The organism is Mesorhizobium hunchu (assembly GCF_040081975.1).
GTDB classification, from domain to species: Bacteria; Pseudomonadota; Alphaproteobacteria; order Rhizobiales; family Rhizobiaceae; genus Mesorhizobium; species Mesorhizobium hunchu.
Genome location: NZ_JBEBMG010000003.1, coordinates 1 through 53217 on the forward strand (window position 1 = coordinate 1; position 53217 = coordinate 53217).

Sequence of the window (53217 nt, forward strand, 5' to 3'; positions counted from 1 at the left end):
ACCCGAAAGACGCCGATCCCTTACGACTTCGAGGCCTACAAGGTCCGTAACACGATCGAGCGCTGTTTCAACAAGCTCAAGCACTTCAGACGCATCGCCACACGCTTCGACCGCCGCGCGGCCTACTTCCTAAGCTTCCTGCAACTCGCCGCCGCAATGCTGTGGATGCGATGAATGTCGATTCTGCCTAGAGCAATTCCAGCAAAAGTGCGCAGCGGTTTTGCGTCCGGAATTGCGTAAAAACAAAAGGATAGAGCATTGAAGGCGATTCTGTTTTCGCCGGAAATGCTCTAGGAACGGCATCATCCCGGAAGCCGGCCGAAGCGAAGGCCGGCTGCCCGGTATCCAGCCGTCACGGGACGATTGTCCCTAAGCGGCAGCCTTGCCTACTTCAACCGCTCGATGAGCGGCCTGAGCTTGTCGCCGTAGCGCGTCCAGAGGTCGACAGATCCCTTGTACATGGGCTGGCGCACCTGTGCGGCAGACGCCGTGCGCACGGGCCGGTCGGCTTCGTGGAACGCCAGGACCCGGTCATCCCACGGCAGGCCGAGATAGTTCATCAATGCCCGGCTCTGGCCTTCCTGATCCGCAACGAAATCCTCGTAGCGAACGTCGTGGACGACGCCCGGCAACACCTCGCGCCAATGCCGCATCATGTCGGCATAGAGGTTGTGGAAATCGGCCAGCTCGGCGAGATCGTAGCCGTAAAGATGCGTTTCGCCGCGGAAGTTCGACTTGAAGATCGACAGGCAGGTGGCGGCCGCGTTGCGGGCACAATGGACGATCTTCGCCTTCGGCAGCATCATGTGCAGGAAGCCGACGAACAGGAAATTGCCCGGCATCTTGTCGGTGACGTGCCGGTGCTGCGGATAGCGCTCGTTCAACATGTCGAGATAGTCGCGTCCGGCGTCGGCGAAGGCCTTTGCCGGCATGTCGGCGATGCCTTCCGGAAAGCCGCCCTTCATGTTGAGCGGAAAGCCCTTGCCGACCGCCGTTCGCAGGATCGTCAACTCGCCCGCGCCGAAGACCTGCGGATGGCTGGCGATGATCTGTTCCACCAGCGTGGTGCCGGAGCGCGGCATGCCGACGACGAAAATCGGCGTGTCGTCCTCGATATCGCTCGGCGCATGGCTGGGGAAGAAATCCTTGCTGAAAACAGCCTTCATCATCGCGAAATCGGCGCGCGTCTTTTCGCCGTCATAGGCGAAGCCGGCGCGGCGGATCGCATTGCCTTCGGCGAAATAGTCGAAGGCGCGCCCATAGTCCTTGAGATCGTCGAACGCCTTGCCGAGGCCGAAAGCGATCTGCATGCGCTGCTGGCTTCCCGCCTGGCTTCTGCCGTGCTGCTCGGCCATCGCGGCGAGTTCGCTGTCCGCCTCCTGCTGCCGCTTGACCTGTGACAGCAGGAGCCAGGCTTTTCCTGTCGCCGGGTTGGCCGCCAGCGCCGCGCGCGCCGCTTCGGCGGCACCGGCCAGGTCGCCCTTTTCCAGCAAGGCCACGCCCAGCGCGGTCAGCAGGTCGACGTCCTTCGGGCGGATCGTCAGCGCTTCGCGCAGGACGGCGATCGCGCCGTCGCTGTCGCCGGTCTCCTGAAGGGTCTCGGCGAGACCCAACCGGGCCGGCATATGAAACGGGTTGCGGCCGATCGTGTCGCGGTAGGCCTGCGCCGATGCCTCGAGCCGGCCGAGCTGGCGCTCGACGGAGGCGAGATTGTCGCGCGCCGCCAGATTGTCCGGCTTGGCCGCCACCGCCTTGCGGAACTGCTCCGCGGCCTGGCGCGGCTGGCCGAGATCGCGCAGCACCGTGCCGAAATTGTTCATGAAATCGGCATTGCCGGGCGACGACTTCAGCGAGCGCTCCATCAGCGCGATGCCTTCGGCGCTGCGGCCGTCCTGGTGCATCAGCAGCCCGAGGAAATGCAATGCCGGCGCATGGTCGGCGCGGCGCGCCAGAACCTGCCGGTACAGCGCCTCCGCCTCCGGCTTGCGCCCCGATTGGTGCAGCTGCAGCGCCTGCCGCACGTGCCGGTCGAGCTCGACCTGGATGCCGCCGGACGCGCCCTGCCCTCTTCTCGTTGCCCTGTTGATGGGAACCTGCCGTGTCGCTGATTGAACCAGAGCGGTCTAGGCGATTGCCCCGGCCGGTTCAAGACGAAAGCTGGCCTGCCGGCGAGACCACGCGGGCAACCGATCGCGTCCGCTCGCGTTGCCCAAGCAAGCCTCTTTCACGGAGAACGTCATGCCGCACGACAGCAATCTTACCGCCTTTGCGCTCAACTGTTCGCTGAAACCCTCGACCGCCAGGGAAAAATCCTCGACCGACCGGCTGCTCGGCGATCTCCGAGCCGCATTGGAACGCAACGGCGTGGACACGCCGGAAAATCCGGTGCGCGCCGCCGACAGGAACATCAAGCCCGGCGTCCTGTCGGATGAAGGTGAAGGCGACGAATGGCCGACGCTGCGCCGGAAAATCCTCGCGGCCGACATCTTTCTGCTCGGCCTGCCGATCTGGATGGGACAGCCGTCCAGCGTCGCCAAACGGGTCATGGAGCGCATGGACGCCTTCCTGTCCGAAACCGACGACCGCCAGCGGATGCCTGCCGCCGGCAAGGTCGCGCTGGTGGCGATCGTCGGCAACGAGGACGGTGCCCATCACTGCCATGCCGAATGCTTTCAGGCCCTGAACGACGTCGGCTTCACCGTTCCGGCCAATGGCGGAGTCTACTGGGTGGGCGAGGCGATGGGCAGCGTCAATTATGTCGACCTGCCCGCGCCGCCAAAGGCTGTCGCCGGCATGATCGACATGGCGGCGTCGAACGCCGCCCATCTCGCGCGCATGTTCATCAAGGCCGGGACCTATCCCGGCCTTGCCGGCGGCTGATCCCGTCAGCCCCTGCAGGGGCCGCGACCGATCACGCGATAGTCGGAGGCGCGCGCCGTACAGGCGTTGGAGAAGGTGCGCAAACGACCGCGCTTGTTGCCGCACACGGGTGCATATTCCATGGTGCAGGCGCGCGGCGGCGGACGGCTTCCCACGTCATCGTGGCGGCGGCATTCGCCTCTGGCGACGATGCGGTATCCTGAACGCTCGGCCTCGCATCCGTTGGAGAAGGTCTTGCGGTCCCGGCCCCGGCTGGCGCAGACCGGCTCATATTCGCGCGTGCAGTACCGGTGCTCCGGTCGCGGCGGCGGACGGTAGCCCGGCCCTTCGTCCACCGCGACCGTACAGGCCGCAAGCATTCCCGAAAGCGCAAGGACAGCCGCCCCCTGCAGCGGTAGCATCACAGAAAGCCTCATATGTCTCCCTCCTAACAATGCAGCGCCGCAACGCCCGAGCCGATCCTCGCGTTTTCGGCACCGGTTGCAAGGATTTTCGCCCTGTCGGGCCATATTCCAGCCCGGAGTCCTCGTTCCATTCGACGGGAACGGAACCGGATTTCCCCTGGGCCTACGCTTGCGATCCTGTGGCCGATGACCCCAATGGGGCGCAGGCGTATCGCGGGCCAAACGTGGGAAGCGCGTCTGCGCGACGTCGCCCGCGGCTGTTGTCTTGCAACGATCACATTTCCGTGCAATAGATTTTGTCGTTCGGGCATTTGCGACCCGGAGACTGGAACGTTTGCGCGACCCTTTCCCCGATAGTGTGAATCTCTGACGGCCCCGTTTTTCGGCGGGGGGTTTTGTCGTGCACGGTGCACGATCGCCGAAACAACCACCGGAACCTGCCTCCGATGCCAGGCGGCCAGGACCACCAGACTGAACGGGTGAAGGAGTTTCCCCAATGTCCCAGACCGGCACCGTAAAATTCTTCAACGCCACCAAAGGCTTTGGCTTCATCACGCCGGACGATGGCGCCAAGGACGTTTTCGTCCACATCTCGGCCATCGAGCGGTCGGGCATGCACACTTTGGTCGATGGCCAGAAAGTGTCCTTCGACGTCGAGCCGGACCGCATGGGCAAGGGTCCCAAGGCGGTCAACCTGCGCGCGGAATAAGCGAGCCGGCTCCGCCGGAAACCAACAACCAAACCAGCGACCTACGGAAAGGCGCGACGGCATCGTCGCGCCTTTTTCGTTTGCCGGATTGGCAGTCCCGCGCGGCCGCGACGGCGCCTCGCGGCGGAGCGGCAATGAAAAACGCAAAAAAGTTTCGCTTGCCGATGCGTTCAAAATAAACGACAAATTTTGTTTCCGGGCGCCTTGTGCCAGCCCGGGAGCAAGACGATGGGATCAGAGGAGCTTCCCATGCCGCAGACCGGCACCGTAAAATTCTTCAATCATGCCAAGGGTTTCGGCTTCATCACGCCGGACGATGGGGCAAAGGACGTGTTTGTCCATATCTCGGCTGTTCAGGCTTCGGGGCTTCCGGGCCTGGAGGACGGCCAGAAGGTCTCATTCGACACCGAGCCCGACAAGCGCGGCAAGGGCCCGAAGGCAGTCAACCTGACCGTCGGTTGACGTGGATGGCGCCGCGGCGCGGCGCCAGACCGTTTGGCTGCTTCGACAGCCATTTCCAGTTGCGCATCCTGGCAGCCTGATGGTCGGCTGTCGTCGCATCGATGCGAGGAATGAAATCAAGCCGGTTAGCGCTGCCGTGTCCGTCAGGACGTCCCCCTGCTGCGGCGCATAGCTGAAATTTCGTTCAGCCTCCGTTCAGCCAACATCTCCTACTACTCTGTCGCAAAGTCGGGCGGCGTTCCCCTGGCCGGCCGACAGAAGGAGATTACGATGAAAAGGTTTCTCAAGACTGCCGTTTTGTCCGTCGCGGTCGGCGCGACCATGGTTGCGGCCTTGCCGGCGGCCAATGCAGGCGACCGGTACCGGTATCGCCACTACCACCACAGCCACCACGGGCACGGCGACGCCGCCGTGGCGGGCATTGCCGGTCTTGCCGCAGGCGCCCTGATCGGAAGCGCCCTGTCGCGCCCGGCGCCGCCCCCGCCCTACTATGACGATTACGACGCGCCGCCGCGCTATGTGGTGCGCCGCGACGTCGTCGTGCGCCGCGCGCCCGTCTATGCCGGCGGCATAGAGCCCTGGACGCGCGACTGGTACGAATACTGCTCCGACCGCTACAGGAGCTTCAACGCCCGGACCGGAACCTTCACCGGCTATGACGGCGAGCGGCATTTCTGCGTCGCCAACTGAGTACGATCCGGAATGAACGAAAACGCCGCCCACGAGGCGGCGTTTTTCATTGCGGCAACCGATCCGCCGGCTGCACTGGCATGTCCGCCGGCGACTGACGGGATTCGTCAGGCCAGGAATGGGTTCGTCAGCCGCTCCTCGCCGAAACGCCCGCCCGGCCCATGCCCACACAGAAAGCCGATATCGTCGCCGAGCGGCAGCAGCTTCTCCTTGATCGACCTGATCAGCGCCTCATGGTCGCCGCCGGGCAGGTCGGTGCGGCCGATCGAGCCATGGAACAGCACGTCGCCGACATGCGCGAACCGGGCGTCGCGATTGTAGAAGACGACGTGCCCCGGCGCGTGACCCGGGCAATGCAGCACCTCGAAGAGGTGACCGGCGAAGGACACGGTTTCGCCCTCGGCCAGAAACCGGTCCGGAACGCAGTTGCGCACCGCGCCGGCCAGTCCGAAGCGCTGGGCCTGTGTTTCCAGGTTGTCGAGCAGCGTGCGATCGGCCTCATGCGGGCCGATGATGTCGACGCCGAGCGCTTCTTTCAGGTCCACCGCGCCGCCGGCATGGTCGATGTGGCCGTGGGTGATCCAGATCGCCTGCGCCTTGATGTCGTTCTCCTTCAGGGCAGCCAGGATCCGGTCGACGTCGCCGCCCGGATCGACGACGACGCCAACCTTGTCGTCCGTATCGAACAGGATCGTGCAGTTCTGCTGGAACGGCGTGACGGGAACGACGCCGGCGTTGAGTTGACCCATGAGTGACCTTTCCCGGAAACAGGACCGATGTAGGCGCGTGATATGGCGGCGTCCACTCTCCTGCGCGCACGGCAACGAAAAAGGGCGGCCGCAGCCGCCCTTTAGCGAGGCAAAACCCAGGCTTATTTCTTCATCGAGCCCATCACGGCGCCGACGATGGCCGTGAGGATCGCGCCGCCGCCGACGCCGCCGACGATGTTCTGGATGTTGAGCGAGGAACCGAGGCTTCCCGCGGCCTGCGCCACCGCGGCCGGGTCGATCGATCCGCCCATGAGGCTGTTGAGGATCGCGCCGCCCGCCACGCCGCCGATCGCGCCGCTGAGGATCTTCGGCAACTGGCTCATCGCCGCCTGCTTGACTGCCGCACCGACGGCCTGGCCGCCGATGATGCCGGTAACGATCTGAACAATGATGGGAAGAAGTGTTTCCATAATCGTAGTCCCTCCATAGCCGCCGCTTTCCTGACGACGGCGACATGAGACGACGAATCCTGAAAAAGTCAAATTCGGAAATGCTGATATATGAAGCGTGACCGCTCGAGTCGTCCGCCAGCCGCCAAAGCTTGAGGGTTTTCCGTAGATTCCGCCTGCTCCGCCCCAATGGCGCGGTTGGCTCTGCAGCCGCCGGACAGGCGCTCGTCAGCGCTTCGGCGATCCCGCCAGCCCCGAATCGGCGGGGTACGATCCCGAAGATCGGCGTGGTTTCCCGCGGCCGCGCCGTCCAGGACACCCTTGGCCAGCAACCTGAGACAAGCCGAAAACCGGCATCGACTTGCCTTTTCGCTCGCAATCGGTCCTAAAGCGTGGGCAGATTTACCATCGCTCGCTCGCAGGAGACCCATGCCGGATCGCAGCCTTTCCGACGCGGAGCCAATCAGGACGGCGGTCGTCGACGACGAGGGAATCGATTTCACCCTTATCGAACTCTTCTTCTTCGCCTATCGCGATTTCACCTCCGATCCCGACGAGATTCTCGAGGATTACGGTTTCGGGCGGGCGCACCACCGCGTGCTCCATTTCGTCAACCGGCGTCCAGGCCTGACGGTCGCCGAACTGCTGGACGTGCTGAAGATCACCAAGCAATCGCTGGCGCGCGTGCTCAAGCAACTCATCGAGACCGACCATATCGTGCAGGTCCAAGGGCCACGCGACCGCCGCCAGCGCGAGCTTTACCCCACGGCGCGCGGCCGCAAACTCGCGCTGGCGCTGGCAAGGCCACAGTCACGCCGCATCCATGAGGCATTGCAGGGTTCCGGTGCAGCCGATCGGGCCGCGATCGAGCGTTTCCTGAAAGCGATGGTCAATCCGGAACGAAGAGCGCAGATTGACATCCTGCCGAAGAACTCCGCCTGAGGAAAAGCCATGGAAAGCACGGAGAACCTTGAGCGCACGACCGCACCGGACGACGATGCGCCGCATCTGCTGGTGGTCGACGATGACACGCGCATCCGCAACCTGCTCAAGCAGTACCTGACCGAGAACGGTTTCCGCGTCACCGTCGCCGGCAATGCCGACGAGGCCCGCCGCAAGCTGGTCGGGCTCGATTTCGACCTGCTGGTTCTGGACATCATGATGCCGGGCGAAACCGGAGTCGAACTGACCAAGGCGCTGCGCGCCACCAAGGACGTGCCGATCCTCATGCTGACGGCCCTTTCGGAGACCGACAACAGGATCACCGGGCTGGAAGCGGGGGCCGACGACTACCTTCCCAAGCCGTTCGATCCGCGCGAACTGATCCTGCGCATCAACAACATCCTCAGGCGCGGCGGCCCCACCCCGACCCCGAAGGTCGAGCAACTCGTCTTCGGCCCCTACACCTTCCAGATCGCCAAGCGGGAGCTGAAGCGCGGCGGCGAGTCGCTGAAGCTGACCGACCGCGAGCAGGAGATCTTGGCGATCTTCGCCGCCCGCGCCGGCGAGACCATTCCGCGCCATGAACTGGTCGGCGACGATTCGGAGGTCGGCGAGCGCACGATCGACGTGCAGATCAACCGGCTGCGTCGCAAGATCGAGCGCGACCCGTCCAACCCCGTCTGGCTGCAGACGGTGCGCGGCATCGGCTATCGGCTGAGCGTTGAATAGGCGTGTTCCCGGCAAGCCTTCCTTGCGGGACCATGCCGCCGAACGAGCATTTGCAGCAGGATGCCTGATGCAAGTGGAGTGCATCCTGCGCTAGAGCAATTCCAGCAAAAACGCGCAGCGGTTTTGCGTCCGGGATTGCGTAAAAACAAAGAGATAGAGCATTGAAGGCGATTCTGTTTTCGCCGGAAATGCTCTAGAATGGACCGCCGCCGGGCTCGACCGGCACGCCCGCGCGGGCCGATGGAAGACATGGCGACCACCGAGCTTCAGCAACAGCACAGAGATCGTCCACCCGAGCCGACGGTGACCGGCCGTCTCGGCCCGTTCGCCGATGCGCTGCACGATCGGTGGCGCCGCTTCTGGCGTCGCGTTTCGCGCCACATGCCGAAGCGGCTCTATGCCCGCTCCCTCATCATCGTCATCGCGCCGATGATCCTGCTGCAATCGGTCGTCGCCTTCATCTTCCTCGAACGCCATTGGCAGACGGTCACGCAGCGGCTCTCGCAGGCGGTTGTGCGCGACATCGCCGCCGTCATCGACCTGATGGAGACCTATCCGCACGATGCGGACTACGCCAATATCATCCGCGTCGCCCAGGACAGGCTGCAGCTGAAGGTGGATATCCTTCCGCCTGACCCCCTGCCCCCGCCCGGACCGAAGCCGTTCTTCTCGTTGCTCGACGAAACGCTGTCGTCGGAGATCACGCGCCAGATCAACCGGCCGTTCTGGATCGATACGGTGGGCAATTCCAACATCATCGAGGTGCGCGTCCAGCTCGAGGACAAGGTGCTGAGAGTGTTCGTCCGCCGCAGCCAGGCCTACGCCTCGAACACCTATATCTTCCTCATCTGGATGATCGGCACCTCCGTGGTGCTGCTGTTGATCGCCGTTCCCTTCCTGCGCAACCAGATACGCCCGATCCTCACGCTCGCCGAAGCCGCCGAGAGCTTCGGCAAGGGCCGACCGATGCCGGATTTCCGCCCGCGCGGCGCCGAGGAAGTCCGTCGCGCCGGCATCGCCTTCGTGCAGATGCGCGAGCGTATCGAGCGCCAGATCGAACAGCGCACGGCCATGCTGACCGGCGTCAGCCACGATCTCAGAACGATCCTGACCCGCTTCAAACTGCAACTCGCCCTGACCGGCTCCAAGGCCGGCGCGGAAGCGCTGAACCAGGACATCGAGGACATGCAGTCGATGCTGGAAGGCTATCTCGCCTTCGCGCGCGGCCAGACCGCAGAGGACGCGGGCCGCATGGATATGGAGGCGTGCTTCGCCAAGCTCTCGGAGGAGGCGCGGCTGCGCAAGCGCAAGCTGACCACGAAGATCGTCGGCAATCGCGAGGTCATGGTGCGCCCGACCGCTTTCGCTCGTCTCATCTCCAACATCGTGTCCAACGCCTTCCGCTATGCCAAAACGGTGGAGATTACCGCCGATCACGGCGGCGGCATGCTGACGGTGACGATAGACGACGACGGCCCCGGCATTCCGCCCGAAAAGCGCGAGCATGTCTTCAAGCCGTTCGTGCGGCTGGACGAGGCCCGCAATCTCGACGCCAGCGGCACCGGGCTCGGCCTGTCGATCGCCCGCGACATCGCGCGCGGGCACGGCGGCGACATTACGCTGGCGGAAAGCCCGCTCGGCGGGCTGAGGGCCGTCATCAAGGTTCCGGCCTGACGGGAGCCGACCGCCGCGACCGCTCCGGAAGATGATCTGTTTCTCAGAACAGGCGGCCGCCGTCAGGCACCTTCTGCTCGATGGCGCCGAGCACCACGGCCCCTTCCTCGTCGGGGAAGCCGAGCGTCAGCACTTCCGACATGAACGGCCCGATCTGCCGCGGCGGGAAGTTGACCACCGCGAAGACCTGGCGGCCGATCAGCGTCTCGGGCGAATAATGCTTCGTGATCTGTGCCGAGGATTTCTTCACGCCGATCCCAGGGCCGAAATCGATCCTGAGCTTGAACGCCGGCTTGCGCGCCTCGGGAAAAGCCTCGACGGCGACGATCGTGCCGGCGCGAATGTCCACTTTGTCGAAATCGGCGAAGCTGATTTCGGGCTTGCGACCGCTGTCCGTCGACATGACCTGCCGGCGCTCAGGCGTTGCCCTGGGTCTCGAACAGGACGCTCGACAGCGCGTCCCGCGCCGAGGTTCCCGACCAGACCACGAACTGGAACGCCTGGAAGTAGCACTCGCAGGCTTCCAACGCCGAGGACAGCAGCACCTCGACCTGCTGGCTCGACGGCTCGACCCCGCCGGCGAGCAGCAGCGACTGGCGGAACATGATGGCGCCTTCCTGCTCCCACAGGTCGAAATGGCCGAACAGCATCTGTTCGTTGATAAGCGAAAGCAGCCGCATCACCTCCAGGGCGCGCGATTCCGGCACCTTGATATCGAAGGCGCAGGCCAGGTGCAGGGCTTCGAAATCCTCCATCCAGGAGAAGGAGACATGGTAGTCGGTCCAGGTTCCGGCAACGGAGATCGAGATTTCGTCGTCGCCGGCACGCTCGAACGACCAGTCGTTGTTGTGCGCCACCTGCTCGATCACATCCACCGGATGGATTTCCCGCGAAATCTCGAGTTCGAGAAGTTCCATGAAATGCTTCCTGTCGTTCGGGGAGCGCCACCACGCGCTCCGTGGGAAGGCACGCACGACGAACTGATTTCGACGAACACGTTTCCTAAAACCGGAACGGCATGGACTGCTCGACGCACGACCCATGACCCGACCTCACCGCCCGGCGCATGACCATCACTCGAATCATGCAGCAAATTCAGTCTATTGATCGGGAGTCGCGTGACCAGCCCAATTTTTTGCATGGGCTCATTCGCATGTGGAAAGCGCTCGCGCGCCGAACCACGCGAACCCGGTAAGCGATTCACGCCAAAGCGATTTTCCAGAATCAGGCTTTGTGGAAAAGTTTAACGGCTTATGTCTTCGCGCGGGGCTTGGCGGACGTGCTTTTCGCCGCTTCGCTCTTCCCCGAAGCCGTTCCGGCGAGCTTCGCCTCCAGGGCCTCGATGCGCGCGGCGAGCTTCGCATTCTCCTCGCGCGCCTTCGCAGCCATGTCGCGCGCGGCCTCGAATTCCTCGCGCTGGACGACGTCCATGGAGTTCAGGACCCGCTCGGCCTGCGCCCTGAAGGCGGTTTCCACCTCGCGGCGCATGCCCTGCGCGGCGCCTGCGGCATCCGTCATCAGCTTGGCGAACTCATCCAGAATGCGGTTCGGTCCGGTCGACATGGCAAAATCCTCGCTGCCTGAAATGACCTAGTGTCCAAGGCGATCGAATGCAAGGGACCGCCTCGCCTTGACCCGGTCAAAACCCTGCCGCATGGTCCGCGCCGAACGCGACGCGCCCCGCGCCAGCGCATGAGGTTTTTCCTTGCAGATTGCCGAAATCCCCTTCCCCAACATCGACCCGGTGCTCGTCACCATCGGCCCGCTGGCCATCCACTGGTACGGCATCGGCTATATCGTCGGTATCCTGTTCGGCTGGTGGTACGCCAAGCGGCTGGTGACCAGCCCGAAGCTGTGGCCGGCAGGCGTCTTGCCGATGAAGCCGGAAGACATCGACGACTTCGTCGTCTGGGCGGCGATCGGCGTCGTGCTCGGCGGCCGCACCGGCTATGTGCTTTTCTACGACTTGCCGCGCTACATCGCCAATCCGCTGGACATATTCGCCGTCTGGCAGGGTGGCATGTCGTTCCACGGCGGCCTGCTCGGCGTCATCCTCGCCATGATCCTGTTTTCCCGCTCGCGCGGCATTCGCGTCTGGACGCTGTTCGACGTGGTCGCAGCCGGCGTCCCGGTGGGCCTCGGCCTGGTGAGGCTCGCCAACTTCATCAACTCGGAACTGTGGGGAGGGGTGACCGACGTGCCCTGGGCGATCGAGTTTCCCAATGGCGGGCCCTTCCCGCGTCATCCTTCGCAGCTTTACGAGGCGCTGCTCGAAGGGCTGGTGCTCTTCTGCCTGCTGCGCTTCCTCACCCATTCGCGCCTCAAGCTGGCTTTACCCGGCTTCGTTTCAGGCGCCTTCATCGCCGGCTATGGCTGCGCGCGCATCTTCGTGGAATTCTTCCGCGAGCCCGACCGGCAGTTGGGCTATCTGCTCGGCACGAACTGGCTGACAATGGGCATGATCTTGTCGACGCCGATGGTGCTGCTCGGCATCTGGGCGATGGCGACGGCGCGGCCGACGCCCCAGCCGGCCGAAAACCGGACCGCATGAGCCTGCCCGACAACATGACTCTGAAAGAACGGATCGCCGGCCTGATCGCCGCGACCGGCCCCATCCCGGTCAGCGAATATATGGCGACATGCCTGTTCGATCCGATGGACGGCTATTACACGACGCGCGAGCCTTTCGGCACCGAAGGCGATTTCACGACAGCCCCCGAGATCAGCCAGATGTTCGGCGAGTTGATCGCCGTATGGCTCTACCGGGTCTGGCAGGGCCTGGGAAAGCCGATGCCGCTGACGCTGGCCGAGATCGGGCCGGGGCGCGGCACGCTGATGAAGGACATGCTGCGGACGCTCGACCGCATCGAGCCGGCGTTCCTTGCGGCTGTGGATGTCGCCATGATCGAGACGAGCCCGCGCCTCGCTGAGGTCCAGAACGCCACCCTGGCGAGCGCCGGCAAGGCCGTCTCATGGCACCGGACGATCGAAACGCTGCCGCACCAACTTCTCCTCATCGTCGGCAACGAACTGTTCGATGCCATCCCGGTGCGCCAGTTCGTCAAGCAAGGGTCCGGCTGGCGCGAGCGCATGGTCGGGCTGGACGAGGCCGGACGCCTTTCCTTCTTCGCCGGCGCCGCCTCGCTCGATTGCGACCTGCTTCCGGATGACGCGGAGGGCGCTCTGGAAGGAACCATCCTGGAGATCGCACCGGCGCGCGCAGCACTGATGCAGGCGATCGCCGAGCGCATTGCCGCCGCTGGCGGCGCGGGACTTTTCATCGACTACGGACATCTTGTCCGTGGATTTGGCGACACGTTGCAGGCCGTGCGCGCCCATGCCTATGAGAACGTGCTTGCCAGCCCCGGCGAAGCGGACCTCACCACGCATGTGGATTTCGCCGGTCTGGCCGCCGTCGCGCGCGCGCAAGGCCTTGAAATCGGAGCGTCTTCCCAGGCCGAGTTCCTGCTTGAACTCGGCCTGCTCGAACGCGCCGGGCGGCTCGGGGCGGGAAAACCGCAGGAAGAACAGGCGGCAATCTCGGCGGCGGTGGAACGGCTGGCCGGCCCCGATGCGATGGGCGACCTGTTCAAGGTGCTGGGCGTCGCGCCCGCCGGAACCGAACTGCCGGCGCTGCGGCCGATGCCTGAGGCGCCGCGCGTCGCCCGGTGACCGTCTCCCGTCGAGCCGCCGTGAGGCAACACGTCCTATGGCAGCCGCGATTGACTTGCCTGAACCCCTGCCCCACCATCGCGTCAACGCAAATCAGATCGTCGAAAAAACATGACTATTGACCCGAGACCGGAACCGCTCCGGTCGCCTCTTCTTGATCGTGCCGGTGAAACCGGCATCCGACACGGCTTCTTCACCCGCCGGGGGGGCGTCTCCGCCGGTATCTACGACAATCTCAACACCGGACCCGGCTCCGACGACGATCAGGACAAGGTCCGCGAGAACCGCCGCCGGGTCGCGGATTGGATGGGCGTCGCGCCGGACCGCCTGCTTGCCTGCCATCAGATCCACTCGCCCGACGTGATCGTGGCGAGAGAACCGTTTTCCGGTCCGCGTCCGCGCGCCGACGCACTGGTCACGGATCGGCCGGGCATCGCCGTCTGCGCCTCGACCGCGGATTGCGGCCCAGTCCTGTTCGCCGATCCGCAGGCGCGGGTCGTCGGCGCCGCTCATGCCGGCTGGCGCGGCGCCTTCGCCGGCGTTCTGGAGAATACGATCGCAGCCATGGAAGGCCTGGGCGCGTCGAGGGAGAATATCGTGGCGGCGCTCGGCCCGTCCATCGGCCCGAAAAACTACGAGGTCGGGCCGGAATTCGTCGATCGCTTCATCGAGGCCGATGCCGCGAACGATGCCTATTTCGCACCTTCGAAGAACGCCGGTCACGCCATGTTCGACCTGAACCGCTATACGGTCGACCGGCTGCGTAAGGCCGGCGTCAATGCCGAGGGCCTTGACCGTTGCACCTACGACGAGGAAGACCTCTTCTTCTCATACCGCCGTGGAACCCATCGCGGCGAGCCCGATTACGGCCGGCAGATTTCGGCGATCGTACTGGAGGAGATCTGATGGCGCTGCACTTCGAACAGTCCGAATTCGACGCCCGCCGCGACAGGCTGATGATCGAGATGGCGGAGAAGAAGCTGGACGCGCTTTTGCTGTTCGCACAGGAGAGCATGTACTGGCTGACCGGCTACGACACGTTCGGCTTCTGCTTCTTCCAGTGCCTCGTGGTGAAGGCCGATGGCTCGATGGTATTGCTGACCCGCTCGGCGGATCTGCGCCAGGCGCGCCATACCTCGACGCTGGAAAACATCGTCGTGTGGACTGATCGCGCCGATGCCAATCCGGCCATAGACCTGCGCAACCTTCTCAACGATCTCGACCTGCTCGGCGCGCGCATCGGCGTGGAGTACGACACGCACGGGCTGACCGCCTACAATGGCCGGCGGGTCGACGAGCAGTTGCAGACTTTCGGCCAGATCGCCGACGCGTCCGGCATCGTCGGGCGGCTGCGCCTTTTCAAGAGCCCGGCCGAGATCGCCAAGGCGGAGAAGGCGGCGACCCTCTCCGACGAGGCGCTGGACGCCGCTCTGCCGCTCATCAAACAAGGCGGCGACGAGGGCGCGATCCTTGCCGCCATGCAGGGCGCTGTCTTCGCCGGCGGCGGCGACTATCCGGCCAACGAGTTCATCATCGGCTCCGGCGCGGACGCGCTGCTTTGCCGCTATCACGCGGGCCGCCGCAAGCTCAACAAGAACGACCAATTGACGCTCGAATGGGCCGGCGTCTTCCATCACTACCATGCACCGATGATGCGTACCGTCTTGACCGGCAAGGTCTCGAAACGTCACCAGGAACTGTTCGACGCCTCGCGCGACGCGCTGATCGCGGTGGAAAAGGCGATGACGCCCGGCAACACGTTCGGCGACGTGTTCGACGCCCACGCCCGCACCATGGAGGCGCACGGCCTCACCCGCCACCGTCTCAACGCCTGCGGCTACTCCGTCGGCGCCCGCTTCACCCCGTCCTGGATGGACATGCCGATGTTCTATCAGGGCAATCCCGAGCCCATCGCGCCCAATATGACGCTGTTCGCGCATATGATCATCATGGATTCCGAGACGGAGACCGCGATGACGCTCGGCCGCACCTACCTGACCACCGAATCGGCGCCCAAGCCGCTCTCGCGTCATGATCTCGACTTGATCGTGCAGTGATCTCACCATGTCACAAAGGCAGGGCTTCTCTCCCTGCACGATTGGGCGGCAGGGAGCTATCCGGCCGATGAAGCGCTGGTTCTCGACGAGTATCTTGTTTCTCGCGGCGTCGGCGCTCGCCGCCTGCAACAGTGCCGGAGACGTCCTTCAGCCCACCGCCGCCGACAGGCAGGCCGCGGGCACGACCCTGCCCGCGCAGGCAACCGCGCCAGCGACGCTACAAGCTCCATCGTCTGCCGCAACACAATCCGCTGCCGGCACGACGACGGCACCGCCTGCGCCCGGCCAGTCCCCACAGGCGCAGGCCTCCCAGTTGCAGCATGCCGGCGTTCCCGCGATCGGCAGGATGCGGCTCCGGATCGCCCCGCTCGTCGGCACGTCCGTGGAAGCCGCCGGGCCACTGACGGAACGCCTGAACGCGCAGGCGCGCCAGCGCGGCATCACCCTTGCCGGCAGCGCCGACGCCTCGGCGACCAATGTGCTGAAAGGTTATTTTTCCGTGCTGACCGAAGGCAAGAGCACAACGGTCGTTTATGTCTGGGACCTTTACGACATGTCGGGCAACCGGCTACACCGCATCAACGGCCAGCAGAGCGCGCCCTCGATCGCAGGCAAGCAAGGCTGGGCCGCGGTTCCCGTAGCCACCATGCAGGCGGTGGCCGACGCCACGGTGGACCAATTGGCAGGCTGGCTCTCCGGCAAGAGCGGCTGAACGTCTCCAGGACCTCGACCAAGGCCGGGGATTTCCCGACATCAATGCTTGCAATAGCGGCGCGGAGCGCTAAAAGCCCGGTAGTACTCCCTCCATCGAGACCGGTGCATGAAACTCTTCGCGGGCAATTCCAACAGGGTGCTGGCCGAAGCGGTCGCCCGCTATCTCAACATCCCTCTCGGAAAAGCCAGCGTCAGGCGCTTCGCCGACCAGGAAATTTTCGTCGAGATCCAGGAAAACGTGCGCGGCGAGGATGTCTTCATCCTCCAGTCCACGTCTTTCCCGACCAACGATCACCTGATGGAAATGCTCATCATGATGGACGCCTTCATGCGTTCGTCGGCGCGGCGCATCACCGCGGTGATCCCCTATTTCGGCTATGCCAGGCAGGATCGCCGGGCATCGGGCCGCACGCCGATCTCGGCCAAGCTGGTGGCCAACATGATCACCCGCGCAGGCGCCAACCGCGTGCTGACGCTGGACCTTCACGCCGGCCAGATCCAGGGCTTCTTCGACATCCCGACCGACAATCTGTTCTCCGTGCCGGTGATGGCCCGCGACGTGAAGGCGAAATACAAGCAGATCGGCAACGTCATGGTGGTGTCGCCCGACACCGGCGGCGTGGTGCGCGCCCGCGCGCTGGCCAAGCGCATCGACGGGCAGCTCGCCATCGTCGACAAGCGCCGTGAACGGCCCGGCGAATCGGAAGTGATGAACGTCATCGGCGATGTGCGCGGCAAGGACTGCCTGCTGTTCGACGACATCGTCGATTCCGGCGGAACGCTGTGCAATGCCGCCGATGCGCTGCTGGACAAGGGCGCCTCCAGCGTCACCGCCTACATCACCCACGGCGTCCTGTCGGGCGGCGCCATCGCCCGCATCACCGGCTCGAAGCTGCAGGAACTCGTCATCACCGATTCCATCCAGCCGACGCAGGCGGTGCTCGACGCCCCCAACATCCGCGTCGTTTCGATCGGCGACCTGATCGGCGAGGCGATCTCCCGCACCGCGACGGAAGAATCCGTGTCGAGCCTGTTCGACTGATCCGACAGGCCGGCCTGCGCTCAGGCGACCCTTCCCTTGCTCTTAAGATAATCCCGCGGCGCCTTGCCCAGCATACGCTTGAACATGGTGGTGAAGGCCGGCACGCTGTCATAGCCGAGGTCGAGCGCCACCTGTGTCACCGGCTCGCCGTCGGCCAGGCGGGGAAGCGCCGCGAACAACAGCGCCTGCTGGCGCCAGGTCGACAGCGAAAGCCCCGTCTGGCGATGGAAGACGCGCGTGAAGGTACGCCGGCTCATGCCGACCGTATCGGACCATTCGTCGATCGTGGCGCGCGACGACGGCGCCGCGACGAAGCGGCGGCATAGCGCGGCGAGGCGCGGCTCGGCCGGAAACGGCAGGCCGAGCGGCCGCTCGGGCATGGTCGGGATCTCGTGCAGCAGCAGCGTCAGCAGCAGCTCGCCGCGGATCGAAAGCCGCACCTCGTCCGGCAGGCTGACGGCCTCGACGATCAGGCTGCGCATCAACTGGCTGACACCGACCACGCGCAGCCGCTCCGGCAGGCCTTCGATCGCATCCGGCGCGACATAGACCGAGCGCATCGACACGTTGCCAAGCATGTCGACCTCGTGCTCGATGCCGGCCGGAATCCACATGGCGTGGTCGGGCGGCACGATCCAGCGCCCGTAGCGCGTGCGCACCAGCACGACGCCGGTCAGCGCATGCAGCAACTGGCTGCGGCTGTGACGGTGCTCGGGCACCGTATGGCCGTCGGGATATTCCGAAGGCAGCGCCACGATCGCGCCGTTCGCGCGTTCCAGCCACTCCAGCCGCTCGCGATGCCTGCGGGCAAGCTCGTCGACTGGACCATCAAGATCAGGGACTGTGGCTGGCATGGATGGCCCACTCGCGAAGATAATGGACCAAACCACGAAAGAAGTCTGTCTGCAACAGGTCTATAAGCGCCCCCGCGGTTCTGCCGCCTATAGCCTATGGAGCCTTCTCCGTGACCGACACGACTGCAAATTCCCAGACCGGCCCTTCGTCTGTCTCTTCTTCCGCACAGGCCACCGCTTTTGCGGTCATTCTCGCGGTGAGCTTCTGCCACTGCATCAACGACATCATGCAGTCGCTTCTCGCCGCCATCTATCCGCTATTGAAGGACAATTACGGCCTGGATTTCTGGCAGATCGGCCTCCTGACCTTCACCTTCCAGGTGACCGCGTCGCTGCTGCAGCCGGTGATCGGCATGGTGACCGACAGGAAGCCCATGCCCTATTCGCTGCCGTGGGGCATGGCATCCTCGCTGATCGGCCTCATCGTGCTGGCCTATGCCGGCCATTATTCGCTGCTGCTTGCGGGAGCGTCGCTGATCGGCATCGGCTCGGCGATCTTCCATCCCGAATCCTCGCGCATCGCCCGCTTCGCCTCCGGTGGCCGTTTCGGCCTCGCCCAGTCGCTGTTCCAGGTCGGCGGCAATTTCGGCCAGTCGATGGGGCCGCTGCTCGCCGCCTTCATCGTCGTGCCTTTCGGCCAGACCAGCATCGCCTGGTTCTCGGTCGGCTCGCTGATCGGCATCTTCGTGCTGTGGCGCGTCGGCGGCTGGTACACCCGCTACCGCGCCTCGATGGCGAGCCGCAAGGCAGCACCCTTCGTCTCGCCTTTCGCGAAAAGGAAGGTGATGTGGTCGCTCGTAGTGCTGACGCTGCTGGTGTTCTCGAAGAACGCCTACATCGCCTCGATCTCCAGCTACTATACCTTCTACGCCATCCATAAGTTCGGCGTGTCGGTGCAGATGTCGCAGGTCATGCTGTTCCTGTTCCTCGGCGCCTCCGCGCTCGGCATCCTGCTCGGCGGCCCGTTCGGCGACCGCTACGGGCAGAAGGCGATGATCTGGTTCTCGATCGTCGGCGTGCTGCCCTTCACGCTGGCCCTGCCCTACGCGAACCTCGAATGGACGCTGGTGCTTACCGTGCTGATCGGTCTGATCCTGTCGTCGGCCTTCTCCAACATCGTCGTCTTCGCTCAGGAACTCGTTCCCGGTCGCGTCGGCATGATCGCCGGCATCTTCTTCGGCTTTGCCTTCGGCATGGGCGGCATAGCGGCGGCGGTCCTCGGCGTCGTCGCCGACGCCAAGGGCATCGACTATGTCTACAAGGTCTGTGCCTTCCTGCCCTTCGTCGGCCTGCTCACCATCTTCCTCCCGAACATGAAGGAGGCGAAGAAGGCAACTGCCTGACCGAAAAGATCGCCGGCCAGAGTCAGGGCTGACGTCTTTCAGGCCATATCTTGCGCGCGTGGCCGGCTTCCGTTATAGAGCCGCCACCCGCGTAGACACCCTTGGAGGCAACGCGGACGAGAGCCGGCGGCTCGCGTGACCCCGAAATGGACATCCGTCTTTGCAAGGTCATCGCAGGCATGGCGGCTTTCTACATTTTCGGCCCTGCCCTGCGGCATCCGGAAATGCTCCAGTAAAACGCGAAAGGAAATGCCATGAGCGCTCCATACGAGCTCAAGGCCGAAGCGCGCGAACAGGTCGGTAAGGGGTCCGCCCGTGCAGTTCGCCGCGAAGGTAAAGTGCCAGCAGTCATCTACGGCGACAAGCAGCCTCCCCTGGCGATCGCCCTGTCCTACAAGGACATATTCTACAAGATTCACGGCGGCGGCTTCCTGACCACCGTGGCGACGATCGACGTCGACGGCAAGAAGATTCAGGTCCTGCCGAAGGATTTCCAGCTCGACCCGGTCAAGGATTTCCCGATCCACGTCGACTTCCTGCGCGTGGGCAGGAACACCGAGGTCAACGTCAACGTTCCGGTCCACTTCATCAATGAAGAGAAGTCGCCCGGCATCAAGCGCGGCGGCGTCCTCAATGTCGTGCGCCACGAGGTGGAATTCCATTGCCCGGCCAACGCCATTCCGGAATTCATCACCGTCGACCTGTCCGGCGCCGAGATCGGCGATTCGATCCATATCTCGGCCGTGCAGCTTCCCGCCGGCGTGAAGCCGGTCATTTCCGACCGCGACTTCACCATCGCCACCGTCGCCGGCTCGTCCGCGATGAAGTCGGACGCCAGCGAGGCCGAAGAGACGGCGGCCGTCGCCGACGACGAAGCGGAAGAGACCGAGGAGTAATCCTCGCCGCCCGGAGGGCCAATCCGATGCTGCTCTTTGCAGGTCTCGGCAATCCGGGCGCGCAATATGCGGACAACCGGCACAATGTCGGTTTCATGGCGGCGGACGCGATAGCCCGCCGCCATTCCTTTTCGCCCTGGTCGCGGAAATTCCAGGCGGCGATCGCGGAAGGCCGGCTCGGCGGCGAGAAAGTGCTGCTGGTCAAGCCGCAGACCTTCATGAACCTGTCGGGCCAGGCCGTCGGCGAGGCGCTGCGCTTCTACAAGCTCGACCCTTCCGCCGTCACCGTGTTCTACGACGAGATCGACCTCGCGCCCGGAAAGGTGCGGGTAAAGGTCGGGGGCGGCTCCGGCGGCCACAACGGCATCCGCTCGCTCGACCAGCACATCGGCCAGAACTACCGCAGGGTGCGCATCGGCGTCGGCCATCCCGGCGTCAGGGAAATGGTGCACGGCCATGTGCTCGGCGATTTCTCCAAGGCGGATCACGAGTGGCTGGACGTTCTGCTGGACGCGATCGCCGACGCTTCCGACCTGATCGCGAAGGGCGAAGACAGCGGCTTCATGAACCGCGTCACCCTTGCCCTGCGCGACAAGCTTCAGCCGACGGGGCCGGACGACACGCCGCCGCCCAAGGCCAAGGGGTCCGGTGCGCCTGCCAAGGGGCAGAGCCATATCCGCCAGGCACGTCCGAAACAGCCGTCCGTCAAGCTGCCCGAAGGCGGCCCGATGGCGGATATGCTGAAGAAGCTGCTGGGCAAGGGTTAGGCCGTACTGACAGAAGTGGGCGCCTGCGGTAGGATGAGGCACATGCGCAGGCGCGTTACCATTTCTGTACCCGATGACGTCCATTCCAAAATCAGGGAATCGGCGACTGCGCAAGGTATGAGCATGTCGGCGTGGCTTGAACGGATGCTGATCGAGGATCTTGCGGCGAAGGGAATCGAATTTCGCAAGCTGCAACCGGATCACCGGAAACCGCCTTCGAAAGCTTGACGATCCTCTCTCCTTTCGCCCATAGCCCTGAGCAGTTTTTCTCTTCCCCTTAGGACCGTTTCATCATGGGTTTCAAATGCGGCATCGTCGGCCTGCCGAACGTCGGCAAATCGACGCTTTTCAATGCGCTGACGCGCACCGCTGCGGCGCAGGCCGCCAACTATCCGTTCTGCACCATCGAGCCGAACACCGGTGAAGTCGCGGTGCCCGATCCGCGCCTGGACAGGATCGCGGCGGTCGCCAAGTCCAAGGAGATCATCCCGACCCGCATCGCCTTCGTCGATATCGCCGGGCTGGTGCGGGGCGCCTCCAAAGGCGAGGGCCTCGGCAACCAGTTCCTCGCCAACATCCGCGAGGTCGACGCCATCGTCCATGTGCTGCGCTGTTTCGAAGACGACGACATCACCCATGTCGAAGGCCGCATCGACCCGGTGGCCGACGCCGAGACGGTCGAGACGGAGCTGATGCTGGCCGACCTCGACAGCCTGGAGCGCCGCGTCACCCAGATCCGCAAGCGCGCCCAGGGCAAGGACAAGGAGGCGATGGCCGTCCTGCCGGTCATGGACCAGGCGCTTGCGCTGCTGCAGAACGGCAAGCCGACGCGCCTTCTGCGAAAGGAACTGGCGCCGGAGGACCTGACCGTCCTCGACGGCCTCAACTTGCTGACCTCGCATCCCGTCCTCTATGTCTGCAACGTCGCCGAGGCGGATGCCGCCACCGGCAACGAACACACGCAGGCCGTCGAGAAAATGGCCGCCGCGCAGGGCGCCGGTACCGTCGTCATCTCGGCGGCGATCGAGGCGGAGGTGGCGCAGCTTCCCGACGAGGAGGAGCGCGAGTTCCTGGCGTCGATGGGGCTCGAGGAACCGGGCTTGGACAAGCTGATCCGCGCCGGATACGACCTTCTCCATCTCATCACCTATTTCACCGCCGGACCGAAAGAGACGCGCGCCTGGACGATCGAAAAGGGCACGAAGGCGCCGCAGGCCGCAGGCGTCATCCATTCCGACTTCGAGCGCGGCTTCATCCGCGCCCAGACGATCGCCTATGACGACTATGTCGCGCTGGGCGGAGAGGTGGCGGCCAAGGAGGCCGGCAAGGCGCGCGACGAGGGCAAGGACTACGTCGTGCAGGACGGCGACGTCATGCTGTTCAGGTTCAACACCTGACGGGCCGCGCGCGCCCATCTTCCGCCTTATTGCGGCGCGATTGACTCCACGGGGACGACATCGAGACTTCAAGGAGAGGACTGACCTCATGAAGACGAATGGGTTTATCGTTGCAGCCGCCCTCGCCGCCCTGGCCCTGTCGGGCTGCGCGCAGACGGAATCGCAGCAGCGGGCCGGCACCGGCGCACTGATTGGCGGTGCGGGCGGGGCGCTGGTCGGCCAGGCCATCGGCCGCGACACCAAGAGCACCGTGATCGGCGCGGCGAGCGGCGCGCTGCTCGGCGCCGTCATCGGCTCGTCTACGGCGCCGAAGTCGCGCGACGACGAGCGGATGTGCCGTTACCGCGACTACAACAGCGGCCGCGTCTTCGTGGCGCCCTGCGACGACCGCTACTATAACGGCCAGTACTGACCGGACCGCGAGGGGCGGCGGCGGCCTGCTCCTCGCGCCAAAACAGTGGGCAGCGGGCGCTGCGGCTTGTGCCGGGCCGCCCGCTGGTTCATGGTGAATCGTACAAGCTTGAACGGATTGTGCGATGACCGGCAAACGATGGGCGTATGAGGATTTCGCCGAGGGCGCCTCGCTCGACCTCGGCGCAAGGACGGTAAGCGCCGAGGAGATCGTTGCGTTTGCCTCCGAGTTCGACGCCCAGCCCATGCATCTCGACGAAGACGCCGGCAAGGCCAGCATTCTGGGCGGCCTGTCGGCGTCCGGCTGGCACACCTGCGCCCTGTTCATGCGCATGCTGTGCGACGCCTTCCTGCTCGATTCGACGTCCCAGGGCGCGCCGGGCATCGACCAGGTGAAGTGGAAGAAGCCGGTGCTCGCAGGCGACACGCTTTCCGGCCGCGTCACCGTGGTCGGCAAGCGCATCTCCAGATCGAGGCCCCGGCTCGGTTTCGTGTCCATGCACGCCGAGCTCTTCAACCAGCATGGCGAAAGCGTCTTCGAACTGGACAACACCGGCATGTTCCTGACGCGCGAGGCCACAGGCGCATGACCCTGGACGACTTCTTCCGCGTCGGCGTCACCGTTCCGCTCGGAACCTACACGTTCACGCCCGAGGCGATCGTTGCCTTCGCGCGTCAATTCGATCCTCAGCCCTTCCATCTCAGCGAGGAGACGGCGCAAGGCAGCGTCTTCGGCCGGCTGTGCGCTTCGGGATGGCATACGGCGGCGGCCTGGATGAAATGCAACCTCGCCGCCAAGTCGGGCGCCGTCCGGTGGGACGGCCCCGGTCCGGAGCCGGAATTCGGCCCCTCGCCGGGGTTCAGGAACCTGAAATGGCTGAAGCCGGTCTACGCCGGCGAGACCGTTTCCTATACCCGCACCGCGCTGGAACACAGGGCGCTCGCCTCGCGGCCTGGCTGGCGCATGCTGACGATGCGCGGCGAAGGCTTCGATTCCGCCGGCGACAAGGTGATCGAATTCGACAGCGCCGTGCTGGTGAAGGTCGGGTAAGCGCCCTGCCTGTTCGAAGGCCACCCTCGCCGCCGTCCTCCCGGTCAAGGGAGTGGATGCTACCCGCGGTCCGATACGCAACCTCCTGACGCCACGATGTCAGGAAGGATGCGCTATCGCGTGGTCCTGCCGCTGCCTGTCGGAACCCGCCGTCCACAATGTACGCTACCGCGCTCTGGCTTTATTTCGTCCTGCTGGTCGGCATCATCGTCGTGCCCGGCATGGACATGTTTTTCGTGCTGGCCAACGCACTGACCGGCGGACGCCCGGCCGGACTGGCCGCCACCGCCGGCATCATGCTGGGCGGCGTCTGCCACACGCTGTTCGGCACCATGTTCGTGGTCGGACTGTCCAGCCTCGTACCGGCCATCTCGAAGGTCATGCTGCTCGCCGGCTCGCTCTACATGCTGTGGATCGGCATCTCCCTTCTGCGCTCCACCATCGAGGTGCATTCCGTGGCAAAGGCGGTACACCGCTCGACGCCTGCCATCTTCCTGCAAGGGCTGCTCACCTGCATCCTCAATCCCAAGGCGTGGCTGTTCGTCCTGGCCGTATTCCCTCAATTCATGAAGCCCGAATACGGGCCGATCGGCGTTCAGGCGTTCGTCATGGGCCTTATGACCGTCTTCGTGCAGATGACGGTCTATGGCGGACTGGCGCTCGCGGCGGGAAAGGGTCGAGAGGCGTTGACCGGACATCCGGCCGCGACGGTTCTGATCGGCCGCGCCGCCGGCGCGCTGCTGGTGGCGACCGCCGCTTTTGCCCTGTGGGAAGCCCTGAGCCGGACCTGAGGCGAAGGACCGCCCGACTGCTTCCCCGACTGCTTCAATGGCCCTCGAAGCCGATCAGCGTGCGGACCGGAACGCCCAGCGCCTCGAGCTTTTTCCGTCCGCCGAGATCGGGCAGGTCGATGACGAAGCAGGCGGCGACGATATCGGCGCCGATTTGCCTGAGCAGCTTGACCGCTGCTTCCGCCGTGCCGCCGGTGGCGATCAGGTCGTCGACGAGAATGACCTTCTCGCCGGGGGCCACGCCGTCCTTGTGCATCTCCATCTCGTCCAGCCCGTATTCCAGGCTGTAGGCGACGCGCACCGTCTCGTGCGGCAGCTTGCCCTTCTTGCGGATCGGCACGAAACCTGCGGAAAGCTGATGCGCCATCGCCCCGCCCAGGATGAAGCCGCGCGCTTCGATGCCGGCGATCTTGGATATCTGCAGGCCGACATAAGGATGCACCAGTTCGTCGACCGCGCGACGGAACGCCTGCGCATTGCCCAGCAGCGTGGTGATGTCGCGGAAGAGGATTCCGGGCTTGGGATAATCCGCAATGGTTCGGATGGAGGCGAGCAGCGTGTCTTCGAGCGAGGCGTTCATCGGCGGTTTTCCGTTCAGCGTTCAGTTCTGCCGCTTCGACCGGCAAAAGAAAAGGGCGAAGTCCGGGTTCGCGAACGCCAATTGAAAGGTCCGGCAGAGCTTTCAGACGAACGGAGCGCCCGAGGTCATTGCCGAAGGCCGGACGTGAAAAAGGGCGCCCCAAAAGCGCCCTTCTCGAAACAGGTCTCCGCCGCTCAGTGCGGCACGTCGGCCCAGACCCTGCGCTTGGTCACGTACATCAGGCCGGCGAACAGCAGCAGGAAGATGACGACGCGGAAACCGGTCTTCTTGCGCGTCTCCATGTGAGGTTCCGCCGCCCACATAAGGAACGCCGAGACGTCCTGTGCATACTGATCAACCGTCTCGGGCGAGCCGTCGTCGTAGGTCACCTGGCCATCCGACAGCGGCGGCGGCATCTTCAGCGACACGCCATTGGCGAAATACGGGTTGTAGTGCGTACCCTCGGGAATCTTCATGCCTTCCGGCGGCGTCTGGTTGTAGCCGGTCAGCAGCGAATGGATGTAGTCAGGTCCGCCCGCCGAATACTGGGTAAAGATGTCGAAGACGAATTGCGGGAAACCGCGCTCGACGCCGCGCGCCTTGGCGAGAAGCGACATGTCCGGCGGCGCCGCGCCGCCGTTGGAAGCGGCCGCCGCCTGCTCGTTGGCGAACGGAGCCGGGAAGTAATCCGACGGCTTGCCGGGGCGGTCGAACATGTCGCCGTCGTCGTTGGGACCGTCGTTGATCGTGTACTCGGCGGCGAACGCCTTCACCTGCGCCTCGGAATAGCCGAGGTCGCTCAGCGTGCGGAACGCCACCAGGTTCATCGAGTGGCAGGCCGAGCAGACTTCCTTGTAGACCTTGAGGCCGCGCTGGAGCTGTGCCTTGTCATAGGTGCCGAACGGTCCGGTGAAGGACCAGCTCATTTCCTTCGGCTCGTTGATCGGGAAGTGCGTCGGATTGGCTTCCGAGTGGCCGGCTTCCTTCGCCGGCTCCTGCTCCTGCGCGATGGCCGTTGCGGCGCCGGCGAGAACCAGTCCTGCCGCGGCGAGCGAAACGAGAATCTTCTTCATGTCAAATCCCCTCGATTCCCTTCGCTCAGCCCTTGGCCTGCGGTGCGGCTGCCGCACCGGCCGGATGCGCGCTGCCTGACCCGCCGTTCTTTTCCAGCACCGCCTCGGTGATCGAATTGGGCAGGCGGCGCGGCGTCTCGATCAGGCCGAGCACCGGCATGACGATCAGGAAGAAGGCGAAATAGAACAGCGTCGCCATCTGCGCCATCAGCACGAAGGCGCCTTCAGCCGGCTGTGAGCCCAGCCAGCCGAGCAGGATGCAGTCGGCGGCGAACAGCCAGAAGAACAGCTTGTACCAGGGCCGGTAGACGGCCGAGCGCACCTTGGACGTGTCGAGCCACGGCACCAGGAACAGCATGGCGATGGCGCCGAACATGCACAGCACGCCGCCGAGCTTGGAATTGATCGGCCCGATGTTGAAGGTGATGGCGCGCAGGATCGCGTAGAACGGCAGGAAGTACCATTCGGGCACGATATGCGCCGGCGTCTTCAGCGGGTTGGCGACCGTGTAGTTGTCCGGATGGCCGAGATAGTTCGGGATGTAGAAGACGAAGTAGGCGAACACCAAAAGGAACACCACCATGCCGAGCGCGTCTTTGATGGTCGCGTAAGGCGTGAAGGCCACCGTGTCGGTCTTCGACTTCACCTCGATGCCGGTCGGGTTGTTCTGCCCGGTTATATGCAGCGCCCAGATATGCAGGACGACGACGCCGGCGATCATGAACGGCAGCAGATAGTGCAGGGCGAAGAAGCGGTTCAGCGTCGGGTTGTCGACGGCGAAACCGCCGAGCAGGAGCTGCTGGATCCAGTCGCCGACCAGCGGAATGGCCGAGAAGAAGCCGGTGATGACGGTGGCGCCCCAGAACGACATCTGCCCCCAGGGCAGAACGTAGCCCATGAAGCCGGTCGCCATCATCAGGAGGTAGATGATGCAGCCGAGGATCCACAAAAGCTCGCGCGGGGCCTTGTAGGAGCCGTAATAGAGACCGCGGAAGATATGGACATAGACGGCGATGAAGAAGAACGAGGCGCCGTTGGAATGCAGGTAGCGCAACAGCCAACCCTGGTTCACGTCGCGCATGATCTTCTCGACCGAATCGAAGGCGAGCCCGGTCGAATCCGAATAGTGCATGGCCAGCACGATGCCGGTCAGGATCTGCGCCACCAGCATGATCGACAGGATGCCGCCGAAGGTCCAGGCATAGTTCAGGTTGCGCGGCACCGGATAGGCGACGAAGCTGTCATAGACCAGCCTCGGCAGCGGCAGGCGGGCGTCGAACCAGCGACCGAGGCCGCTCTTCGGCGTGTAGGTGGAATGTCCCTCGTGCATGATTTCCCCCTGCCTCAGCCGATGCGGATCTTGGTGTCGGAGATGAACGAAAACACCGGAATGGCCATGTTCTCGGGCGCCGGCCCGTGGCGGATGCGGCCCGCCGTATCGTAGACCGAACCATGGCACGGGCAGAACCAGCCGCCGAACTCGCCTTCCTGGCCGAGCGGAATGCAGCCGAGATGGGTGCACACCTGAACCATCACCATCCAGGCTTCCTTTCCGGGCGTGGTGCGGTTTGCATCCGTGGCCGGTGCGTCGGACGCCAGATTGGCGTTGCGGGCGATCGGATCCTTGAGGTCTTCGAGCTTGACGTCTTCACCGCTCTTGATCTCTTCCGGCGTGCGGTTGCGGACCACGACCGGCTTGCCGCGCCACTTCACGATCAGCGACGAACCGGCCGTCAGCGACGAAACGTCCACTTCGACCGTGGACAGCGCCAGCGTCGACGCGTCCGGACGCATCTGGTCGATGAACGGCCAGGCGAAGGCGCCGGCTCCGACCACGCCGGCCATGCCGGTGGCGATATAGAGAAAATCGCGGCGATTGGGATCGTGGGTATCGTCTGTCGCGCTCACGGCTGCCTGGTCCTTTCGCCTCTTCTACCGAAAGGCCGAGCCACTTGTCCCCGCTCGACACGCCGGCCCGATACCGCATGGCAACAGGCTAGCGAATTTCCCTCCGGCATTTGGAGTTCGGTTTATGCGTGACGATGATTTTTGTCCAGTCGGGTTAGGACATGACGGCAGATTGTCGCGGCCACCTTTTGGTCACACTCGCCGGCGCCGCGTAAAAGCCCGCGCTCAGCGCGCGCCGAGCCGCATAAGCACCTCTTTGGGAATGGCGAATTCCCTGATGACCGAATCGTGCCGGCGGAACCCGCACAATTCGCGCTGGATGAACCAGGCATAGACGGCGTCGGCGGCTTCTTTCAGCAATTGCGAGCGCAGCTTCTCATATGCCTCGTCTGATTCGACCGGCGATCGACCATGCGCCTTGAGCCGTGCCAACTGCCTTTCGGCACGGTCGCCGGCCCGGCCGAGCGCCGACGCCTTTTCCGCCAGGATTTCGTGACCGAGCGCGTCGAACAGCACTTCGGACACGGAAGCGGCGGCGAAACTGCTGGGCGGGCGCACGGACATCGCCCTCAGATATGGCCTGCGGCGCCGCACCGCAACAGCGGTGGCGCGACGCATCGGCGCGGTCGCAGCATGTCAGGCCGGCCGCGTCTCCTCCAGCGGGCTCTCCTCGTTGAACAGGAAACCGCCGGATTGCCGCTTCCACAGGCGCGCATAGAGCCCGTCGCGCGCCACCAGCTCGTCATGCGTGCCTTCTTCCACGATGCGGCCCTTGTCCAGCACCACAAGCCGGTCGAGCGCGGCGATGGTGGACAGCCGGTGGGCGATGGCGATGACGGTCTTGCCCTGCATCAGCCGGCCGAGGTTTTCCTGGATCGCCGCTTCGACATCGGAGTCGAGCGCCGAGGTCGCCTCGTCCAGCACCAGGATCGGCGCGTCCTTGAGGAAGACGCGGGCAATGGCGATGCGCTGGCGCTGTCCGCCCGAGAGCTTGACGCCGCGCTCGCCGACATAGGCGTCGTAGCCCGTCCTGCCCTGCACGTCGCGAAGCGACAGGATGAAGCCGTCCGCCTCCGCCCGGCGCGCCGCCGCCATCACATCCGCTTCCGTCGCCTGCGGCATGCCGAGCTTGATGTTGTCGCGCAGCGACCGATGGAACAACGCCGTATCCTGGCTGACCACGCCGATGGTGGCGCGCAGCGAATTCTGCGTGACCGAGGCGATGTCCTGCCCGTCTATGTCGATCTCGCCGGCTTCGAGGTCGTAGAGCCGCAGCAGCAGGTTCACCAGCGTCGTCTTGCCGGCCCCCGAGGGGCCTACAAGGCCGACCTTTTCCCCGGGCCGGATCGTCAGGTTTATGCCGTCGAGCACGCCCGAGCCCTTGCCGTAGTGGAACACGACGTTCCTGGCGTCGATCCGTCCGCCGGTGACGACGAGAGCCTTCGCGTCGGGCGCGTCGGTCAGGCCGAGCGGCTGCGAGATCAGCGCCTTGGAATTCTCCAGCACGCCGAGATTGCGCAGGATGCCGTTCAACTGCATCATCAGCCGTCCGAGCAGCATGTTCATCCGCAGCACCAGACTGAGGGTGAAGGCGACCGCGCCGACGGTGATCGACCCTTCCACCCACAGATAGACAGCGAAACAGGCGATGGCCGTGATCATCACGCCCGACAGAACCGTCAGAGCCACCCGCACGCCGGTGAGGCGGCGGGTGAAGGGCCGCAGCGCGTCCAGATAGATGTCGAAGCCGTTGCGGATGAAGCGGTCGTCGCCGTCCGCGGCGAACAGTTTCAGCGTCTGCACGTTGGAGTAGGAATCGATGATGCGGCCGTTGATCATCGAGCCGGCCTCGGCCGTAGCCTCCGCATTCCTGCGGATTTCCGGCAGGTAGTGCCGGGCGAGCAGCGCGAAGGCGCCGATCCACACGATCACCAGCGCCGCCATGCGCCAGTCGAGACCGGCCATCAGCGCCAGTGTGGTGACCGTATAGACGATCATGAACCAGACGACCTCGATGAAGCTTTCCATCAGGTCGCCGGTGGCCTGGCCGGTCTGCCATACCTTGGTGGCGATGCGACCGGCGAAATCATTCTGGAAGAAGGTGTAGGACTGGCGCGAGACGTGCCGGTGTGCCTGCCAGCGCACCAGGTTGGAGAAGCCCGGCGTGATGGTCTGCTGGTCCACCAGCGCGGAGACGGTGACGACGACCGTGCGGATCACCAGCACCACCGCCACCATGAACAGAAGCTCGCCGCCGGCAGCGTTCCACAGCGCCGCCCAGCTCCGTTCGCCGTGCACCTCGTCGAGTATGTCGACGACCCTGCCGACGAAATAGAACAGCCCGGCCTCCACCAGCGGCGCGATGCCGCCAATGACCAGCATCAGGAAGAACGCCCCCTTCGCCTGACCGACATAATGCCACATGAAACCGGCCGTGGTGGCGGGCGGGCGCAGATCGGCCGGCTCGCGAAACGGCGGAACCCAGCTCTCGAACCAGCGGTAGACGGGACTGAGAAGGCTCATGTGTCCCCTCCCCCTTGCGGGGAGGGGTTAGGGGTGGGGGTTATGCCTTGGCGAGACACATCTCTCATTCCGCCGCTTCTTCCTTCATCTCCGCCACGCCGAGCGACATGCGCGCCGCCGGCTCGTGCGGGTCGTCGTGCAGCAGGAAGCCGCCGGACTGGCGTTGCCAGAGCTGCGAGTAGAGGCCGCCCTGCGCGATCAGCTCGTCGTGCGAGCCCTCCTCCACGATTCGCCCCTTGTCCATCACCACCAGCCGGTCCATGGCCGCGATGGTCGACAGGCGGTGGGCGATGGCGATGACGGTCTTGCCCTGCATGAGCTTGTACAGATTTTCCTGGATGGCGGCCTCGACCTCGGAATCTAGCGCGGACGTGGCTTCGTCAAGGATCAGGATCGGCGCGTCCTTCAGCATCACGCGAGCAATCGCAATGCGCTGGCGCTGACCGCCGGACAGCTTGACGCCGCGCTCGCCGACATGGGCATCGAGCCCCTTGCGGCCCTTGGCGTCGGCAAGCCCGGGAATGAAGCCGAGCGCTTCGGCGCGGCGCGCGGCTTCCACCACTGCCTCCTCACCGGCATCGGGGCGGCCATAGAGGATGTTGTCGCGCACGGAGCGATGCAGCAGCGAGGTGTCCTGCGTCACCACGCCGATCGCCGCGCGCAGCGTGTCCTGCCGCACCGCCGCAATGTCCTGGCCGTCGATCAGGATGCGCCCGCCCTCGAGATCGTAGAAGCGCAGCAGAAGGTTGACCAGCGTCGACTTGCCGGCCCCCGAGCGCCCGACGATCCCGACCTTCTCGCCGGGCCGGATCGTCAGCGTCAGGTCCTCCAGCACGCCCTTGCCCTTGCCGTAGTGGAAGCGGATGGCGTCGAAGCGGATTTCCCCGCGGTCCACCTTGAGATCGAGTGCGTCGGGGCGGTCCTCGACCAGCCTCGGCAGCGAGATCGAGGCGATGCCGTCCTGCACCGTGCCGATGTTCTCGAACAGGCCCGACACCTCCCACATGATCCATTGCGACATGCCGTAGAGGCGCAGCACCAGGCCGACCACAACCGCGACCGCTCCGATGGTCACGACCTCGTTCAGCCACAGGCCGATCGCCAGCGCCCCGACGCTCAGCAGCAGCAGCGAGTTGAGCCCATAGACGACCATGTAGAACTTGCTGATCAGCCGTCCCTGCGCATAGGCGGTCTGCATGAACTCCGCCATGCCCTCGCGGGCATAGTCCGACTCGCGCCGTCCATGCGAGAACAGCTTCACCGTCTGGATGTTCGTGTAGCTGTCGACGATGCGGCCGGTCATGATGGACCGCGCGTCGGCCTGCGCGGCCGACACCTTGCCGAGCCGCGGGATGAAATAGCGCAGCGCAAGCAGATAGCCGGCGAGCCACAGCGCCATCGGCGCCGCCAGCCGCCAGTCCGCCGAGCCGACGATCACCAGCATGCCGAGGAAATAGACCATGACATAGTTCAGCACCTCGGCGAACTTGATGACCGTCTCGCGCACGGCGAGCGCCGTCTGCATCAGCTTGGTGGCGATGCGCCCGGCGAACTCGTCCTGGTAGAAGGCCATCGACTGCTTGAGCAGGTAGCGGTGCACCTGCCAGCGGATGCGCATGGGATAGTTGCCGAACAGCGTCTGGTAGGTGTTGAACGACGACAGCGCCACCAGGAGCGGCAGCGCCACGCCGACGATCAGCGCCATGCCCGCCAGCTTCCACCATTCCGTCTGAAGGAACGTCTCGCGGTTCTGCACCGACAGCCAGTCGACGATATGGCCGAGGAAGCCGAACATCCAGACCTCGATGATGGCGATCAACGCCATCAGAACCGCCGCGAGCAACACGAACGGCCATGCCGGCCTGGTGAAGTGCCAACAGAAGGCAAGCAGAGCGCGCGGCGGCTCGACCGGCTCCGCGACGGGAAACGGATCGAGCCTTTTTTCGAACCAGCCGAACATGATGCGTGCCTCCAGCTACGTCCTTTTCGCCTCAGGCGGCGCGCGCGAGACCCTGCACCCCGGACGAATCATCCGGGGTGCAGGTCTCGTCGCGATCACTATAGGCGGGCGACTGCCTGTCGCCGATGGTCTTGTCCAGCGAGCCCTGCTCTTCGGCCTTGCCGCCGCCGAGCCCGGCCAGGCGCATGATCCTGCGCACCAGCGACGGCCGGCTGTAGTCCGGCACGGCGCGCGAGAAATCGACGTCGGGCAGCATGCCGCGATGCGACCGGCGGCGGGTCTCGGCATGCACGGACGAGGAATGGGTCTCGCCGATCAGCAGCGCCCAGGTCGCCAGCTTGCGTTCGTGCAGGCTTCTCGAACCAGGAACCTTGTATGGATCGAACATCGGTCCGTCCTCCATTGAAAAAATGACGTTTGAAAAAGCGGATTCCCGACCGCCGGCCCACGGGATGCCGGTGACGGATCGGTGCACAGGGATATGGTCAGACGGGGCGGTGCGCCCCTTGGAAAGATTGAAAAACATCGCGCGAATCCTTCGAAAACCTGGTGAGGGTTCCGGCGGAATCCGTGTCGAGCGAAGCTAGTCTGTCAGATAGAGCGTCGAACCGAATGCCGCCGTCAGGCGGTGAGCCCGGAGACCGGGCGCATCCCCGATACGGGACGCATCCCGAATCCGGAGCAGACCCAGGCGCGGGGGCGGTGGATGTCTACGGTCGTCATGAATTCCATATCCGCCTCCGTCGGTTCGCGTTGACAATGGCGGCTTCATACACGCATTCGCAGTCGATGACCACCCGCAGGCGCGCCGCCGCCGACGGCCGCTGCATCCCTGTGGCGAATCTGCCACGCAGGAAAAACACATGAATCCCAAGCAGGATCTGCGCATCGCGCTCTACCAGCCGGACATCGCCGGCAACACCGGCACGATCCTGCGCTTCGCCGCCTGCATGGGGATCGCCGTCGACATCATCGAGCCGGCCGGCTTCGATCTCTCCGACCGCAATCTCAGGCGCGCCGGCATGGACTATCTCGAAATGGCGGCGCTCACCCGGCATGTCGACTGGGACGCCTTCCAGCAATGGCGGATCGCGCAGCGTCGCCGCCTCGTGCTCATGACCACCAAATCCGCCCTGCCCTACACCGACTTCGCCTTCGGCGTGGCCGACATCCTTTTGTTCGGCCGCGAATCCGCAGGCGCGCCGAACAAGGTCCACGAGGCGGCGGATACGCGCGTGACCATCCCGATGCCCGGTGGCGGCCGCAGCCTCAACCTCGCGCTCTCGGTGGCGATGGCCACCGGCGAGGCGATGCGACAACTCCGATAGCGCCCGCGCCTCGCGCAGGAGGAAGCCGAGCGCTTCCAGCCGTGCCATGCCATATCCGAATTCATGCTTTCCGTCGCGTCGCTGCATAGCGGCCTCCTCGGTTGCAGGGTGGAGGCGGATTGGATAAAACCTCAACTAATATTGAGGTCAAGCGGAAACAGACGGAGGCAGCGGAGGCATGGCGCTCGCTCGCGAACTGACGGTGGGACAGGTGGCGGCGCGCGCCGGCGTTGCCGTATCGGCCCTTCATTTCTACGAGGCGCGGGGCCTGATCCGCAGCCACCGGACCGCCGGAAACCAGCGCCGCTATTCGCGCGACGTGTTGCGGCGCATCGCCATCATTCGGATCGCCCAGGAGGTCGGCATCTCACTGGCCGACATCGCCGGGGCGCTCAACGCCCTGCCCGAGGGCCGCACGCCGAACAGGCGGGATTGGAATCTGCTTTCAACGACATGGCGCAACGATCTCGACCACCGCATCAACCAGTTGAAGAAGCTGCGGGACGGCCTGAGCGACTGCATCGGCTGCGGCTGCATGTCGATCGACAAATGCCCGCTGCGCAACCGCGAGGACCGGCTGGCGAGCGAGGGGCCGGGCGCGCGACGGCTGGCGGTGAAGTGAGGATGGCAACGGACGAGGCAGGCAATTCGGGCCGAGACGCCTTGCGCGCGGCCGCCGATCTCTCCGGTGCCGATCCGAACTCGCCAACCAAAAACCCGCTTGACCAATCCATAACCATTCGATTATACGCCAATCAATAACCAATCAGTTATCGATTTGATGCCCACGACCGACACCCTTTTCCGCACCCTCGCCGACCCGTCCCGGCGCGCCATTTTCGAGCGCCTGTGCCGCGAGGGGGAATTGACGGTCGGCGCGCTGACCGCCCAGGCCGGCATCTCGCAGCCCGCCGTGTCGAAACATCTGGGATTGCTCAGGCAGGCCGGGCTTGTGCGCGACCGCCATGAAGGCCGCCAGACGCATTATCGCGCGGACCCCGAGGCATTGGCCCCGCTCGCCGACTGGACGAGACAGATGGCCGGCTTCTGGGAAGGCCGCTTCGATAACCTTGAAGACCTGCTCAACAGGATGGACCAATGACCGAAACCCGATCCGTCGTCGTCGAACGCGAATTCCCGCACCCGCCCGAAAAACTCTGGCGTGCGCTCACGCAACCGCATTTTATCGAGGAATGGCTGATGAAGAACGACTTCAAGCCCGAAGTGGGTCAGCGCTTCGATCTCAGCGCCGACTGGGGGTCGGTGGCCTGTCAGGTCAAGACGCTCGAAACGGCAAGGACGCTTTCCTATAGCTGGAACACCAAGGATCTCGACAGCGTCGTCACCTGGACGCTGACGCCCACGCAGGCGGGAACGCTGCTGCGCATGGAGCAGACGGGTTTCCTCCAGGACCAGCGCTCCTACTACCAGGGCGCCGTCGTCGGCTGGCAGCGCTTCTTCTCCAATCTGGAAGAGGTCGTCGGAAAAATGGACTGAGCGCGCACCTGAAACGCCCGCGCCATGCCCCGAGCCAACCATCGACAGGAGACCGCATTGAACGTGAACCATTGGATCAGGCAGTTCCACCGTTGGGTATCCGTTATCTTCACTGTGACGGTGATCGCCAATTTCGTCACCATGGCCTTTGGCCAGCCGCCCGCCTATGTGGTCTATTCGCCCCTGCTGCCGCTCTTCCTATTGCTGTTTTCGGGCCTCTATATGTTCGTGCTGCCCTATATGGGAAAGAAGCGCGCCGCACGGCGCGCCGCCGCATAGGAAACGCGACGGCAGCCCTATATATGGGCTGATGCCGAATAGAAGGCGATGACGACATGAAGACGAAAGCGGACGCTGCCGGCGATAAATCCCCCGCGCAGATGATCGACGCGCGGATCGAGGAATTGGGCGACTGGCGCGGCGAGATGCTGGCCAGGCTGCGCGCCGTCGTCAGGCAGGCTGACCCCGAGATCGTCGAGACATGGAAATGGCGCGGCGTTCCGGTCTGGGAGAATGCCGGCATCATCTCCACCGGTGAAACCCACAAGAGCGTCGTCAAGATGACCTTTGCCAGGGGCGCGTCGCTCGACGACCCCAAAGGCCTTTTCAATTCCAGCCTCGAAGGCAACACCCGCCGCGCCATCGATTTCCACGAGGGTGACGAAGTCGACGAAGAGGCACTGAAGGCGCTGGTGCGCGCGGCGGTGGACCTGAACCTGTCGAAGAAAAAGCGCTGAGGGCAGCCCCTCCGGCCCACACCGGATTTCCGCGTATCACACGCCCGGTGCTCAATCGGCCGCCGGCAGCCGCCTGATGGTGAACTCGATCACGTCGCCCGGGCGCTCGAACCAGCTTTCGATTTCCGTCCAGTAGGCCTGCTTCGGCCAGCGGTCGAACCATTCCCTTGCCTTGCGGCGCGCATCGGAGCGCGGCAGCACGAAGGTCTCGCGCAGGAAGCCGTCCCGCGGCTTGTCGCCGCGCTCGGCGCGGGACTGGTCGAGCCTCCTCTTCAGCCCATCCAGCGACGGTCGCGAGGGAGTGCGCACAAAAGAACTCCTTGACCCAAGTCAAGGACAGACTAGGCATCGCTCCGGGAAAAGACGAGTCATTTGTCGGACATGGGGTCCGAAGGCGGAGAGTGCATTTTGGAACGACCGGACATCGAGGCGGGTCTCCCCGTCGACATCGAAGACAAGAAGGAATCGGCGCGCCTGTGGTTCGAGGGCCTGCGTGACCGCATCTGCGCGGCCTTCGAGGGCATCGAGGACGAATTGAAGGGGCCACAGGGCGACTGGTCCCCCGGCCGCTTCGAAAGGAAGTCGTGGCTGCGGGACGGAGGCCCCGATGGGGAAGACCGCGGCGGCGGCACAATGTCGGTCATGCACGGCCGCGTCTTCGAGAAGGTCGGCGTCCATACGTCCACGGTCCACGGCGAATTCTCTCCGGAGTTCCGCAAGCAGATACCGGGTGCCGAGGACGATCCGCGCTTCTGGGCGAGCGGCATTTCCCTCATCGCCCATCCCTGGAACCCGAACGTGCCCGCCGTCCACATGAACACGCGCATGGTGGTGACCTCGCGGCAATGGTTCGGCGGCGGCGCGGACCTGACGCCGGTGCTCGACCGCCGCCGCACGCAGGACGATCCCGACAGCCTGGCCTTCCATCGCGCCATGCGCTTCGCCTGCGAGAAGAACGCGGCGGTCGCCGACTACGACCGCTACAAGGCCTGGTGCGACGAGTATTTCTTCCTGCCGCACCGCAACGAGCCGCGCGGCATCGGCGGCATCTTCTTCGACTGGCTGCATTCGCCGCAGGAAAAGGGCGGCTGGAACGCCGACTTCGCCTTCGTGCAGGACGTCGGCCGCGCCTTCCTGGTCGTCTACCAGCATCTGCTGCGCGCCAATTTCGGCGCGAACTGGACCGACGGCGACCGGTCGGAACAGCTTGTCCGGCGCGGCCGCTATGCCGAATTCAACCTGCTCTACGATCGCGGCACCATCTTCGGCCTGAAGACGGGCGGCAATGTCGAGTCCATCCTGTCGTCGCTGCCGCCGGCGGTGCTCTGGCCCTGAGGAAACGGAGCGGCGGGTAAAGGCATCGCCGCTTTTTCACATTTCCCGCAACCCGAACCGTCGATCCGTGTTATTCTTCCAAACCAACCGTTCATGGAAAGGAGGAAGCCCATGAAGGAATTTCAATGCGGGTCGCTTGTCCCGGGTTGCGACTGGCACACGCGCGCCGAGGAGGAAGCCGAGGTGATGCGCCGCGCCGTCGAGCACATGCGCGAGACGCACGGCGAGGACACGATCCGCGAGACCATGATCGAGGCGATCCGCTCCCGGATCGAAAACGTCCGCGACGCGGCCTGATCCGGAACTGCACCTATTCCTTTGCCGGACCTATTCCTTTGAAAGACTTGCGGCGCGCTCGAGCAGCGCGTCGCGGCTAATTGTGAAGCCAGCCTCCACCCACTCGTCTTCCAACTGCTTCAAGGCCTTGCCGAGACCGGGACCGGCGCGAAAGCCGAGCGCCGCGAGATCCGCCCCGCGCAGAGGGAAATCGGGACGCTGCCATGCCGCCGCGAACGACAGCAGCCTGGAGAAGCCGCCGGCTTCCATCATCGCCCTGTCGTCCTCGACCGCCTTCGACCGGGCTGAGGCGAGCGACAGCCGCAGGCGGTCCGTTATGCCTTGCCTGTCGCCCCGATAGAGCGTCTTGGCGAGCACGGTCTCGGTGGTTTTGCTGTCGAGCGGTGCGGTCATGGCCCAGCGCTGCAGCCGGTTCGTCTCCTCTTTCGACATGCGCAGCCGCGCCGTCATCGCCGTCATGCGCGTTGCGTCCGGCGGCACGATGGCTTCCAGCCTGAGAAGCGGTTCGGGCGCCCAGCCGAGGCTCTTTTCCGTTGCGACCAGCCCGTGGACGGCGTCGATGCCCCATTTCTCGCTTTCCGGCAGCACGCGCGTCAGGACGCCGGCCTGCCGCATCCATAGCAGCGCGCGCGAGGGATCGGGCGCGGCGAGCAGTTTCTTCAGTTCCGACCAGACGCGCTCCGCCGAAAGCCGGTCGAGCCCCTCCTTCAGCCGCGCGCAGGCCTTCAGCCCTTCGGCGTCGGGCCGGCCGTCGCCATACCAGGCGAAGAAGCGGAAAAAGCGCAGGATGCGCAGATAGTCCTCGCGGATGCGGGTTTCGGCGTCGCCGATGAAGCGCAACCGCCGCGCCTCGATGTCAGGCAAGCCGCCGACGAGATCGACCACCGTGCCGTCCGCTTCGGCGTAGAGCCCGTTGATGGTGAAGTCGCGCCGGCCGGCATCCGCCGCCCAGTCGCGGCCGAACAACACCTTGGCATGGCGGCCATCCGTCTCGATGTCTGCGCGCAGCGTCGTCACCTCGAAGGGGCGCCCGTCGATCACCGCCGTCACCGTGCCGTGCTCGATGCCGGTGGGCACCGCCTTGAAGCCCGCTACCTTCACCCGCCGCATGGTCTCGTCCGGCAGCGTCGTGGTGGCGATGTCGATATCGGCCACCGGCTGGCCGAGCAGTGCGTTGCGCACCGCCCCGCCGGCGATGCGGGCAAGTTCGCCGTCGGCCGAAAGCGCTGCAAGGAGCTTTTGCAGGTGCCTGTCGTCCAGCCAGTCGCCCCGGCCCGCGATCGAAACCGCAACGGTCATGCATAAAGCCTTTCATAGAGCGTGCGGATGATGCCGGCCGTCACGCCCCAGATGCGGTTGCCGTCATAGGGCATCTCGTAGAAGAACCATTCGCGATCGTTCCAGAAGCGGCTGCCACGACCGTGGTTCGCCGGGTCCATGAGAAAGCGCAGCGGCACCTCGAAGGCCGCGTCCACCTCTGCCGGATTCAGCGTCAGATGAAAGCCCGGCCGCACCACCGACAGGATCGGCGCGATCCGGTATCCGGAACCTGACACATAGTCCGGCATGCGCCCCACCACCTCGACGAAGGCCGGATCGAGGCTGACCTCCTCCTCGGCCTCGCGCAACGCCGCCGCTTCCGGCGAGGCGTCTTCCGCGTCGATGCGCCCGCCAGGAAACGCCACCTGCCCGGTATGGTTGCGCAGCGTCTCGGCGCGCTTGGTCAGAAGGACGGTCGCCTCGGCGCCACGGTCCACCACCGGTATCAGCACGGCGGCATCGCGCAGCGCCGTTTCCTTCAGCCGCAGGCGCGGATGACCTGGATTGAAACGATGGTCGCCGAAGCTGTCCCCCGCTTCCGCCGGCGACTGGGCGGCGGCGCGCTGCCTGAAATCGGCTGCCGAAAAAGGTCTTGCCGCTGTCTGGTCCATCATGCGCTCAGCTTGGCCAGCCGCTCCGCCGGCATGATCGGGAAGACCGCGCCGCGCGAGCGCACGGAAAACATCGGGATGCCGTCCACCTCGATCTCCTCGCCATGCCCGACCAGTTCGTACATGACCGGCCGCGCGACCAGCGCCTCCAGCCGCCCGCGCACCAGGAGATAGGGTTTCAGGCCGCCCGTCTCCTCCTCGTCGACGAAGCGCAGGGGATGGTCCGGGCCGGCTTCCACCACGTCGCCGACATTGGTGCGGAAGGTGATGACCTGGTCCTTGCCTTCTCCCGAAACGTCTGCCTCCACCGCCACGAAAGGCGCGTCGACCACGCGGATGCCGACGCGCTCCACCGGCGTCACCAGATAGGTTCCGCCGTCCGCGTCCTTGCGCAGCACGGTCGAGAAAAGCCGCACCAGCGGCGCCCGGCCGATCGGCGTGCCCATGTAGAACCATGTGCCGTCTGGTCTGATCTCCATGTCGATGTCGCCGCAAAACGGTGGATCCCAGCGCTCGACGGGCGGAAGGCCCTTGCCGGCGCGGGCCGCGCGGGCGATCAGGGCCTCCAGGCCGCGCGCATCGGAAGCGGCGGCGAGCCCGTCTGGATCCTGGCGGGAATGTTCGGTCATCGTCACGAAATAGTCACTGTTGTCGCGCTTGTCAGCCGGGGTTCGTGATTTAAGTTTTGCATGGGTCACGCTGAATCGATTCGCGGCATCGCGCGTTTTGGCGCGGCATTCCAGCCAGGGGAACCGTTGCGGATGAGCGTGATCGTCAAGGAAAGCCCGATCGACGAAAAGGAGATGATCGCTGAGGCCGAAAAGGCGCTGGCCGACATCTCCCGCATCCGCGAAAGCGTCGGGCGCGTCATCTTCGGTCAGGAAAGCGTGGTTGAGCGCACGCTGGTGGCGCTGCTGGCGGGCGGCCACGCGCTTCTGGTCGGCGTGCCTGGGCTGGCCAAGACCAAGCTGGTCGAGACGCTCGGCACCGTGCTGGGACTCGATTCAAGCCGCATCCAGTTCACGCCCGACCTGATGCCCTCCGACATCCTCGGCTCCGAGGTGATGGAGCAGGATGAAACGGGAAAGCGCTCCTTCCGCTTCATTTCCGGCCCGATCTTCACGCAATTGCTGATGGCCGACGAGATCAATCGTGCCTCGCCGCGCACCCAGTCGGCGCTGCTTCAGGCAATGCAGGAATATCACGTCACGGTCGCCGGCCGGCGCTACGACCTGCCCTCGCCCTTCCACGTGCTCGCCACCCAGAACCCGCTCGAGCAGGAGGGCACCTATCCGCTGCCCGAGGCGCAGCTCGACCGCTTCCTGATGCAGGTCGATATCCTCTACCCCGACCTGGAAGCCGAGCGACGCATCCTGCTCGAAACCACCGGCGTCGACGAAGCGAAGGCGGCCAATGCCGTCCAGCCCGAGCGCCTGAGGGAAATCCAGACGCTGATCCGTCGGATGCCGGTGCCCGAAAGCGTGGTCGAGGCGATCCTCGATCTGGTGCGCGCGGCCCGGCCCGGCCAGGGTAACGAGGAAACCGACCGGCATGTCGCCTGGGGTCCCGGCCCGCGCGCCAGCCAGGCGCTGATGCTGTGCACCCGCGCCCGCGCGCTTTATGACGGGCGCCTCGCGCCGTCCGTCGACGACGTGCGCGCGCTGGCCGAGCCGGTGCTGCAGCACCGCATGGCGCTGACCTTCGCCGCCCGCGCCGAAGGCATGGGCGTGCGCGACGTGGTGGCGAGCCTCGTGAAGGGAATTTGATGGCGAGGGTCGGCGAGGCGCAGGCACCGATCGAGGCCCGCGACGCGCTTGCCCGTGGCCGGCTCAGGGCATCGCTCGTGCCGGACCTGCTGGTCGAGGCGCGCCGCATCGTCAACACGGTGATCGCCGGCTGGCACGGGCGCCGCAAGCAGGGCATAGGCGAGAATTTCTGGCAGTTCCGGCCCTATTCGGAGGGCGAGTCGGTCAACCGCATTGACTGGCGCCGCTCGGCCCGCGACGACCATACCTATGTGCGCGACCGCGAATGGGAGGCCGCCCACACGGTCTGGCTCTGGGCCGATCCCTCGCCGTCGATGCTCTACAAATCGGCCGGTGCGTCCGTCTCCAAGGAGTCGCGCGCCTTGGTGCTGGCGCTGGCCATGGCCGAACTGCTGTCGCGCTCCGGCGAGCGCATCGCCTGGCCCGGCCTGACCGACCCGTTCACCAACCGCAACGGCGCCGAGCGCATCGCCTCCCGCTTGATGCACGCGGCGAGCCTGCCGGCGCGGCCGGACCTTTCCGCGATACGGCGGTTCTCCGACGTCGTGCTGATCTCCGATTTCCTCGATCCCGCCGACGAGATCATGGCCTGGCTGGATGCGCTCGCCCGCCACGGCGCGCGCGCCCATCTGGTCGAGATCGCCGATCCGGCGGAGGAGACTTTCCCCTATGCCGGCCGCACCGAATTCACCGATCCCGAAACAGGCGACAAGCTGACCGCCGGCCGCGCCGAGCGGCTGGCGCAGGATTATCGCCATCTCTACGCCGCGCGCCGCGCCGAGCTTGCCGCCTGGTGCAAGCGTCTGGGATGGAGTTTCACCACCAACCACACCGACAGGCTGGCGTCCGAAGCGCTGGTGCGCCTGCATCTGGCGATGGGCGACGACGGCGGCTACGGCGGGAGCGTGCGGCCATGAGGCGCTGCTCTTTTTCAACAAAGGTACCCCCACCCCTAACCCCTCCCCACAAGGGGGAGGGGGAGCTGCCGCCTGCCAGGTCCCCCTCCCCCTTGTGGGGAGGGGTTAGGGGTGGGGGTTCGACACACCCGACATTTATAGGAAGGTTTGTTCACGCAAGCCGCCGGAGACTTGCGTCATGAGCTGGCTGCCGCTCTCCTTCGGCGCGCCCATGGTGCTGTGGGGACTGATCGCCCTGCCCATCATCTGGTGGCTGCTCAGGCTGACGCCGCCCAAGCCGCAGGCCGAGGTGTTTCCGCCGCTGCGCATCCTGGCGCGCGTGCTGAAACGCGAGGAGACGCCGCAGCAGAGCCCCTGGTGGCTGACGCTCCTGCGTCTGCTTCTCGCGGCGCTGGTGATCATGGCGCTCGCCGAACCTGTGTGGAACCCGCGCGAAAAGCTGCCGACCGGCGGCAAGGCGCTGGCGCTGGTGATCGACAACGACTGGGCCGCCGTCCCCGACTGGGACAAGCGCGTCGCCACCGCCGAGCGGCTGATCAACGATGCCGGCGCGAACGGCGTTCCGGTGGTGGTCGCCTTCACGGCCGAGAAGCCGAACGCCGAGATCGGCCCGTTCGACGCGGCCGCCGCGCTCGACAGGCTGCGTGCCGCCAAGCCGCGCCCGATCCCGACCGACCGGCCCGCCGTCTATGCGCGCGTCGCCGAAACCCTGAAGACCCTGCCCGGCGCCTCCGTCGCGGTGCTGGCGGACGGGCTCGCCGCCAATGACGATCAGCAGGCGTTCCGCACCCTGCTGTCGGAGAACGCCGGCGACCTCATCTGGGCCGTGCCGGAGCGCATCCAGCCGATCGGCCTGACGGCGACCGAGAACGACGTCGACGGTTTTTCGCTGACCGCTATCCGTGCGGCCGGCAATTCCGGGCCGGCCCAAGTGACGGCGGGCGCCTTCGACGACAAGGGCCACCGCATTGCCGACGCGACCCTGACCTTCGGCCCCGGCGCGACCAGCGCCACGGGCGAGATGAAAGTACCCTTCGAGCTGCGCAACGACTTCTCTTCCGTCGCCCTCGACGGCGAGCGCCATGCGGGCGCGGTGCGCGTGCTGGACGAAAGCTCAAGGCGCCGCCGCGTCGGGCTGCTCGCCCAGGCCGATGCCGACCAGGCGCAGCCGCTGCTGTCGCCGCTCTACTATATCCGCCGGGCGCTTTCGCCCTTCGCCGATCTTGTCGAGCCATCCAGCGCCGACCTCGCCGAAGCGATCCCGCAGATGCTCGACCGCAAGCCCGCGATGATCGTGATGGCCGATGTCGGCACCATCCCCGAGCAGGTCAGGCCGCGTCTGGTCGACTGGGTGGAGAACGGCGGCATGCTGGTGCGCTTCGCCGGTTCGCGCCTCGCGGCCGCCGGCAACGACGACGAGTTGCTGCCCGTACGCTTGCGCACCGGCGAGCGCAACCTCGGCGGCGCGCTGTCCTGGACCACGCCGCAGCCGGTCGCCGATTTCCCGAAGAACGGCCCCTTCGCCGACCTGCCGCCGCCGGCGGAGGTCACAGTCTCGCGCCAGGTGCTGGCCGAGCCGTCGCCCGACATCGTCGACCGCACCTGGGCGAGCCTTGCCGACGGCACGCCGCTGGTCACCGGCCTGAAGAAAGGCAAGGGCACGCTGGTGCTCTTCCACGTCACCCCCGAAGCGACATGGTCGAACCTGCCGATCTCGGGCAGCTTCGTGGAGATGCTGCGCCGCATCGTACAGATGTCGCGCAATCAGGGCAGCGTCGCGGCGCAGCCGGAAGCGAGCGCGGCAGCGCTCGCACCCTATCGCATGATCGGCGCCGACGGCGCGCTCGCACCGCCCTCGCCCGACGCGCGCCCGCTCGTGCCACGCGCCGGCGCGCCGGTCACGCTGGAAAATCCGCCCGGACTCTATGGCTCGGAGGCCGGCGTCGTCGCCCACAATCTGCTCGCCGCCGACGCCGCCTTCACACCGATCGCCCGCCCGCAGGTTTCCGTGCCGGTGACGACGGTGCACTATGCCTTCGACGAGTCGGAACACTTGAAAGGCCCTCTGGTGGCAGCCGCCCTGTTCCTGATGCTGCTCGACACGCTGGCCGTGCTGTGGATGGGCGGCCTGTTCTCGCGGCGTGGACGCGGGCGCGCCGCAGCCACCACCGCCGCGCTGCTCGTCGCCGCAGGGCTTGCCGTCATCCATCCCGACGTGGGGCGCGCCGACGATTCGAGGCCCGGAGACGCCACCGCGATCGCGGCGGTCGAAAAAACCCGCCTCGCCTATGTCGTCACCGGCGTGCCGGGCGACGACGCCGTCAGCCGCGCCGGCCTGGAGGGCTTAACCCGCTTCCTCATCGACAAGACCGCGCTGGAGCCGGGCGCACCGGCCGGCGTGGACATCGCCAAGGACGAGCTGTCGTTCTACCCGATCATCTACTGGCCGATCGATCCGGCAGCACCCATGCCCAGCCAGGCCGCGATCTCGCGCATCGATGCCTATATGAACCAGGGCGGGACGGTGCTGTTCGACACGCGCGACCAGTATTCCACCGGATTCGGCGCGGATGCCGCGAGCCCCGCCACGGAACGGCTGCGCGACATCCTGTCGGGCCTCAACGTGCCGCCGCTGGAGCCGGTGCCGCCGGATCACGTGCTGACCAAGTCCTTCTACATCCTTCCCGAATTTCCCGGCCGCTTCAACGGCGGCCCGCTCTGGGTCGAAGCCTCGGCGGAAGCGTCCAACGCCGACAACCGGCCCGTGCGCACCGGAGACGGCGTGTCGCCCATCATGATCACGGCCAACGACTTCGCCGGCGCCTGGGCGATCGACGAGAACGGCCAGCCGCTGCTTCCCACGGTTCCGAACGACCCCATGCAGCGCATCTACGCGCTGCGCGCCGGCGTCAATATCGTCATGTACATGCTGACCGGCAACTACAAGTCCGACCAGGTCCACGTCCCGATCCTGCTCGAAAGGCTGGGACAGTGATGTCCGAGGTTTATTTGATCCCTCGTACCCCCACCCCTCAAGAGAGAGGGGGACTCGGGAACGCTGCTGCCAAATTCCCCTCCCCCTTGAGGGGAGGGGTTAGGGGTGGGGGTACGCCTCTCAACGACGACGTCGTCGCTGTCGAATTCATGGCAGCGTGCCCATGAACTGGTCGCTGTCCTTCGAGCCACTGCTGTCGTGGACGCTGGTCGCCGCCGCGCTGGTTCCGCTGACGGTCCTCGCGCTGCTGGCGCTGTGGATGCGCCAGCGCGGGTCGTGGCTGCGCATAGCGGCGCTGGCGGCGCTGGCGCTGGCGCTGGTCAACCCGGTCTTCCTCGACGAGGTCCGCGATCCCTTGAAGAGCGTGGTCGCCGTCGTGGTCGACCGCAGCCAGAGCCAGGACATCGGCGAGCGCACGAAGCAGACAGACGCAGCCCTTGCCGGGATCAAGCAGCGTCTCGCCCGCTTCCCGCAGTTCGATGTCAGGGTGGTCGAGACGGGCCGGTCGCCGGCCGCCGAGGAGCGCACCGAGACGCGGCTCTTCTCCGCGCTCGACGGCGCTTTCCGTGACGTCCCGCCCTCGCGCATCGGCGGCGCGATCATGATCACCGACGGCGAAATTCATGACGTGCCTTCGGGAACGCCCGAAGTCCATTCGCCTGTGCATGCACTGATCACCGGACAGGAGCACGAGAAAGACCGGCGCATCCGGTTCGAGAAGGCGCCGCGTTTCGGCCTCGTCGGCAAGCCGCTCGACATGACCTATCGGGTCATCGATTCCGAAGGCGGTTCCGGCTCTGTCGACGTGCGTGTCTCGGTCAACGGCGAGCAGGTCTCGGTCGAGCATGCTGTCGTCGGACAGGAAACGCCGCTGTCGGTGACGGTGCCGAACGCCGGCCGCAACATCGTCGAACTTTCCATCCCGACCGAAGAAGGCGAACTCACCGACACCAACAATCACACGGTCGCGCTGATCGACGGCATCCGCGAGAATTTGCGCGTCCTGCTGGTTTCAGGCGAGCCGCATGCCGGTGAGCGGACCTGGCGCAATCTCCTGAAATCCGACGCCTCGGTTGACCTCGTCCACTTCACCATCCTGCGCCCGCCGGAAAAGCAGGACGGCACGCCCATCAACGAGCTGTCGCTGATCGCTTTCCCAACGCGCGAGCTGTTCGTCGACAAGATCAACCAGTTCGACCTGATCATCTTCGACCGCTACCAGCATCGCGACGTGCTGCCGATCCTCTATTACGACTACATCGCCCAGTATGTCGAACAGGGCGGCGCGCTGCTGATCGCCGCCGGTCCGGAATATTCCGGCGAGCAGAGTATCGCCCGCACGCCGCTGATGCCGGTACTGCCCGCGATGCCCGATGGCAATGTCGTCGAAAAGGCGTTCTACCCACGCCTGACGGACCTTGGAGAGCGCCACCCCGTGACGCGCGGCCTCGACGGCTCGCAGAGCGAGCCGCCGCACTGGAGCCGCTGGTTCCGCACCATCGGCATCGACAAACCGGAAGGCCAGGTGGTCATGAAGGGAGCCGACGACCGGCCCCTGCTCGTGCTCGACCGCAAGGGCGAGGGCCGCGTCGGCATGCTTCTGTCCGACCAGGGCTGGCTGTGGGCGCGCGGCTACGAAGGCGGCGGCCCGCATGTCCAGCTCTACCGCCGCATCGCCCACTGGCTGATGAAGGAGCCGGAACTCGAGGAGGAGCGGCTGACCGCCGACGGGCGCGGCATGGTGCTGGAAATCCGCCGCCAGACCATGAGCGACGATCCGGGATCCGCAAAGGTCATCACCCCATCCGGCAAGGCGGTATCGGTCAAGCTCGAGAAATCGGAGCCCGGCGTCTTCACCGGCAGCCTGGAGGTCAAGGAGATCGGCCTTTATCAGGTCGGCAACGGCGATCTCACGGCGCTCGCCCATGTCGGGCCCGTCAACGCTCCCGAATTCGCCGACGTCGTCTCGACCGAGGACAAGGTCCGCCCGGCCGCGGAAGCGACCGGGGGCAGCGTGCGCCGCCTCGCCCCTTCGCAACTCTCCGTCTCGTCCGGCCAGACCGTTTCCCTGCCCTCGATCATCCCGGTGCGCGCCGCCGGCGAAGCCTCGGGCCGCGACTGGATCGGCCTCAGGACCACCGACGACAGCGTGCTGAAATCCGTCAGCCGGGTGCCCCTGTTCGGCGGCTTCCTCGGCCTCGGCCTGCTGCTGCTGGCGCTGGGATCCATGTGGTACAGGGAGGGCAGATAGTGCGCCCTCCCTCCCCCTTGAGGGGAGGGTGGCAGGCCGAAGGCCTGTCGGGAGGGGTCGCCGACCGTAGGGCGCGACTCCATTTTTGCGTGAGAGCAGCGGAGGTTACCCCTCCCACCTCGCTTCGCTCGGCACCCTCCCCTCAAGGGGGAGGGAAAGCTCTCCTACTCCTCCGGCTCGGTCGTGAACGTCAGCGGATAACCTGCGGCCTTGCCGGCGTCGGTGGCGCGGGTGGCCTTGGTCTCGGCGACATCCCTGGTGAACACCGCGACCACGCACACGCCGCGTCGATGCGCGGTGATCATGATGCGGTGCGCCTGGTCCTCGCTCACGCGGAACTCCGCCTTCAGCACACGCACCACGAACTCGCGCGGCGTGTAGTCGTCGTTGAGCAGGATGACCTTGTAGAGCTTCGGGCGCTCGACCTTGGGCTTCGCCCTTGTCCGGGGCCTCGTGATGATATCGTCTGTCATGTGCGGTGCGACCGTGTCGCAAAAGATGCCGCAATCGTTGCGGCAGGTATGAATATGTTGTCGCTCCGACGTCGGATTCAACCCCCGTCGTGAAACCACGGCTTCCCTCGTCCGCGCGGCATTGCCGGCGAAGCGGGGCGGGCATAAAGCCGGGGCCATGAGCGAACCTTCCGAGTCGCGGACCGACCACCCGTTCCCCGTCGAACGCGCGCCCTATCTGCGCTTCGTCATCCCGCTGACAGTGGCCATAGCGTTCCTGATGGAGCAACTGGACACCACCATCATCACCACCGCCCTGCCCGACATGGCCGCGAGCCTGGACACGACGCCGGTACGGCTCAATCTGGCGATCACCACCTACATCCTGACGCTTGCCGTCTTCATTCCCGTCAGCGGCTGGTTCGCGGACCGCTTCGGCGCACGACGCATTTTCGCGTTGGCCCTGTTCATCTTCACGGTCGGGTCGGTCCTGTGCGGCCTGGCCCAGAGCTTCGGCATGCTCTTGGCGACGCGGGCGCTTCAAGGCCTTGGGGGCGCGATGATGACGCCGGTCGGCCGGCTGATCCTCCTGCGCTCTTTTCCGCGCGCCCAACTCGTCACCGCCATGACCTACATGACGCTTCCCGCCATCATGGGTCCCGTCATCGGCCCGCTGCTCGGCGGCGCGCTGACCACCTATGCCTCCTGGCGGTGGATCTTCTTCGTCAACATCCCCTTCGGCGCTCTCGGCATCGTGCTGGCCCTGCGTTTCGTTGAGGAAGTCAGGGACGGCACCCGGCAGAAGTTCGATCTTCCGGGTTTCCTCATGGTCGGGGCCGGTGTCGCGTTCCTGCAGTTCGGGCTGGAGAATATCGGCCACCCCACGCTTCCCAGGAGTTGGGTGGGATTGATCCTCGCGGCCGCTATCCTGCTGCTTCTGGCCTTCGGTCGCTATGCGAAGAGCGTCGCAGCGCCCGTCGTCGACCTCGGCCTGTTCGGCTCGCGCGCCTTCGGCGTCGGCACGCTGGCGGGAGGACTATGCCGGATCGGACTGAACGGCGTGCCCTTCATGCTGCCCCTGATGCTGCAGGTCGGCTTCGGCATGAGCGCCGTAGGCTCCGGATCGATAACATTCGTCGGCAGTTTCGGCGCGCTGATGATCCGTCCCATGCTCTCGGCGCTGCTCCGCAGGTTGGGTTTCGCCAGGATACTGATCGGCAGCGCCGTCATGGGGTCGGCGGTGGTAGCCGGATTTTCCCTGCTCGAGCCCGACACGCCGCACTGGGTGCTGATCGTCTATGTCGCTCTGTTCGGCCTGGTCCGTTCCGCGCAGTTCATGACCTCCAACACGCTCTCCTATGCCGACCTGCCGGCCGAGAAACTCAGCCGCGCAACCAGCATGGGAGGCGTCCTGCAACAGCTCAGCGTCTCCTTCGGCGTGTCAGTCGGCGCAACCCTTCTCGGGTTGGTATCGCTGAACGATCCGATGCCGACGCCGGCGCATTTTCATGAAGCGTTCCTGCTGGCCGCCGTCATTCCCCTGCTGTCGATCCCGGGTTTTCTGCTGTTGCGCCCGCAGGATGGCGCCCAGGTCAGCGGATACCGGCCAAGGCGCTGAGCCGGTCAGAACGGCAAGGACGGCAAGGACGGCAACCAAAAAGCAGAAGCCGCCCGGCGGGAACGCCCGGGCGGCCTGGAGATGAAGTTGCGATGCGACTACATCGTCTTCTTGGCGTCGGCCTTCTTCGGAGCGACCTTCGAGGCGGCCTTCTTGTGCTTCTTGATGATCTTCTTGTGCACGACCTTGTGCACAGGCTTCTTGGCCGTGCTGGCGGCCGGCGCGGTGGTCGAGGTGGCTGCGGCGGTCGAGGCGGCGGCATTGGCACTGACGGTCATCGGCAGCGAGAAGGCCAGTGCGATGGCGATGCCGGCGGCGGAGAGGAGGGTCTTGTTCATGGGTCGGTTCCTTTGTTCGCAGATCTGGCGGAGCTTCACGGATCGGTCGGTATCACTCCAAGGAGCTTCAAAGCGTCGGCGAGCATGCGGATTCCCTGCGCCTGTTTGCGTTCGGAGCAGTACCGTTTCGCCTTCTTTTGAAGCCCCTTCGCCTCGGCGACCTGCATGGCCTTGGCGTGGGTTTCGATAGCCTCGTCGACCTGTCGACTGAGCCTGTTGCAGCGTTCGCTCCGGGTCATCGTTCCCCTTGCGTCGGACGGCCCGGCGGCGAACACGGCAAACGACATGCCGATGAACACCAATCCGGAGCAAAGTCTGCGCATGGTCGGTTCCTGAAACCCGGAACATCTTCGGCAACCGGCCGTCCGGCTGCCGTGGGACAAGCTTATGCCGTTGATTTCTTTCGTCCGTTTTTCCGGATTGTTGAATTTTGTTTCCGGATTGTTTCCCGCCCGGCTTTTGCCGGAGACGGCCTAAATTAAGCCCGAAACAAGGCGGCAAGGGACGGTCTGCGAGCCACATATCAACGGCGACAAGCGATGAAGCCCGACGCCCACGTTCTCATCGTCGACGACGACAGGGATATCCGCGACCTGTTGCAGGAATTTTTCAACAAGCGCGGCCTGAGGGCGTCCGTCGCCGCCGACGGCGATGCGATGGAGGCGGTGCTGCGCCGCAACCCCGTCGACCTGGTGATCCTCGACGTCATGCTGCCGGGCCGCAGCGGGCTGGAGCTCTGCCGCGAAATCCGCGCGCGGCAGGCGACGCCGATCATCATGCTGACGGCCGTCAACGAGACGACGGATCGCGTGGTCGGCCTCGAACTCGGCGCCGACGACTACGTGCCGAAACCGTTCGACCCGCGGGAACTGCTGGCGCGTGTGCGCGCCGTGCTGCGCCGCAACGGCGCGAAGGAGGACAAGCGCCCGCCGGCGCGCCAGATCTGGCATTTCGCCGGCTGGACGATGGACTGCTCGCGCCGCCGCCTCGTCGCGCCCGGCGACGTGCGAATCGAGCTGACCGCGGCTGAATTCAACCTTCTTCATACGTTCGTGCGCAGCGCCCAGCGCGTCCTGACAAGGGACCAGCTCATCGAGCTTTCCGGCGGCGACGGCGGCATCAATTACGACCGCTCGATCGACATCCTGGTATCACGGCTGCGGCGCAAGATGGAGGACGACCCGAAGAAGCCGACCCTGATCCAGACGGTGCGCAGCGGCGGCTACCAGTTCATTCCCGAGGTGACCAGCGAATGAGGCGCCTGCTGCCGCAGACCCTGCCGGTCTGGGTGTTGCTGATCGTCATCGCAGGACTGCTGGTCAGTCAGGTGACGACGCTTTTCCTGGTCGCTCGCGACCAGGCCGCCTCCAGCGACGTGGTCGACTATTATCGTCTCAACGACCGCGCCTTCGCCGTCGTGCAACTGCTCCATTCGGCCACGCCGCAGGCGCGCGCGGCGATGGTTTCAGGGCTTTCCAACAACGGCTATTCGCTGAGCGTATCCGACCGGCCGGCCGTCGCCACTTCGATCGCCCAGGACGACGAGTTGGCAGAGCTGGAGGACATACTGGTCGCGCGCCTGACCCGTTTCGGCGTGACAGAAGCGCGTGTGCGCCGTGACCGCGCGCCCTCCTTCGAACGCAGGTCCGGGCACCAGCCGGCAGACACCGACATCGGCGATGTCGAGAAGGATCTGCTGACGCTGACCGCCGGATTCGCCAAGGGCCGCGAACTGACGGCCTCGATCCAGTTCGCCGACGGGCAATGGCTGAACTTCTCCGAGCCGATCATTCCGCCCGGCCCGGTGCTGAGCCCGGAGAGCCTGCCGCTCTACGGCGTGGTCGCGGCCCTCGTGGTCGCCATGTCGGTCTGGTCGATCCGCCGCCTCACGGCGCCCTATCGTGTCATGGAAAGCGCGGTGAAGCGGATCGGCGAAGACCTGAAGAGCCAGCCGCTTGCAGAAACCGGAAGCCGCGAGACGCGCACCGCCGCCCGCGCCATCAACACCATGCAGGAACGGTTGCGGGACTATGTGGAGGGTCGCGAACAGCTTGCCGCCGCGCTCGCCCACGATCTTCGCACGCCGCTGACGCGCATGCGCCTGAGGCTGGCGCTGCTGCGCGCCTCCCGGGTGCGCGAGGCGCTGGCGCACGACCTCGCCGACATCGAATCCATCGCCAGCTCGGTGGTCGACTTCGCCACCTTCGAGGTGACGGAGGAAAAGGCCGAGCGACTGGATTTCCTGTCGCTGGTGCAGTCCATTGCCGACGCCTATCCCGAAGTCACGCTGAACGAGGCGGACCTGCCGTCACGGACGCTTGTCTGCCTCGCCCGCCCGGTGGCGCTGAAGCGCTGCGTCACCAACCTTGTCCAGAACGCGGTGACCTATGGCCACAAGGCCGAACTGTCGCTGCGCCATGACGATGCGCGCGTGACCCTGCTCATATACGACGAAGGTCCCGGCATCCCCCAGACCAGACTTGATTCGGTGTTCCACCCCTTCGTGCGGCTGGAAGGCTCGCGCAGCCGCGAAACCGGCGGCCTAGGCCTCGGACTGGCGATCGCGCGGGCCATAGCGCGCAGCGCCGGCGGCGATATCCGCCTGTCCAACCGCCCGGAGGGTGGCCTGGAGACGCAACTCACCCTGCCGCTGGCGGCTTGAGGGTTTTCGCCGCTCCCGCCGACTGCGGAGAAGGAAAGCGTCATCGCCGAGGGCTTCCACCCCGCTCGCCGGCCCATTCGGCAATCGCCGTCGCGACGGCGGCGAGATTGTCGTCAGGCTTCAGGCCATCCGACTTGCGCGGCTTGAGATCGTGGTCGCCCGGAAACCAGCGGATCGATATGGCCTTCGACAGGCTATAGGTATCCACCTCGTCTTGGCTGCCGAATGGGTCGCGCGTTCCCTGGCAGATCAGCGCCGGGCATGTCAGCCCTTCCAGATGCGCGGTGCGCAGCTTCTCCGGCGATCCCGGCGGATGGAAAGGATAGCCGAGGCAGACGAGGCCGGCGACCCGGCCGTCCGCGAAGAGGTCGTCCGCCACCATCGACGCCACGCGCCCGCCCAGCG

Annotated in this window: 61 protein-coding genes (1 of these 61 only partly in view); 37 read left to right on the forward strand and 24 right to left on the reverse strand. The window is 65.4% G+C overall.

Annotated elements, in window-relative coordinates:
- Positions 1-386: 386 nt before the first annotated feature.
- On the reverse strand, positions 387-2021 hold the full coding sequence (locus tag ABMA46_RS06725) for a tetratricopeptide repeat-containing sulfotransferase family protein (protein ID WP_348998558.1): 1635 nt from the start codon (positions 2019-2021) through the stop codon (positions 387-389).
- Between the two features lie 217 nt (positions 2022-2238).
- Here ABMA46_RS06725 and ABMA46_RS06730 point away from each other — a divergent pair, with 217 nt between their 5' ends.
- Positions 2239-2880: a flavodoxin family protein gene (locus ABMA46_RS06730; RefSeq protein ID WP_348998559.1), complete on the forward strand. Its 642-nt coding sequence runs from the start codon at positions 2239-2241 to the stop codon at positions 2878-2880.
- A gap of 5 nt (positions 2881-2885) precedes the next feature.
- On the opposite strand, the gene ABMA46_RS06735 is transcribed toward ABMA46_RS06730, so the two are convergent.
- Entirely contained in the window at positions 2886-3296 is a 411-nt protein-coding gene (locus ABMA46_RS06735; protein WP_348998560.1) for a Kazal-type serine protease inhibitor domain-containing protein, read from the reverse strand.
- A gap of 484 nt (positions 3297-3780) precedes the next feature.
- Between ABMA46_RS06735 and ABMA46_RS06740 the strand changes: the two genes are divergently transcribed.
- The 3 genes from ABMA46_RS06740 (at position 3781) to ABMA46_RS06750 (ending at position 5145) form a co-directional block, all read left to right on the forward strand.
- Positions 3781-3993, forward strand: a complete 213-nt coding sequence (locus ABMA46_RS06740) for a cold-shock protein (RefSeq protein WP_348998561.1) — start codon at positions 3781-3783, stop codon at positions 3991-3993.
- Positions 3994-4242: 249 nt separating this feature from the next.
- A complete protein-coding gene (locus ABMA46_RS06745) occupies positions 4243-4455 on the forward strand; it encodes a cold-shock protein (RefSeq protein ID WP_018428999.1) in 213 nt (70 codons plus the stop codon).
- Positions 4456-4725: 270 nt separating this feature from the next.
- Entirely contained in the window at positions 4726-5145 is a 420-nt protein-coding gene (locus ABMA46_RS06750; RefSeq protein ID WP_348998562.1) for a BA14K family protein, read from the forward strand.
- A gap of 107 nt (positions 5146-5252) precedes the next feature.
- Here the strand turns inward: ABMA46_RS06750 and ABMA46_RS06755 are convergent, their stop codons facing one another.
- Positions 5253-5894, reverse strand: coding sequence for an MBL fold metallo-hydrolase (locus ABMA46_RS06755; protein WP_348998563.1), 642 nt, complete (start codon positions 5892-5894; stop codon positions 5253-5255).
- A 122-nt stretch (positions 5895-6016) separates the two neighbouring features.
- A complete protein-coding gene (locus ABMA46_RS06760) occupies positions 6017-6325 on the reverse strand; it encodes a hypothetical protein (RefSeq protein ID WP_348998564.1) in 309 nt (102 codons plus the stop codon).
- A 408-nt stretch (positions 6326-6733) separates the two neighbouring features.
- Between ABMA46_RS06760 and ABMA46_RS06765 the strand changes: the two genes are divergently transcribed.
- The 3 genes from ABMA46_RS06765 (at position 6734) to ABMA46_RS06775 (ending at position 9649) form a co-directional block, all read left to right on the forward strand.
- The gene (locus ABMA46_RS06765) at positions 6734-7246 is read left to right on the forward strand and encodes a MarR family winged helix-turn-helix transcriptional regulator (protein WP_348998565.1); all 513 of its coding nucleotides are present in this window, start codon (positions 6734-6736) and stop codon (positions 7244-7246) included.
- 9 nt (positions 7247-7255) lie between these two features.
- The gene (locus ABMA46_RS06770) at positions 7256-7975 is read left to right on the forward strand and encodes a response regulator (RefSeq protein ID WP_348998566.1); all 720 of its coding nucleotides are present in this window, start codon (positions 7256-7258) and stop codon (positions 7973-7975) included.
- A gap of 381 nt (positions 7976-8356) precedes the next feature.
- Complete coding sequence (locus ABMA46_RS06775) at positions 8357-9649, forward strand: ATP-binding protein (protein WP_348998904.1); 1293 nt, start codon at positions 8357-8359, stop codon at positions 9647-9649.
- 43 nt (positions 9650-9692) lie between these two features.
- On the opposite strand, the gene ABMA46_RS06780 is transcribed toward ABMA46_RS06775, so the two are convergent.
- From ABMA46_RS06780 to ABMA46_RS06790, 3 genes are all read right to left on the reverse strand, one after another.
- Positions 9693-10052: a tRNA-binding protein gene (locus tag ABMA46_RS06780; RefSeq protein ID WP_348998567.1), complete on the reverse strand. Its 360-nt coding sequence runs from the start codon at positions 10050-10052 to the stop codon at positions 9693-9695.
- A 13-nt stretch (positions 10053-10065) separates the two neighbouring features.
- The gene (locus tag ABMA46_RS06785) at positions 10066-10566 is read right to left on the reverse strand and encodes a type III secretion system chaperone family protein (protein WP_348998568.1); all 501 of its coding nucleotides are present in this window, start codon (positions 10564-10566) and stop codon (positions 10066-10068) included.
- 334 nt (positions 10567-10900) lie between these two features.
- Positions 10901-11212 carry an accessory factor UbiK family protein gene (locus tag ABMA46_RS06790; protein WP_348998569.1) on the reverse strand — a complete coding sequence of 104 codons (312 nt, stop codon included), beginning with the start codon at positions 11210-11212 and terminating at the stop codon, positions 10901-10903.
- Between the two features lie 142 nt (positions 11213-11354).
- On the opposite strand from ABMA46_RS06790, the gene lgt reads away from it, so the two are divergent.
- The 6 genes from lgt (at position 11355) to ABMA46_RS06820 (ending at position 17134) form a co-directional block, all read left to right on the forward strand.
- Complete coding sequence (gene lgt / locus ABMA46_RS06795; protein ID WP_348998570.1) at positions 11355-12200, forward strand: prolipoprotein diacylglyceryl transferase; 846 nt, start codon at positions 11355-11357, stop codon at positions 12198-12200.
- The gene (locus ABMA46_RS06800; protein ID WP_425475702.1) at positions 12197-13321 is read left to right on the forward strand and encodes a class I SAM-dependent methyltransferase; all 1125 of its coding nucleotides are present in this window, start codon (positions 12197-12199) and stop codon (positions 13319-13321) included. Before lgt ends, ABMA46_RS06800 begins: the two co-directional genes overlap by 4 nt.
- A gap of 111 nt (positions 13322-13432) precedes the next feature.
- Positions 13433-14227, forward strand: a complete 795-nt coding sequence (pgeF, locus tag ABMA46_RS06805; RefSeq protein ID WP_348998571.1) for a peptidoglycan editing factor PgeF — start codon at positions 13433-13435, stop codon at positions 14225-14227.
- Positions 14227-15378: a M24 family metallopeptidase gene (locus tag ABMA46_RS06810; RefSeq protein ID WP_348998572.1), complete on the forward strand. Its 1152-nt coding sequence runs from the start codon at positions 14227-14229 to the stop codon at positions 15376-15378. The genes pgeF and ABMA46_RS06810 overlap by 1 nt, the downstream gene beginning before the upstream one ends.
- A 67-nt stretch (positions 15379-15445) precedes the next feature.
- The gene (locus ABMA46_RS06815) at positions 15446-16090 is read left to right on the forward strand and encodes a hypothetical protein (protein ID WP_348998573.1); all 645 of its coding nucleotides are present in this window, start codon (positions 15446-15448) and stop codon (positions 16088-16090) included.
- Between the two features lie 108 nt (positions 16091-16198).
- Positions 16199-17134, forward strand: a complete 936-nt coding sequence (locus ABMA46_RS06820) for a ribose-phosphate pyrophosphokinase (RefSeq protein ID WP_348998574.1) — start codon at positions 16199-16201, stop codon at positions 17132-17134.
- A gap of 20 nt (positions 17135-17154) precedes the next feature.
- Here ABMA46_RS06820 and ABMA46_RS06825 read toward each other — a convergent pair whose 3' ends face one another.
- Positions 17155-17988 carry an AraC family transcriptional regulator gene (locus ABMA46_RS06825; protein WP_348998575.1) on the reverse strand — a complete coding sequence of 278 codons (834 nt, stop codon included), beginning with the start codon at positions 17986-17988 and terminating at the stop codon, positions 17155-17157.
- A 110-nt stretch (positions 17989-18098) separates the two neighbouring features.
- Between ABMA46_RS06825 and ABMA46_RS06830 the strand changes: the two genes are divergently transcribed.
- The 9 genes from ABMA46_RS06830 to ABMA46_RS06870 all read left to right on the forward strand — a co-directional run bounded on the left by ABMA46_RS06830 (position 18099) and on the right by ABMA46_RS06870 (position 24644).
- Positions 18099-19331, forward strand: coding sequence for an MFS transporter (locus ABMA46_RS06830; RefSeq protein WP_348998576.1), 1233 nt, complete (start codon positions 18099-18101; stop codon positions 19329-19331).
- A gap of 254 nt (positions 19332-19585) precedes the next feature.
- Entirely contained in the window at positions 19586-20227 is a 642-nt protein-coding gene (locus tag ABMA46_RS06835) for a 50S ribosomal protein L25/general stress protein Ctc (protein ID WP_348998577.1), read from the forward strand.
- A gap of 26 nt (positions 20228-20253) precedes the next feature.
- On the forward strand, positions 20254-20994 hold the full coding sequence (gene pth, locus ABMA46_RS06840; protein ID WP_348998578.1) for an aminoacyl-tRNA hydrolase: 741 nt from the start codon (positions 20254-20256) through the stop codon (positions 20992-20994).
- Positions 20995-21036: 42 nt separating this feature from the next.
- Positions 21037-21222 (forward strand): ribbon-helix-helix protein, CopG family, encoded by a 186-nt coding sequence (locus ABMA46_RS06845; RefSeq protein WP_348998579.1) that lies wholly within the window; start codon positions 21037-21039, stop codon positions 21220-21222.
- 65 nt (positions 21223-21287) lie between these two features.
- Positions 21288-22391 (forward strand): redox-regulated ATPase YchF, encoded by a 1104-nt coding sequence (ychF, locus tag ABMA46_RS06850; RefSeq protein WP_348998580.1) that lies wholly within the window; start codon positions 21288-21290, stop codon positions 22389-22391.
- Between the two features lie 88 nt (positions 22392-22479).
- Positions 22480-22803, forward strand: coding sequence for a YMGG-like glycine zipper-containing protein (locus ABMA46_RS06855; protein ID WP_348998581.1), 324 nt, complete (start codon positions 22480-22482; stop codon positions 22801-22803).
- 124 nt (positions 22804-22927) lie between these two features.
- Positions 22928-23392 carry a MaoC family dehydratase gene (locus tag ABMA46_RS06860; RefSeq protein ID WP_348998582.1) on the forward strand — a complete coding sequence of 155 codons (465 nt, stop codon included), beginning with the start codon at positions 22928-22930 and terminating at the stop codon, positions 23390-23392.
- Complete coding sequence (locus tag ABMA46_RS06865) at positions 23389-23853, forward strand: MaoC family dehydratase (RefSeq protein WP_348998583.1); 465 nt, start codon at positions 23389-23391, stop codon at positions 23851-23853. The genes ABMA46_RS06860 and ABMA46_RS06865 overlap by 4 nt, the downstream gene beginning before the upstream one ends.
- A gap of 158 nt (positions 23854-24011) precedes the next feature.
- Positions 24012-24644: a LysE family translocator gene (locus ABMA46_RS06870; RefSeq protein ID WP_348998584.1), complete on the forward strand. Its 633-nt coding sequence runs from the start codon at positions 24012-24014 to the stop codon at positions 24642-24644.
- A 34-nt stretch (positions 24645-24678) separates the two neighbouring features.
- Here ABMA46_RS06870 and ABMA46_RS06875 read toward each other — a convergent pair whose 3' ends face one another.
- The 8 genes from ABMA46_RS06875 to ABMA46_RS06910 all read right to left on the reverse strand — a co-directional run bounded on the left by ABMA46_RS06875 (position 24679) and on the right by ABMA46_RS06910 (position 33076).
- Positions 24679-25224: an adenine phosphoribosyltransferase gene (locus ABMA46_RS06875; protein ID WP_348998585.1), complete on the reverse strand. Its 546-nt coding sequence runs from the start codon at positions 25222-25224 to the stop codon at positions 24679-24681.
- Positions 25225-25418: 194 nt separating this feature from the next.
- The gene (locus tag ABMA46_RS06880; protein ID WP_348998586.1) at positions 25419-26297 is read right to left on the reverse strand and encodes a cytochrome c1; all 879 of its coding nucleotides are present in this window, start codon (positions 26295-26297) and stop codon (positions 25419-25421) included.
- A gap of 25 nt (positions 26298-26322) precedes the next feature.
- Entirely contained in the window at positions 26323-27627 is a 1305-nt protein-coding gene (locus ABMA46_RS06885) for a cytochrome b (protein ID WP_348998587.1), read from the reverse strand.
- 14 nt (positions 27628-27641) lie between these two features.
- A complete protein-coding gene (gene petA, locus ABMA46_RS06890; protein WP_348998588.1) occupies positions 27642-28205 on the reverse strand; it encodes a ubiquinol-cytochrome c reductase iron-sulfur subunit in 564 nt (187 codons plus the stop codon).
- A gap of 225 nt (positions 28206-28430) precedes the next feature.
- The gene (locus ABMA46_RS06895) at positions 28431-28769 is read right to left on the reverse strand and encodes a DUF6665 family protein (RefSeq protein WP_348998589.1); all 339 of its coding nucleotides are present in this window, start codon (positions 28767-28769) and stop codon (positions 28431-28433) included.
- Between the two features lie 72 nt (positions 28770-28841).
- The gene (locus ABMA46_RS06900) at positions 28842-30728 is read right to left on the reverse strand and encodes an ABC transporter ATP-binding protein (protein WP_348998590.1); all 1887 of its coding nucleotides are present in this window, start codon (positions 30726-30728) and stop codon (positions 28842-28844) included.
- A 64-nt stretch (positions 30729-30792) separates the two neighbouring features.
- Complete coding sequence (locus ABMA46_RS06905) at positions 30793-32688, reverse strand: ABC transporter ATP-binding protein (RefSeq protein ID WP_348998591.1); 1896 nt, start codon at positions 32686-32688, stop codon at positions 30793-30795.
- A gap of 31 nt (positions 32689-32719) precedes the next feature.
- Positions 32720-33076: a hypothetical protein gene (locus tag ABMA46_RS06910; RefSeq protein ID WP_348998592.1), complete on the reverse strand. Its 357-nt coding sequence runs from the start codon at positions 33074-33076 to the stop codon at positions 32720-32722.
- A gap of 475 nt (positions 33077-33551) precedes the next feature.
- Here ABMA46_RS06910 and ABMA46_RS06915 point away from each other — a divergent pair, with 475 nt between their 5' ends.
- The 6 genes from ABMA46_RS06915 to ABMA46_RS06940 all read left to right on the forward strand — a co-directional run bounded on the left by ABMA46_RS06915 (position 33552) and on the right by ABMA46_RS06940 (position 36250).
- A complete protein-coding gene (locus ABMA46_RS06915) occupies positions 33552-34016 on the forward strand; it encodes a tRNA (cytidine(34)-2'-O)-methyltransferase (protein WP_348998593.1) in 465 nt (154 codons plus the stop codon).
- Positions 34017-34194: 178 nt separating this feature from the next.
- Positions 34195-34638 carry a redox-sensitive transcriptional activator SoxR gene (gene soxR, locus ABMA46_RS06920; protein WP_348998594.1) on the forward strand — a complete coding sequence of 148 codons (444 nt, stop codon included), beginning with the start codon at positions 34195-34197 and terminating at the stop codon, positions 34636-34638.
- A gap of 159 nt (positions 34639-34797) precedes the next feature.
- On the forward strand, positions 34798-35118 hold the full coding sequence (locus tag ABMA46_RS06925) for an ArsR/SmtB family transcription factor (RefSeq protein WP_348998595.1): 321 nt from the start codon (positions 34798-34800) through the stop codon (positions 35116-35118).
- On the forward strand, positions 35115-35513 hold the full coding sequence (locus ABMA46_RS06930) for an SRPBCC family protein (protein ID WP_348998596.1): 399 nt from the start codon (positions 35115-35117) through the stop codon (positions 35511-35513). The genes ABMA46_RS06925 and ABMA46_RS06930 overlap by 4 nt, the downstream gene beginning before the upstream one ends.
- A 57-nt stretch (positions 35514-35570) precedes the next feature.
- Positions 35571-35792, forward strand: coding sequence for a hypothetical protein (locus ABMA46_RS06935; protein WP_348998597.1), 222 nt, complete (start codon positions 35571-35573; stop codon positions 35790-35792).
- Positions 35793-35848: 56 nt separating this feature from the next.
- Positions 35849-36250 carry a DUF1801 domain-containing protein gene (locus ABMA46_RS06940; RefSeq protein WP_348998598.1) on the forward strand — a complete coding sequence of 134 codons (402 nt, stop codon included), beginning with the start codon at positions 35849-35851 and terminating at the stop codon, positions 36248-36250.
- A 51-nt stretch (positions 36251-36301) separates the two neighbouring features.
- Here ABMA46_RS06940 and ABMA46_RS06945 read toward each other — a convergent pair whose 3' ends face one another.
- The gene (locus tag ABMA46_RS06945) at positions 36302-36559 is read right to left on the reverse strand and encodes a hypothetical protein (protein ID WP_348998599.1); all 258 of its coding nucleotides are present in this window, start codon (positions 36557-36559) and stop codon (positions 36302-36304) included.
- A gap of 99 nt (positions 36560-36658) precedes the next feature.
- On the opposite strand from ABMA46_RS06945, the gene hemF reads away from it, so the two are divergent.
- Both hemF and ABMA46_RS06955 read left to right on the forward strand, forming a co-directional pair.
- On the forward strand, positions 36659-37585 hold the full coding sequence (gene hemF / locus ABMA46_RS06950) for an oxygen-dependent coproporphyrinogen oxidase (RefSeq protein ID WP_348998600.1): 927 nt from the start codon (positions 36659-36661) through the stop codon (positions 37583-37585).
- Positions 37586-37696: 111 nt separating this feature from the next.
- Positions 37697-37882 carry a DUF1059 domain-containing protein gene (locus tag ABMA46_RS06955; RefSeq protein WP_348998601.1) on the forward strand — a complete coding sequence of 62 codons (186 nt, stop codon included), beginning with the start codon at positions 37697-37699 and terminating at the stop codon, positions 37880-37882.
- A gap of 30 nt (positions 37883-37912) precedes the next feature.
- Here the strand turns inward: ABMA46_RS06955 and ABMA46_RS06960 are convergent, their stop codons facing one another.
- The 3 genes from ABMA46_RS06960 to ABMA46_RS06970 are packed head-to-tail and all read right to left on the reverse strand — an operon-like array spanning position 37913 to position 40442.
- Positions 37913-39181 (reverse strand): CCA tRNA nucleotidyltransferase, encoded by a 1269-nt coding sequence (locus ABMA46_RS06960; RefSeq protein ID WP_348998602.1) that lies wholly within the window; start codon positions 39179-39181, stop codon positions 37913-37915.
- The gene (locus ABMA46_RS06965) at positions 39178-39813 is read right to left on the reverse strand and encodes a CoA pyrophosphatase (RefSeq protein ID WP_348998906.1); all 636 of its coding nucleotides are present in this window, start codon (positions 39811-39813) and stop codon (positions 39178-39180) included. The genes ABMA46_RS06960 and ABMA46_RS06965 overlap by 4 nt, the downstream gene beginning before the upstream one ends.
- Positions 39813-40442: a DUF1285 domain-containing protein gene (locus tag ABMA46_RS06970; protein ID WP_348998603.1), complete on the reverse strand. Its 630-nt coding sequence runs from the start codon at positions 40440-40442 to the stop codon at positions 39813-39815. Before ABMA46_RS06970 ends, ABMA46_RS06965 begins: the two co-directional genes overlap by 1 nt.
- A 132-nt stretch (positions 40443-40574) precedes the next feature.
- Between ABMA46_RS06970 and ABMA46_RS06975 the strand changes: the two genes are divergently transcribed.
- From ABMA46_RS06975 to ABMA46_RS06990, 4 genes are all read left to right on the forward strand, one after another.
- On the forward strand, positions 40575-41579 hold the full coding sequence (locus ABMA46_RS06975; RefSeq protein WP_348998604.1) for an AAA family ATPase: 1005 nt from the start codon (positions 40575-40577) through the stop codon (positions 41577-41579).
- On the forward strand, positions 41579-42496 hold the full coding sequence (locus tag ABMA46_RS06980; RefSeq protein ID WP_348998605.1) for a DUF58 domain-containing protein: 918 nt from the start codon (positions 41579-41581) through the stop codon (positions 42494-42496). The genes ABMA46_RS06975 and ABMA46_RS06980 overlap by 1 nt, the downstream gene beginning before the upstream one ends.
- A 178-nt stretch (positions 42497-42674) precedes the next feature.
- Positions 42675-45491 carry a DUF4159 domain-containing protein gene (locus ABMA46_RS06985; protein ID WP_348998606.1) on the forward strand — a complete coding sequence of 939 codons (2817 nt, stop codon included), beginning with the start codon at positions 42675-42677 and terminating at the stop codon, positions 45489-45491.
- Positions 45492-45654: 163 nt separating this feature from the next.
- Positions 45655-47742 (forward strand): hypothetical protein, encoded by a 2088-nt coding sequence (locus ABMA46_RS06990; protein WP_348998607.1) that lies wholly within the window; start codon positions 45655-45657, stop codon positions 47740-47742.
- A 164-nt stretch (positions 47743-47906) separates the two neighbouring features.
- On the opposite strand, the gene clpS is transcribed toward ABMA46_RS06990, so the two are convergent.
- Positions 47907-48215, reverse strand: a complete 309-nt coding sequence (clpS, locus tag ABMA46_RS06995) for an ATP-dependent Clp protease adapter ClpS (protein ID WP_348998608.1) — start codon at positions 48213-48215, stop codon at positions 47907-47909.
- A 157-nt stretch (positions 48216-48372) separates the two neighbouring features.
- On the opposite strand from clpS, the gene ABMA46_RS07000 reads away from it, so the two are divergent.
- Positions 48373-49812: a DHA2 family efflux MFS transporter permease subunit gene (locus tag ABMA46_RS07000; RefSeq protein WP_348998609.1), complete on the forward strand. Its 1440-nt coding sequence runs from the start codon at positions 48373-48375 to the stop codon at positions 49810-49812.
- A 98-nt stretch (positions 49813-49910) separates the two neighbouring features.
- Here the strand turns inward: ABMA46_RS07000 and ABMA46_RS07005 are convergent, their stop codons facing one another.
- A complete protein-coding gene (locus ABMA46_RS07005; protein WP_348998610.1) occupies positions 49911-50150 on the reverse strand; it encodes a hypothetical protein in 240 nt (79 codons plus the stop codon).
- A gap of 35 nt (positions 50151-50185) precedes the next feature.
- Positions 50186-50473, reverse strand: coding sequence for a hypothetical protein (locus ABMA46_RS07010; RefSeq protein WP_425475703.1), 288 nt, complete (start codon positions 50471-50473; stop codon positions 50186-50188).
- 216 nt (positions 50474-50689) lie between these two features.
- Here ABMA46_RS07010 and ABMA46_RS07015 point away from each other — a divergent pair, with 216 nt between their 5' ends.
- Both ABMA46_RS07015 and ABMA46_RS07020 read left to right on the forward strand, forming a co-directional pair.
- The gene (locus ABMA46_RS07015; RefSeq protein WP_348998611.1) at positions 50690-51406 is read left to right on the forward strand and encodes a response regulator; all 717 of its coding nucleotides are present in this window, start codon (positions 50690-50692) and stop codon (positions 51404-51406) included.
- Positions 51403-52812, forward strand: a complete 1410-nt coding sequence (locus ABMA46_RS07020; RefSeq protein ID WP_348998612.1) for an ATP-binding protein — start codon at positions 51403-51405, stop codon at positions 52810-52812. The genes ABMA46_RS07015 and ABMA46_RS07020 overlap by 4 nt, the downstream gene beginning before the upstream one ends.
- A gap of 40 nt (positions 52813-52852) precedes the next feature.
- Here the strand turns inward: ABMA46_RS07020 and ABMA46_RS07025 are convergent, their stop codons facing one another.
- A protein-coding gene (locus tag ABMA46_RS07025; RefSeq protein ID WP_348998908.1) for an alpha/beta hydrolase family protein crosses the window boundary here: on the reverse strand, positions 52853-53217 show its 3' portion. It continues 280 nt past the right edge of the window; the window shows 365 of its 645 coding nt (coding positions 281-645); the start codon falls outside the window, past its right edge; it ends in the stop codon at positions 52853-52855.

What these genes read in the sequence shown, in the direction of transcription:
- ABMA46_RS06730 (WP_348998559.1), top strand. Translation starts at nt 2,239, where the DNA reads ATGCCGCACGACAGCAATCTTACCGCCTTTGCGCTCAACTGTTCGCTG.
- ABMA46_RS06735 (WP_348998560.1), bottom strand. Translation starts at nt 3,296, where the DNA reads ATGAGGCTTTCTGTGATGCTACCGCTGCAGGGGGCGGCTGTCCTTGCG.
- ABMA46_RS06740 (WP_348998561.1), top strand. Translation starts at nt 3,781, where the DNA reads ATGTCCCAGACCGGCACCGTAAAATTCTTCAACGCCACCAAAGGCTTT.
- ABMA46_RS06745 (WP_018428999.1), top strand. Translation starts at nt 4,243, where the DNA reads ATGCCGCAGACCGGCACCGTAAAATTCTTCAATCATGCCAAGGGTTTC.
- ABMA46_RS06750 (WP_348998562.1), top strand. Translation starts at nt 4,726, where the DNA reads ATGAAAAGGTTTCTCAAGACTGCCGTTTTGTCCGTCGCGGTCGGCGCG.
- ABMA46_RS06755 (WP_348998563.1), bottom strand. Translation starts at nt 5,894, where the DNA reads ATGGGTCAACTCAACGCCGGCGTCGTTCCCGTCACGCCGTTCCAGCAG.
- ABMA46_RS06760 (WP_348998564.1), bottom strand. Translation starts at nt 6,325, where the DNA reads ATGGAAACACTTCTTCCCATCATTGTTCAGATCGTTACCGGCATCATC.
- ABMA46_RS06765 (WP_348998565.1), top strand. Translation starts at nt 6,734, where the DNA reads ATGCCGGATCGCAGCCTTTCCGACGCGGAGCCAATCAGGACGGCGGTC.
- ABMA46_RS06770 (WP_348998566.1), top strand. Translation starts at nt 7,256, where the DNA reads ATGGAAAGCACGGAGAACCTTGAGCGCACGACCGCACCGGACGACGAT.
- ABMA46_RS06775 (WP_348998904.1), top strand. Translation starts at nt 8,357, where the DNA reads ATGCCGAAGCGGCTCTATGCCCGCTCCCTCATCATCGTCATCGCGCCG.
- ABMA46_RS06780 (WP_348998567.1), bottom strand. Translation starts at nt 10,052, where the DNA reads ATGTCGACGGACAGCGGTCGCAAGCCCGAAATCAGCTTCGCCGATTTC.
- ABMA46_RS06785 (WP_348998568.1), bottom strand. Translation starts at nt 10,566, where the DNA reads ATGGAACTTCTCGAACTCGAGATTTCGCGGGAAATCCATCCGGTGGAT.
- ABMA46_RS06790 (WP_348998569.1), bottom strand. Translation starts at nt 11,212, where the DNA reads ATGTCGACCGGACCGAACCGCATTCTGGATGAGTTCGCCAAGCTGATG.
- ABMA46_RS06800 (WP_425475702.1), top strand. Translation starts at nt 12,197, where the DNA reads ATGAGCCTGCCCGACAACATGACTCTGAAAGAACGGATCGCCGGCCTG.
- pgeF (WP_348998571.1), top strand. Translation starts at nt 13,433, where the DNA reads ATGACTATTGACCCGAGACCGGAACCGCTCCGGTCGCCTCTTCTTGAT.
- ABMA46_RS06810 (WP_348998572.1), top strand. Translation starts at nt 14,227, where the DNA reads ATGGCGCTGCACTTCGAACAGTCCGAATTCGACGCCCGCCGCGACAGG.
- ABMA46_RS06815 (WP_348998573.1), top strand. Translation starts at nt 15,446, where the DNA reads ATGAAGCGCTGGTTCTCGACGAGTATCTTGTTTCTCGCGGCGTCGGCG.
- ABMA46_RS06820 (WP_348998574.1), top strand. Translation starts at nt 16,199, where the DNA reads ATGAAACTCTTCGCGGGCAATTCCAACAGGGTGCTGGCCGAAGCGGTC.
- ABMA46_RS06825 (WP_348998575.1), bottom strand. Translation starts at nt 17,988, where the DNA reads ATGCCAGCCACAGTCCCTGATCTTGATGGTCCAGTCGACGAGCTTGCC.
- ABMA46_RS06835 (WP_348998577.1), top strand. Translation starts at nt 19,586, where the DNA reads ATGAGCGCTCCATACGAGCTCAAGGCCGAAGCGCGCGAACAGGTCGGT.
- pth (WP_348998578.1), top strand. Translation starts at nt 20,254, where the DNA reads ATGCTGCTCTTTGCAGGTCTCGGCAATCCGGGCGCGCAATATGCGGAC.
- ABMA46_RS06845 (WP_348998579.1), top strand. Translation starts at nt 21,037, where the DNA reads ATGCGCAGGCGCGTTACCATTTCTGTACCCGATGACGTCCATTCCAAA.
- ychF (WP_348998580.1), top strand. Translation starts at nt 21,288, where the DNA reads ATGGGTTTCAAATGCGGCATCGTCGGCCTGCCGAACGTCGGCAAATCG.
- ABMA46_RS06855 (WP_348998581.1), top strand. Translation starts at nt 22,480, where the DNA reads ATGAAGACGAATGGGTTTATCGTTGCAGCCGCCCTCGCCGCCCTGGCC.
- ABMA46_RS06860 (WP_348998582.1), top strand. Translation starts at nt 22,928, where the DNA reads ATGACCGGCAAACGATGGGCGTATGAGGATTTCGCCGAGGGCGCCTCG.
- ABMA46_RS06865 (WP_348998583.1), top strand. Translation starts at nt 23,389, where the DNA reads ATGACCCTGGACGACTTCTTCCGCGTCGGCGTCACCGTTCCGCTCGGA.
- ABMA46_RS06870 (WP_348998584.1), top strand. Translation starts at nt 24,012, where the DNA reads ATGTACGCTACCGCGCTCTGGCTTTATTTCGTCCTGCTGGTCGGCATC.
- ABMA46_RS06875 (WP_348998585.1), bottom strand. Translation starts at nt 25,224, where the DNA reads ATGAACGCCTCGCTCGAAGACACGCTGCTCGCCTCCATCCGAACCATT.
- ABMA46_RS06880 (WP_348998586.1), bottom strand. Translation starts at nt 26,297, where the DNA reads ATGAAGAAGATTCTCGTTTCGCTCGCCGCGGCAGGACTGGTTCTCGCC.
- ABMA46_RS06885 (WP_348998587.1), bottom strand. Translation starts at nt 27,627, where the DNA reads ATGCACGAGGGACATTCCACCTACACGCCGAAGAGCGGCCTCGGTCGC.
- ABMA46_RS06895 (WP_348998589.1), bottom strand. Translation starts at nt 28,769, where the DNA reads ATGTCCGTGCGCCCGCCCAGCAGTTTCGCCGCCGCTTCCGTGTCCGAA.
- ABMA46_RS06900 (WP_348998590.1), bottom strand. Translation starts at nt 30,728, where the DNA reads ATGAGCCTTCTCAGTCCCGTCTACCGCTGGTTCGAGAGCTGGGTTCCG.
- ABMA46_RS06905 (WP_348998591.1), bottom strand. Translation starts at nt 32,688, where the DNA reads ATGTTCGGCTGGTTCGAAAAAAGGCTCGATCCGTTTCCCGTCGCGGAG.
- ABMA46_RS06910 (WP_348998592.1), bottom strand. Translation starts at nt 33,076, where the DNA reads ATGTTCGATCCATACAAGGTTCCTGGTTCGAGAAGCCTGCACGAACGC.
- ABMA46_RS06915 (WP_348998593.1), top strand. Translation starts at nt 33,552, where the DNA reads ATGAATCCCAAGCAGGATCTGCGCATCGCGCTCTACCAGCCGGACATC.
- soxR (WP_348998594.1), top strand. Translation starts at nt 34,195, where the DNA reads ATGGCGCTCGCTCGCGAACTGACGGTGGGACAGGTGGCGGCGCGCGCC.
- ABMA46_RS06925 (WP_348998595.1), top strand. Translation starts at nt 34,798, where the DNA reads ATGCCCACGACCGACACCCTTTTCCGCACCCTCGCCGACCCGTCCCGG.
- ABMA46_RS06930 (WP_348998596.1), top strand. Translation starts at nt 35,115, where the DNA reads ATGACCGAAACCCGATCCGTCGTCGTCGAACGCGAATTCCCGCACCCG.
- ABMA46_RS06940 (WP_348998598.1), top strand. Translation starts at nt 35,849, where the DNA reads ATGAAGACGAAAGCGGACGCTGCCGGCGATAAATCCCCCGCGCAGATG.
- ABMA46_RS06955 (WP_348998601.1), top strand. Translation starts at nt 37,697, where the DNA reads ATGAAGGAATTTCAATGCGGGTCGCTTGTCCCGGGTTGCGACTGGCAC.
- ABMA46_RS06960 (WP_348998602.1), bottom strand. Translation starts at nt 39,181, where the DNA reads ATGACCGTTGCGGTTTCGATCGCGGGCCGGGGCGACTGGCTGGACGAC.
- ABMA46_RS06965 (WP_348998906.1), bottom strand. Translation starts at nt 39,813, where the DNA reads ATGGACCAGACAGCGGCAAGACCTTTTTCGGCAGCCGATTTCAGGCAG.
- ABMA46_RS06970 (WP_348998603.1), bottom strand. Translation starts at nt 40,442, where the DNA reads ATGACCGAACATTCCCGCCAGGATCCAGACGGGCTCGCCGCCGCTTCC.
- ABMA46_RS06975 (WP_348998604.1), top strand. Translation starts at nt 40,575, where the DNA reads ATGAGCGTGATCGTCAAGGAAAGCCCGATCGACGAAAAGGAGATGATC.
- ABMA46_RS06980 (WP_348998605.1), top strand. Translation starts at nt 41,579, where the DNA reads ATGGCGAGGGTCGGCGAGGCGCAGGCACCGATCGAGGCCCGCGACGCG.
- ABMA46_RS06985 (WP_348998606.1), top strand. Translation starts at nt 42,675, where the DNA reads ATGAGCTGGCTGCCGCTCTCCTTCGGCGCGCCCATGGTGCTGTGGGGA.
- ABMA46_RS06990 (WP_348998607.1), top strand. Translation starts at nt 45,655, where the DNA reads ATGAACTGGTCGCTGTCCTTCGAGCCACTGCTGTCGTGGACGCTGGTC.
- clpS (WP_348998608.1), bottom strand. Translation starts at nt 48,215, where the DNA reads ATGACAGACGATATCATCACGAGGCCCCGGACAAGGGCGAAGCCCAAG.
- ABMA46_RS07000 (WP_348998609.1), top strand. Translation starts at nt 48,373, where the DNA reads ATGAGCGAACCTTCCGAGTCGCGGACCGACCACCCGTTCCCCGTCGAA.
- ABMA46_RS07005 (WP_348998610.1), bottom strand. Translation starts at nt 50,150, where the DNA reads ATGAACAAGACCCTCCTCTCCGCCGCCGGCATCGCCATCGCACTGGCC.
- ABMA46_RS07010 (WP_425475703.1), bottom strand. Translation starts at nt 50,473, where the DNA reads ATGCGCAGACTTTGCTCCGGATTGGTGTTCATCGGCATGTCGTTTGCC.
- ABMA46_RS07015 (WP_348998611.1), top strand. Translation starts at nt 50,690, where the DNA reads ATGAAGCCCGACGCCCACGTTCTCATCGTCGACGACGACAGGGATATC.
- ABMA46_RS07020 (WP_348998612.1), top strand. Translation starts at nt 51,403, where the DNA reads ATGAGGCGCCTGCTGCCGCAGACCCTGCCGGTCTGGGTGTTGCTGATC.